Annotated in this window: 39 protein-coding genes and 1 pseudogene (2 of these 40 cut by a window edge); 18 read left to right on the top strand and 22 right to left on the bottom strand. The window is 43.6% G+C overall.

The window, feature by feature from the left end; all coding sequences use genetic code 11:
• Positions 1 to 1,514 (bottom strand): annotated as a pseudogene (gene katG / locus A587_RS24100) (catalase/peroxidase HPI); it reaches 686 nt to the left of the window's first position.
• 201 nt (positions 1,515 to 1,715) lie between these two features.
• Between katG and A587_RS0114725 the strand changes: the two are divergent.
• Both A587_RS0114725 and A587_RS0114720 read left to right on the top strand, forming a co-directional pair.
• Complete coding sequence (locus A587_RS0114725) at positions 1,716 to 2,006, top strand: hypothetical protein (RefSeq protein WP_223193766.1); 291 nt, start codon at positions 1,716 to 1,718, stop codon at positions 2,004 to 2,006.
• A gap of 271 nt (positions 2,007 to 2,277) precedes the next feature.
• A complete protein-coding gene (locus A587_RS0114720; protein WP_017218199.1) occupies positions 2,278 to 5,103 on the top strand; it encodes a TonB-dependent receptor plug domain-containing protein in 2,826 nt (941 codons plus the stop codon).
• A 79-nt stretch (positions 5,104 to 5,182) separates the two neighbouring features.
• Here A587_RS0114720 and A587_RS0114715 read toward each other — a convergent pair whose 3' ends face one another.
• The 4 genes from A587_RS0114715 to aroQ all read right to left on the bottom strand — a co-directional run bounded on the left by A587_RS0114715 (position 5,183) and on the right by aroQ (position 9,531).
• A complete protein-coding gene (locus A587_RS0114715) occupies positions 5,183 to 6,778 on the bottom strand; it encodes a PepSY-associated TM helix domain-containing protein (protein WP_017218198.1) in 1,596 nt (531 codons plus the stop codon).
• 3 nt (positions 6,779 to 6,781) lie between these two features.
• Positions 6,782 to 7,036, bottom strand: a complete 255-nt coding sequence (locus A587_RS0114710) for a hypothetical protein (protein ID WP_017218197.1) — start codon at positions 7,034 to 7,036, stop codon at positions 6,782 to 6,784.
• A gap of 529 nt (positions 7,037 to 7,565) precedes the next feature.
• A complete protein-coding gene (gene azu, locus A587_RS0114705; RefSeq protein WP_017218196.1) occupies positions 7,566 to 8,021 on the bottom strand; it encodes an azurin in 456 nt (151 codons plus the stop codon).
• Between the two features lie 304 nt (positions 8,022 to 8,325).
• Positions 8,326 to 9,531 (bottom strand): gamma subclass chorismate mutase AroQ, encoded by a 1,206-nt coding sequence (gene aroQ, locus A587_RS0114700; RefSeq protein WP_232288077.1) that lies wholly within the window; start codon positions 9,529 to 9,531, stop codon positions 8,326 to 8,328.
• A gap of 285 nt (positions 9,532 to 9,816) precedes the next feature.
• Between aroQ and A587_RS0114695 the strand changes: the two genes are divergently transcribed.
• Positions 9,817 to 10,491 (top strand): TorF family putative porin, encoded by a 675-nt coding sequence (locus A587_RS0114695; RefSeq protein ID WP_010375318.1) that lies wholly within the window; start codon positions 9,817 to 9,819, stop codon positions 10,489 to 10,491.
• Between the two features lie 136 nt (positions 10,492 to 10,627).
• Positions 10,628 to 11,077 carry a DUF4920 domain-containing protein gene (locus tag A587_RS0114690; protein WP_017218194.1) on the top strand — a complete coding sequence of 150 codons (450 nt, stop codon included), beginning with the start codon at positions 10,628 to 10,630 and terminating at the stop codon, positions 11,075 to 11,077.
• On the opposite strand, the gene A587_RS0114685 is transcribed toward A587_RS0114690, so the two are convergent.
• The 4 genes from A587_RS0114685 to A587_RS0114670 all read right to left on the bottom strand — a co-directional run bounded on the left by A587_RS0114685 (position 11,051) and on the right by A587_RS0114670 (position 13,404).
• Positions 11,051 to 11,350, bottom strand: a complete 300-nt coding sequence (locus A587_RS0114685) for an AzlD domain-containing protein (RefSeq protein WP_017218193.1) — start codon at positions 11,348 to 11,350, stop codon at positions 11,051 to 11,053. The genes A587_RS0114690 and A587_RS0114685 overlap by 27 nt on opposite strands.
• Entirely contained in the window at positions 11,347 to 12,030 is a 684-nt protein-coding gene (locus A587_RS0114680; protein WP_017218192.1) for an AzlC family ABC transporter permease, read from the bottom strand. The genes A587_RS0114685 and A587_RS0114680 overlap by 4 nt, the downstream gene beginning before the upstream one ends.
• A 1-nt stretch (position 12,031) precedes the next feature.
• Positions 12,032 to 12,832, bottom strand: a complete 801-nt coding sequence (locus tag A587_RS0114675) for an AraC family transcriptional regulator (RefSeq protein WP_017218191.1) — start codon at positions 12,830 to 12,832, stop codon at positions 12,032 to 12,034.
• A 98-nt stretch (positions 12,833 to 12,930) separates the two neighbouring features.
• Complete coding sequence (locus A587_RS0114670) at positions 12,931 to 13,404, bottom strand: nuclear transport factor 2 family protein (protein ID WP_017218190.1); 474 nt, start codon at positions 13,402 to 13,404, stop codon at positions 12,931 to 12,933.
• Between the two features lie 468 nt (positions 13,405 to 13,872).
• On the opposite strand from A587_RS0114670, the gene A587_RS0114665 reads away from it, so the two are divergent.
• The 3 genes from A587_RS0114665 (at position 13,873) to A587_RS0114655 (ending at position 20,453) form a co-directional block, all read left to right on the top strand.
• Positions 13,873 to 16,527, top strand: a complete 2,655-nt coding sequence (locus A587_RS0114665) for a glycoside hydrolase family 16 protein (RefSeq protein WP_017218189.1) — start codon at positions 13,873 to 13,875, stop codon at positions 16,525 to 16,527.
• Between the two features lie 70 nt (positions 16,528 to 16,597).
• On the top strand, positions 16,598 to 19,549 hold the full coding sequence (locus tag A587_RS0114660; RefSeq protein ID WP_017218188.1) for a TonB-dependent receptor: 2,952 nt from the start codon (positions 16,598 to 16,600) through the stop codon (positions 19,547 to 19,549).
• 253 nt (positions 19,550 to 19,802) lie between these two features.
• Complete coding sequence (locus tag A587_RS0114655) at positions 19,803 to 20,453, top strand: LysE family translocator (RefSeq protein ID WP_232288076.1); 651 nt, start codon at positions 19,803 to 19,805, stop codon at positions 20,451 to 20,453.
• A gap of 81 nt (positions 20,454 to 20,534) precedes the next feature.
• On the opposite strand, the gene A587_RS25195 is transcribed toward A587_RS0114655, so the two are convergent.
• From A587_RS25195 to A587_RS0114630, 5 genes are all read right to left on the bottom strand, one after another.
• On the bottom strand, positions 20,535 to 20,699 hold the full coding sequence (locus A587_RS25195) for a hypothetical protein (RefSeq protein ID WP_017218186.1): 165 nt from the start codon (positions 20,697 to 20,699) through the stop codon (positions 20,535 to 20,537).
• A 31-nt stretch (positions 20,700 to 20,730) separates the two neighbouring features.
• Complete coding sequence (locus A587_RS0114645) at positions 20,731 to 21,270, bottom strand: YqcI/YcgG family protein (protein WP_017218185.1); 540 nt, start codon at positions 21,268 to 21,270, stop codon at positions 20,731 to 20,733.
• A 273-nt stretch (positions 21,271 to 21,543) separates the two neighbouring features.
• Complete coding sequence (locus A587_RS0114640; RefSeq protein WP_017218184.1) at positions 21,544 to 21,948, bottom strand: DUF1801 domain-containing protein; 405 nt, start codon at positions 21,946 to 21,948, stop codon at positions 21,544 to 21,546.
• 250 nt (positions 21,949 to 22,198) lie between these two features.
• Positions 22,199 to 24,739, bottom strand: a complete 2,541-nt coding sequence (locus A587_RS0114635) for a glycoside hydrolase family 3 protein (RefSeq protein WP_017218183.1) — start codon at positions 24,737 to 24,739, stop codon at positions 22,199 to 22,201.
• A gap of 3 nt (positions 24,740 to 24,742) precedes the next feature.
• Positions 24,743 to 25,993 carry a sugar MFS transporter gene (locus A587_RS0114630; protein WP_017218182.1) on the bottom strand — a complete coding sequence of 417 codons (1,251 nt, stop codon included), beginning with the start codon at positions 25,991 to 25,993 and terminating at the stop codon, positions 24,743 to 24,745.
• Between the two features lie 185 nt (positions 25,994 to 26,178).
• Here A587_RS0114630 and A587_RS0114625 point away from each other — a divergent pair, with 185 nt between their 5' ends.
• The 6 genes from A587_RS0114625 (at position 26,179) to A587_RS0114600 (ending at position 33,780) form a co-directional block, all read left to right on the top strand.
• Complete coding sequence (locus tag A587_RS0114625) at positions 26,179 to 27,522, top strand: GH1 family beta-glucosidase (RefSeq protein WP_010375293.1); 1,344 nt, start codon at positions 26,179 to 26,181, stop codon at positions 27,520 to 27,522.
• 69 nt (positions 27,523 to 27,591) lie between these two features.
• Complete coding sequence (locus A587_RS0114620) at positions 27,592 to 28,599, top strand: LacI family DNA-binding transcriptional regulator (protein ID WP_017218181.1); 1,008 nt, start codon at positions 27,592 to 27,594, stop codon at positions 28,597 to 28,599.
• Positions 28,600 to 28,605: 6 nt separating this feature from the next.
• Positions 28,606 to 30,192, top strand: a complete 1,587-nt coding sequence (locus A587_RS0114615) for a sugar porter family MFS transporter (RefSeq protein WP_017218180.1) — start codon at positions 28,606 to 28,608, stop codon at positions 30,190 to 30,192.
• Between the two features lie 114 nt (positions 30,193 to 30,306).
• A complete protein-coding gene (locus A587_RS0114610; RefSeq protein ID WP_017218179.1) occupies positions 30,307 to 32,055 on the top strand; it encodes a hemopexin repeat-containing protein in 1,749 nt (582 codons plus the stop codon).
• Positions 32,056 to 32,175: 120 nt separating this feature from the next.
• Positions 32,176 to 33,186, top strand: coding sequence for a low-specificity L-threonine aldolase (ltaE, locus tag A587_RS0114605; protein ID WP_017218178.1), 1,011 nt, complete (start codon positions 32,176 to 32,178; stop codon positions 33,184 to 33,186).
• Positions 33,187 to 33,273: 87 nt separating this feature from the next.
• Positions 33,274 to 33,780 carry a hypothetical protein gene (locus tag A587_RS0114600; protein WP_017218177.1) on the top strand — a complete coding sequence of 169 codons (507 nt, stop codon included), beginning with the start codon at positions 33,274 to 33,276 and terminating at the stop codon, positions 33,778 to 33,780.
• A 61-nt stretch (positions 33,781 to 33,841) separates the two neighbouring features.
• Here A587_RS0114600 and A587_RS0114595 read toward each other — a convergent pair whose 3' ends face one another.
• From A587_RS0114595 to A587_RS0114585, 3 genes are all read right to left on the bottom strand, one after another.
• Entirely contained in the window at positions 33,842 to 36,004 is a 2,163-nt protein-coding gene (locus tag A587_RS0114595) for a TonB-dependent siderophore receptor (RefSeq protein ID WP_017218176.1), read from the bottom strand.
• Between the two features lie 105 nt (positions 36,005 to 36,109).
• A complete protein-coding gene (locus A587_RS0114590; RefSeq protein ID WP_082086233.1) occupies positions 36,110 to 36,271 on the bottom strand; it encodes a DUF2256 domain-containing protein in 162 nt (53 codons plus the stop codon).
• Positions 36,272 to 36,587: 316 nt separating this feature from the next.
• The gene (locus A587_RS0114585) at positions 36,588 to 38,855 is read right to left on the bottom strand and encodes an aminotransferase class V-fold PLP-dependent enzyme (RefSeq protein ID WP_017218174.1); all 2,268 of its coding nucleotides are present in this window, start codon (positions 38,853 to 38,855) and stop codon (positions 36,588 to 36,590) included.
• A gap of 255 nt (positions 38,856 to 39,110) precedes the next feature.
• On the opposite strand from A587_RS0114585, the gene A587_RS0114580 reads away from it, so the two are divergent.
• Together A587_RS0114580 and A587_RS0114575 are read left to right on the top strand one after the other, a co-directional pair.
• Positions 39,111 to 40,013, top strand: a complete 903-nt coding sequence (locus tag A587_RS0114580) for a sulfite exporter TauE/SafE family protein (protein ID WP_010375269.1) — start codon at positions 39,111 to 39,113, stop codon at positions 40,011 to 40,013.
• A gap of 269 nt (positions 40,014 to 40,282) precedes the next feature.
• Positions 40,283 to 42,694: a TonB-dependent receptor gene (locus A587_RS0114575; RefSeq protein WP_017218173.1), complete on the top strand. Its 2,412-nt coding sequence runs from the start codon at positions 40,283 to 40,285 to the stop codon at positions 42,692 to 42,694.
• Between the two features lie 105 nt (positions 42,695 to 42,799).
• On the opposite strand, the gene A587_RS0114570 is transcribed toward A587_RS0114575, so the two are convergent.
• From A587_RS0114570 to A587_RS0114555, 4 genes are all read right to left on the bottom strand, one after another.
• A complete protein-coding gene (locus A587_RS0114570; protein ID WP_017218172.1) occupies positions 42,800 to 43,675 on the bottom strand; it encodes an AraC family transcriptional regulator in 876 nt (291 codons plus the stop codon).
• Positions 43,676 to 43,796: 121 nt separating this feature from the next.
• Positions 43,797 to 44,999 carry a response regulator gene (locus A587_RS0114565; RefSeq protein WP_017218171.1) on the bottom strand — a complete coding sequence of 401 codons (1,203 nt, stop codon included), beginning with the start codon at positions 44,997 to 44,999 and terminating at the stop codon, positions 43,797 to 43,799.
• Between the two features lie 40 nt (positions 45,000 to 45,039).
• Positions 45,040 to 46,245 carry an EAL domain-containing response regulator gene (locus tag A587_RS0114560; protein ID WP_017218170.1) on the bottom strand — a complete coding sequence of 402 codons (1,206 nt, stop codon included), beginning with the start codon at positions 46,243 to 46,245 and terminating at the stop codon, positions 45,040 to 45,042.
• A 29-nt stretch (positions 46,246 to 46,274) separates the two neighbouring features.
• On the bottom strand, positions 46,275 to 50,969 hold the full coding sequence (locus A587_RS0114555; protein ID WP_017218169.1) for an ATP-binding protein: 4,695 nt from the start codon (positions 50,967 to 50,969) through the stop codon (positions 46,275 to 46,277).
• Positions 50,970 to 51,039: 70 nt separating this feature from the next.
• Between A587_RS0114555 and A587_RS24095 the strand changes: the two genes are divergently transcribed.
• From A587_RS24095 to A587_RS0114540, 3 genes are all read left to right on the top strand, one after another.
• Positions 51,040 to 51,525 (top strand): GAF domain-containing protein, encoded by a 486-nt coding sequence (locus A587_RS24095; RefSeq protein ID WP_010375249.1) that lies wholly within the window; start codon positions 51,040 to 51,042, stop codon positions 51,523 to 51,525.
• A 505-nt stretch (positions 51,526 to 52,030) separates the two neighbouring features.
• Positions 52,031 to 52,921, top strand: coding sequence for a cation diffusion facilitator family transporter (locus tag A587_RS0114545; RefSeq protein WP_010375246.1), 891 nt, complete (start codon positions 52,031 to 52,033; stop codon positions 52,919 to 52,921).
• Between the two features lie 118 nt (positions 52,922 to 53,039).
• The gene (locus A587_RS0114540; protein WP_017218168.1) at positions 53,040 to 55,823 is read left to right on the top strand and encodes a hybrid sensor histidine kinase/response regulator; all 2,784 of its coding nucleotides are present in this window, start codon (positions 53,040 to 53,042) and stop codon (positions 55,821 to 55,823) included.
• A 35-nt stretch (positions 55,824 to 55,858) separates the two neighbouring features.
• On the opposite strand, the gene A587_RS0114535 is transcribed toward A587_RS0114540, so the two are convergent.
• Positions 55,859 to 57,671, bottom strand: partial view of an EAL domain-containing protein gene (locus A587_RS0114535; protein WP_017218167.1) — the 3' end only. The gene runs 2,675 nt beyond the window's last position; the window shows 1,813 of its 4,488 coding nt (coding positions 2,676-4,488); the start codon falls outside the window, past its right edge; its stop codon occupies positions 55,859 to 55,861.

Here is a 57,671-nt window from a genome sequence, read left to right as displayed (position 1 = left end):
AATCTTTTTGCGGGGCTAGGCGGATCCTTGCACCATTTGCACCCCCTCTAAAATCGGAATATCTAAACGTTCTCGCACTATCCCACGCGGTGGCTACTAATTCTGAAAGCGTCACATTGGTTGCTAGAATTTGTTGCTTGAGTGCGCTAATTTCACTTTCGTTTAGGGTGTAGTTAACGCCGGGGACGGGGTCTTGCCACAGTAGATCTTCGTTAGGGACTTCAGGGCCTAGATAACGACTTTTTGGGCCAAGGTCGCGATGGGTAAGCTTAAACCACGCTCTTGCAAAAACATCGTTAAAATAGTCGGGGTCGGCATAAAACTTCTCTGAAATTTTACGATAAGCAGGGTCCATTTTCAGTGCCATATCGGCATCTGTCATCATCGGCATGCAGCGTTTAGATGCGTCTTCAGCATCAACTGGTTTATCTTCTTCTTTTATATTGATAGGCTGCCATTGCCATGCACCCGCAGGGCTTTTGGTCTGCTCCCATTCGTATGTGAACAGCAAGTAGAAGTAGCCATTGTCCCATTGAGTTGGGTTCGTCGTCCAAGCGCCTTCAATACCACTGGTTACCGCATCAGAGCCAATGCCACGCGAGCTGTGATTCATCCAACCAAAACCTTGTTCGTGCAAGTCCGCGCCTTCGGGCTCCGGGCCTAATTCATCGGCATTGCCATTTCCGTGCGCTTTACCCACAGTGTGTCCGCCAGCGGTTAGCGCAACCGTTTCTTCATCGTTCATTGCCATTCGAGCGAAGGTAACACGCATATCTTCAGCTGTTTTTAACGGATCGGGATTACCATCTACGCCCTCAGGATTAACGTAGATAAGACCCATCATCACAGCGGCAAGCGGGTTTTCTAAATCGCGTTCGCCGCTATAACGGCTGTTTTGGTTATTTGAGGGAGCCATTTGAGGGACCCAGCCACTCTTTTTCGCTGCCCCAGTAGGTATCCTTTTCTGGATGCCAGATATCTTCTCGGCCACCGGCAAAGCCAAAGGTTTTGAATCCCATTGACTCATAAGCAACATTGCCCGCCAGCACGATTAAATCGGCCCACGAAATACGATTGCCATACTTTCTTTTAATCGGCCAAAGTAAACGCCGCGCTTTATCTAAGTTTCCGTTGTCCGGCCAGCTGTTTAGCGGCGCAAAACGCTGATTACCCGTGTTTGCACCACCGCGACCATCCGCAACACGATAACTGCCCGCAGCATGCCATGCCATTCTGATCATTAACCCTCCATAGTGTCCCCAATCTGCTGGCCACCATGGCTGCGAGTCTGTCATAAGTTGCTCGAGATCTTTTTTCAGGGCGGGGTAATCGAGGCTGTTAAATGCGTTTTTGTAATTAAAATTGGCATCCATCGGATCGGTTTTCGTATCGTGCTGATGCAATATGTCTAGGTTCAGGCTATTTGGCCACCACTGGTGCTCGCTATGCTCTGACGACGTATTTGCACCATGTGCAAAAGGACAAATCGATGGTGTGTTTTGCTTCTTATCCATGGGAGATCCTTGTTTGTTCGATGACGGAAGATTGCTAAGGTCTATTATCTTTTTAGTTTGTTTTTGCAGAAGTTTGATTGATATGTACATCGGGCAAGTTGTACGCAGTGAGCAAAACACGCTCAGAGGAACAAAAATCAAATCGCAAAGACTAATAAACCCTAGGGCCTGTTGATCTTTCAAGTTTGTTTTTGCAGCAGTTTGATTGGTATTTATACAAGGCAGAGCCAGCGTAGCATAGTCACTCTATGTAAGTCTGGCGATAACACAGTAGAAATGCTAATCAAGCGCTGCCCTTTGGGTTCATCTGAGTGCGCTTTGTTCATTGTTGCTCAACTTTTGCCTAGATTACTAGGCGGCAAGTCGAGCGTCGCGACCAAAACACACTCAGAAGAACAAAAATCAAACAGCAAAGGTCAACAGGCCCTAGATAAAGGTAGTCCCGATAAGTGCTTTTTACCAGATTTCGGTGGCCTTAAAGGCCAATATTGAATGCTAAGAGAGCGGTGACATTTGTGACTTTCTGGGTAGTGAACACGCTAAATCTGACTGAGTACATGATTTTTAATTAGATGCTTGAATATTCAATAAAAGTAAATAAATATTGCGCAAATCGTCTAGAATTATTTGTTGGAACGATTTAATTGTGTTATCTGTATAAAAAGGCGCAATAAATAACCTATTTCATTCCCTGTGGTGATAATAAGAAACTTTCTATCGTCAGCGTCTAATTATAATTTGGAACGTTACAAAGGAAACCGTTATGACAATAACAAAACAAAAAACGACTTTGGCGTTGGCAATCGCCAGCTTATGTGGTTCGGGCGCTATGGTGTGGACGGCCCCTGTGTTTGCCGAGGAAGCAGCGTCGGAACCTGTTGAGAAGATCATGGTGACGGGGTCGCGAATCGCGCGGGCAAACCTAAGTAAACCCGGCGCGGTAACCACAATATCTAGAGCGGATATTGAGCAAACTGGGTTTAAAAATATTGGCGATATGCTGCAAAATCTAACGGTTTCCGCCAGTGCACCTAATGCTTCTCAAAATGAAAATACGTCGGGCGTGACAAACTTTGACTTACGCGGTTTAGGTGCACAGCGCACATTGGTCTTGCTAAATGGCCGCCGCTTACCAAACGGGGGAAATGGCGCGGATGCTGCGGTTGACCTAAGTGCTATACCTACTGCGATTATTGAACGTGTTGAAATTTTATTGGACGGTGCCTCTTCTATTTACGGCTCTGATGCGGTGTCTGGTGTCGTAAACATTATTACTCGCCAAACGGGCGATATTTTTGAGGTCAGTGGCTCCATTGGCCAATCTGCTGAAGGCGATGCTGATACAACTTCTTTGGAACTCGTAACAGGCATTGTTGGTGATAAAGGGCGCTTTATGGTGAGTGCCAGCTACGATGAAAAACAAGAAGTGTATGCCGGTGACAGAGACTTTAGCCGCTATGATTTAACCCTCAACCCCGATGGCAGTTACGGTCAAGGCGGTAGCTCCGCAATGCCATGGAGTAATCTGAAAGTCACGGATGAAAACGGCAAGGAGATATTTGTTACCCGAGGCCCAGAGTATGGCGAGTGGCGTGAAACTATTTCCGATGCGTCACTGGCGCAAAATGACTTATATAACTACCAAGAGCCGAGCTTGCTGCAAACGCCTTTTGAACGCTATAGCATGAGTGCGTTTGGCGAGTATGATCTTGGCAATTTGAAGTTTTCGGATGACGTGGTATTCAATTTCGAGGCGCTTTATTCACATCGAAAATCCACGACCAATGGTGCGCCTCAGCCATTAGTTCCAGTTTGGGGTGGGTATTTAGATTTCACTTACTCTCCTGATAACTATTACAACCAACAATTCGGTCCAAAAGACAAAGATGGTAATCCTTATGCCATCAATGACTGGCGTCGCAGAATGGTGGAAACCAATGGCCGTATGAACCATGTGGAAAACAGCCAATACCGTATTGTGATGGCGCTCTCTGGTGATTTTAATGCTGATTGGAGCTGGGAGCTGGCCTACAATTTTGGTCGCAACTCAAACAAACGACTAAAAACTGGTATATTCAATTGGCCAGCGGCTAAAAATGCGGTTGGTCCTACCCACTTTGATGAGCAAGGCGTGCTGCGCTGTGGTGCTACACCGGATACGCTAATTGCGGGTTGTGTGCCGCTTAATATTTTTGGTCAACCCGGTACCGACTCTGAGATCTCCGAGGACATGTTAAATTATCTCTCTGGAGATTGGCCGGGGATCCAACAAGGTCATAACCAGATTAAAATCGCCAGCGCGAATGTAAGTGGTGTCGTGGCGAGTTTGCCTGCGGGCGACCTCGGTGTGTCTTTTGGCATCGAAAATCAAAAGGTTGAGGCTCGCAATCAAACAGATGCCGTTTCTATTAATATTTTAGTCACGGATGGGTTAGGTAGACCAACTGGCGGTGAATATTCGCTCAATGAAGCTTATCTAGAAGCTGTTGTGCCACTGTTATCAGACCACGATTGGGCGCAGAGCCTAGAATTAAACCTCGCGACTCGATATTCAGACTTTGATACGTTTGGCTCGACCACCAATTCAAAAGTAGGCGTATTTTGGGCGTTAAATGAGCAGTTGAGTTTTAGAGGGACTTGGTCACAAGCATTTAGAGCGCCTAATGTGGTGGAACTTTATAAAGGAAGGTTACCTGGCTTTGAAAATGGCGATGATCCTTGTGCCGTAGCCAATCCAAACCAAAACTGTGTCAGCACAGGCGTTCCCGCTGATGGTAGTTACCGAGAAACGATCGGGCAGATCAGAACCAATACTGGCGGTAACACGGAGTTGGAACCAGAAACCGCGACGAGCAAAACACTTGGCGTGATTTATCAGCCGAGCTGGCTTACTAACGGTTCAATCACCTTAGATTTTTATGACATCCAATTAAAAGATGCCATTGGTAACATTAGCGCGGTGACCAAATTGAGTGAATGTATGAATAATGGTTTGTACTGCGACTCTGTTCATCGTGTTCAATCCGGTGAGTTTCAGGGGGTGATCACCGGCGTTGATGTGTTTAATGAAAACCTCAATGCGTTAAACCGTCAGGGGGTAGATGCTGAAGTTCGTTTTGACATCGGGCAGTTTTCATTTGGTGATTTGAGTACCGCACTAAACTGGTCATTTGTGAGTAAACATGAAGTCATTGAACCAGGCCTTGCAACCAAAGACAGAGCCGGACAGCGCGTTAATGGCCAGGTGGCGGTGCCTGAGCACAGAGTTAACTTTGCACTTAATTGGCAGCATGATGACTTTAGCGCAAGTTGGCAAAGTTACTACATCGATTCGATGTTAGAAGAAGTATCGGTTAAACAAGGCGACCAAATCGTTAACTTTACCAATACCGTTGACAGCACGCTGACACATAACGCCCAAGTAACCTATCATTTAGATTCTGTTGATACTCAAATTACGCTGGGCGTTAACAATCTATTGGATGAAGCGCCGCCTTTTGCGACGGGCAATGGAAATAACGCAGATCCCATTCATTCTTCTTTATATTTAGGCCGTGAGTACTACTTAAGATTTAAAACTGAGTTTTAATTTCACATTGTTTCCCTGTGAGTGTATGGCAAAGCGGGCTATGTAAGCCCGCTTTTTTATTATTCTAGATGCTGTTTGATTAGCTCATGGTTTGTTGTGGCTGCTGATCTTGCGAAACTGGCGCTGAAGTTTGTGCCACCGCGTTGATCCGTGACACTGTCTTCCAACAAATCAAGGCCATTAAACACATAAGTGCAGTTACGATAGCAAAGTCAACTCTCGTTTGGGTGGGTAAGGTATTGTACTGGCAGACAAAAGACGCCGCATTCATGACCGCGCTTAAGCAATAGCAAATACCACTTAGACCTAATAATACTTTGCTAAACGACAATACGTGCTTTGCGAATTGGCTGCTAATGAGTGCAAAGAGAAAGGCTGAAAACATCGAAAACTTAACCGTCTCTAGTTTGTCTATGTGACTTGTCGATAGAAAAGTCGTCATCGCGAATCCGATGGCGATGGCCAATAGCACACCGATAAAGCCACCTGATGTTAATCGTTTTACAAACAATAGACTTTTAGCGCTTTGCTTTTTCTGCTTGGCACGCTTGTCAATCCACATCAAATTACCGGTAACGATTAAATAGGCGGTTGCAAGGCCAAGACTCAAAAATGCCAGTCGCATGCCATACCCAGCAAAATCTCCAAAGTGAAGACTCGCGATGGTAGAGAGCCCTGCACGAACAGCGTTGTCGTAGTTGTTTTCAGTGAGATAAATTTGTGATTGGTCGTTTAGTGTGTATTGTACTTCTTTGTAATTTGAAAAAGCATCGTTACTTTTCGCGGTAAAACTCACTACTGCGTTTTTGTCGCCAAAGTGGGTGATTTCCACCGTTGTGAGCGATACATCTCCTAACGTATCTAGTGCTTGAACTCTTAGTTGATCGACGCCGCGCATTGGTCGTGATTGCTCCAGTGCTTCAATGTTTGGTTCATTAAATCCAGCTGCTTGGAGCAGAGCCGTTTGGTTACCACCGTAAAGTAATACGGCGTATGAAATCTGATAAATGATAACGAGATTAAATACTAATCCCGTGAAGGCATACATTAAGTGAAATGGTAGGCCCATCGTGCCAATTAGATTATGCGCATCTAGCCATTTGTCTTTTTTACCTTCGGCGCGATATTGGAAAAAGTTTTTGGCTATTTTGCGCCAGTGAATGATGATCCCGCTTAGCACAGCAACGAAGAAAAAGAGGGTGATGATCCCAACAAAATAGAGTCCGGCGCGGCCAAGCCCTAAATCATAGTGCAACTCATAGAGAAAACTGGCAAATTCAAATCTGTCGGCATCAGCGAGGACTTCTCCCGTCTGTGGTGATAGCAGAAGGTGCTGGTCTTGATGATCTTCGGCCGTGATCGGGTGCGGCTCGTCTAAATGGGTTGCAAAGTAAACTTCAATAAAAGGGTTATGTGGCGTAGGCTCGCGCATAAAAAAGCTATGGTGTGTATCGACATCGTATTGCTGCGCAATTGATGTGATCGCTTTGTCGTAGGAAATAGCGCTAAGTGGCTCGTTAGACTGGGCGGCTAGGGAGGCACGTTCCCAGCCCGTGATGTTGTCTCTGAATAGACTCAAAGATCCCGCAATAAACACAATGAATAGTACCGTTGAAATAATGATCCCAATCCATGCATGTGCTTCGGTCAATGATTTTAGTGTTTGATTTTTCATTGTTTATCTTATTAACAGTAATGCTGTGTTTAGTAGCAAAGAGGGAATAAAGATAGCAAACAAAGGTTTGCACGCGGCTTTAGCGCTTGAAAGTGCATAGCTCCAAACTAAGATCCCCGCCCATATCGGAAATGCCAGCACCAGACCTATCATCAGCTTTGTGGACTCTGAAAATGGCAGGAGCAAGTTGAGGTTTAGCACCAAAGAAATAGACAGTAACAGGCCTAAGAAAAACCCAACTAACGTTTTAGGCCACATAACTTAGTCCTCCAAAAAATAGAGATAGCAAAAAGATAAGTGTTGAGCATAGATAGAGGCGCTTTACTGAGTATCCACTTATTAGAGTCACCGACACCAAAGAAAACATAATTAAAACGAGACTGGCTAACATTGCAGAAATAATTGGGTACTGCAGAGTTAATATAATTACCCCAGACAAAACAAGGACTACAGCCATACTGTATGCTATGGGTTTATGTATCGAAGAGGCCAAAAATCGTTGCTTAGGACTTGCTAAGTAGAGCAACACGGCGGCAAACCAAAACGGTATAATTGAGAAAAAGCTCATGATGGTGATAATCATTATTGTTTGCAATTGATTGTAATGATTATAGGTATGTTGTTCAAGGGGTAAGTAATAATTGCAGTGAGAGAGATAGCCTAACTGGAGAGGGGCGGCAGAATGCTTGAAAAAACCGCCTGTTCATCAAGGTATAAAGCTCCCCGAGTGGTAACTGTAAGAGCGGGTTTTTGAAAAGACTCATTATAAACTCCGCTCCGAAAATGGCTAGCTAAGTGTAAAGGTGCCTTGCATAATGGCGAAATGGCCCGGGAAGGAGCAGAAGAACTTGTAGCTGTCACCTTGCTTTAACTGCTCAGTAGAGAAGGTCACTGTGGTTTGCTCGCCACCGCCAATCACCTTTGATACGGCTAAAACGCGGCTGTCGTTTGGCTTTACATAGCTATTATTTGCACCTGCCGACATGCCACCGGTTGCAACGGCTTGAACATCTGCAGCTTTGCTCAACACCCAGTTGTGACCCATGGTAGTGGCTGGCAGCTTGCCCGTATGCTTTAACGTGACTGAAATTTCTTTACAGCTAGATGGCGCGCTGAGTGATTTTTTAGAAAACTGCATCATGTCGTTGGCTTCGATGCTGAGCTCACATTCATTTGCTGATGCGGCATGAGAGAAGAGAAAGGCACCTAGACTAAGTAATGTGATGGAAAGAGAGGTCTTCATATTAACTCCTTAATTAAAAATCATTCTCATTATTGTCTTTGCCAAGATGAATGTAAATGGATGCAGATCAATAAAATGGGTCTTTGCATGAAGTGACTGAAATTAAAGAGTGAAAAGCAAAATGAAAATTTAACAGGCCCATATGTTTCGGCCATCAACGCAAGGAAAAACCGCCAAGCTGCTAGAACAAGGCTGTGGTTCTTTTAAAACTATTACTCTATTACTGATGTCATTGGTGTAGCCCTAATCAGGCAAGACATCAGCTAATCCGACTTGTTGCTATCGCAACAAGTCGCTAATTTGTTTATGAAGCAGTGATAGTGCAGTTATCCACCCTACGCACCTTTTGCAGTGCTGAAAAGAGTCTAGTTTTGTCGTTTGCAAAGAGCTGTTCGGTGTTTATTATTTGGTTAAATAAGCCTGCCAGTTCATCTGTGAGGTTACCGTGCTTGGCAAGATGCTGGGTCAGTGTTTCAAGAATGGCTGCACCAAGCTGATTTAATGTGCTTCTTAGCTGATCCAAATTGGCATCTTCGTTTGGTACGCCCTCAGCCAGCCATTGTGCCCGGTATCTGTATTGAATAGCCTTTGCTGCATCCATTTGTGCTTGGAAAAACGTCTCTACGCTTGCACTATCCAGACATTGCTGGCGGGCTTGCTCTAGCGCTTTTGAAAGCACAGTGGCTTCACGGGATAAGTCTTCAATTGGCCTGTGTTGTTGTGCTTTAAACAGTGCTACAGGCTGCATCTGAGCAAGGCGTTGGTTGATATGTGAGAATAACACCTCTGCAGAATCTGTTCGCGTTTTGACCAATGTATTCGCCTTTTCAACGATCTGTGCCAGCGCGGCGCGAGCTTCATCTTCGCTTATCGGCTTAGACCGTTTTTCCACTTTCATCAGACCAAACAGCGTATGGTTATCCGCGTTATCCTGAATGCTTACTTCGCGTAGTGCCAGCTCTGGGTAAACCACTTTGAGTGCGCAGCTACCTACGGCAACGGTGTTTTGATCAAATTGCCCATTTGCAAGTAAGCGAGCCGCTTCGTTGGTGCCTTTGGGCACGGGCTTGGTTTGTACCTGATGAGCATTGAGCCAATGACCAATTTGGTTCAGAGCTGCTGGATGGGATGCTACATGCGTAATTTTAGCTGTCTTGTTCAATCCAAAAACACACATTTCGATGGGCATATACACAGCGCCACTCAGCTCAGTTACCTTGTAGTTACGCATCGCATTGACAATGGCTGGGACCAGTTGTCCTTCAATAGTGGAGTTGGCCAGCGCGCTAAAGGCCCAGCTCTGCGCTTGTGCGGCATTGGCATAAGTATGCTCAGGGGTGCCCGAGTAAAAACGCTCATAGTCCTGCGACTGGCGGTTGGCGAGTAGGTCAAGTGCGGCATGATTAAAACTCCCCGGCCCTGCTTGTATATAAACAGACGCGGCTTGAGTTGTCAGCGTAAATAGCAGTGTGGGTAACGCCAGTAAGCGAAATATAAATGACAATTTCAAGGGCTTTTCCAAAGGTTCTACAGGCAAAAAACGCATCCTAACAGAACCATTAGGTGCTGTCCTGCAAGCGGAGTGATTTATTGATAACTCACAGCGCACTTTATGTACCTGCTTACTCGCCTTTCAGCATCAATGAGTACTTTTTTATTACCGCCAGCCAGATGCTTATGAAACGGAAAAACAATCATGCCAAGCACGTTAAAAAGTGGATGAAACTGTGTCAGTGACAGGGTGGGAACTGCGGTCTATGCTTGAAATGACTGCAATTAAAGGGTGATTTCAAAGATGAAAAAATACTGGCTGCTGCCATTGTTGGTTACTCCACTATTCGTCAACGCGGCGACATCTTCTACTGTAACATTGGCTTCCGATTATTTATTTAATGGCGTGAGTCAAACTAAGGAAGACGAAGCGCTGCAAGTCAGTTTAGATTGGTTTGGAAAAAGTGGTTGGTATGCTGGAGGCTGGGTGTCTCAAGTAGATTTTGGCGATGGTACGGATTTAGAAGGAGATCTGTATGGTGGCTACAAATTTACGCTAACTGAAAAATTAAAGCTTGATGTTGGTCTCTCGCAATATACCTATCATGGTGATGATGTGAGTTCTGATTATAACTATGCAGAAGCCTATGCAAAGTTTAATTACGGCCAGACAAATTTAGACTTTTGGTATGCATGGGATTACTTTGGAACAGGGGCTGCTCACGGGATAGTGATGCTCACGCATAGTATCCCAATCACAGATCGGTGGTCTCTGACGCTCGGAGTTGATCATTCAATGAGCTTTGATAGTGATAAATACGAATGGGAGTCGGGTGATGATGACTATACCCACTGGCATCTAACTGGAACTTACTCGATTAGTACTTGGTCTTTTTCATTGGGCTATGAAAGCAATGATATTGATTCCTATGCAGATTCTACATTTGTGGCGTCAATTTCAAAAACATTTAATTTCTAAATTTACCTTTTATTAACTTTTGTGTTGATTTTAGTTGCGAATTGTACTTTTATATAGCTATATGATTGATGCTCCATAACTTTTTATAGGAGTAAGCAATTGATGAGGTAATAGTGATAAAAGCTATGGAGTCGCAATGATGAAGGATACGATAAAACTAACAGCACTCTCTTTGGCGGTATTTTCTCGGTTTAGCTTTTCAAGCCCGCTAGAATTTGCCGGTGGTGCAGACATGTCTAAGTTAGTCGAGGCAGAGCACATATTGCCAAATCTCAATGACTACACAACAAACCTTGTGACCGTAAAAGGGGTGGTCACTCATGTTTGCAGAAAATTAGGTTGCTGGATGACGCTACGAGTAGCAAATGGCCTAGATGTAAATATCGAAGTTGAGCAAGGCGATATGGTATTTCCACTTGCTGCGATTGGCCGTGAAGCCCATGTGACGGGGCGCTTCGAAGCGCTAAACCAGCGCGCATTGGCTTGCGTGAGTAAAGCAGACGATGAAACGGCGCTCATGCGTTTGGGGTTTAATCCAACGGCCGTAACCATTTCGCATTTAGTACAGCAAGTAAAACACAGCTAGGCTCCCAAATGTGGTGACATAGAGGTTTTTAAAGCGAAACGCCAGTATTACCGCGACCGTTGCGGCGACCAAATAGGGGTTGCTTGGCGTGATGGCAAGTTGCTTGTCTTGAATAAATACAATAGGTACCCAAATGGCAGTCAGTACACTAGGGGCGCTAAAACTTAAAAAGCGTTGTAGTTTAGGGCCGATAGTAAAAGGCAGTTGTTTTGCCAAAAATAAATACCGAGTTGCAAACGTGACACAAGCCATGGCTAAAATAGTGGTGATCATACACGCTCCTTTTTACTTTGTAGCACATATCCCACCGACATCCCGAGCAGTGCTGAGGCGATTAAACCAAATTCAAAATGGATCAGTTTGAACACTAAGATAGTTAAGGCCGACGTTAAACAAGCGCATAACACGGGTAATGCGTTAATACTCGGGACCACAAGAGCAATAAATATTGCCGCAATCGCGAAGTCTAAGCCAAGATTGGTCAAGTCAGGTAAAAACTGACCTGCGACAATACCTATGAGCGTCCACAGATTCCATGCAACATAAAAGCTACCACCTGCGATGAGCGCATACACGAGTCGAAGTTTGCCTTGGTAGGCTCGGTGGTGATGGGAAAACGCAAACAATTCGTCAGTGAGAAAAAACGCAATGGGGCCACGCCATTTAAGGGGCTTATCTATCATTTTATTGCGGATAGCAAGGCCGTAGAGTAAATGTCTCGCGCTAATAATAAAGGTAGTCGCAAGCAAGGTGATAAGCGCTGTGTCTTTGGCAATAAGCTCTATTGCCACTAACTGCGCCGAGCCTGCAAAAACTAATAACGACATTAACTGTGCTTCGAGCGGCGTAAAGCCATTTTGCACGGCAAGGGAGCCACACAATATTCCCCAAGGAAGTACGGCGAGATTTAATGGCAACATATCCCAAAAGCCTTTGCATACTGCGACTTTCATATTAACAAGCCTTGCTATATTGACTGGGTGTGATCCCCATATTCTTTTTAAAATGACGGTTGAAGTGGCTTTGATCATAAAAGCCGACGCTTAATGCTGCATGGGAAACACTTTTGCCACTGCGCAGCAATGCCTTGGCATGATTAAGCCGGTGTTGTATTTGAAAGGCATGGGGAGTGAGGCCTGTGTGGGCCTTAAACACCCGAATAAAGTAAAAGGGACTCATGCCGACAAGGCTCGCTAAGGAGTTGAGTGATACATCTTCAAATAAATTATCCAAAAGAAAATGGCGTGCTGTGGTAATTCGTTGCTTCACCGAAGGGGTTTTTGTATCGAATGTGACTTTGCCTTGCTTATTGCTTAAATAAGATAGCAGAGTAATAAGTTGAGACTGCTTTTCAAGCACGCTGGTACCACATTCTAAGACGTTAAAAGTGCTGTTCATGAGTGCCGCAAGTACTCGGTCGTGTACCACTGCATCATGGAAAAAAGGAGCCATTGCCTTACCATCACCAAGAAACTGATTGAATAGTTCAGGCGTTGGGTAGAGTGAACGGTACGAAGACTTATCTTTGGATGCCTTTCTACAGTCGTGCACCTGCTCTGCATTTATCAAAATGACACTATGCTGACTAGCTAAGTGTTCACCGCCGCTGCGGTAGAATCGCTGTGCACCACTATCCACTATGGCAAGCGTATAGCCGCTGTGGCTATGTCTACCAAAGTCTTCCTGCTTATCAATGTTGTGTAGTACTTCTAGGCCACCGAGCTCACGATGAAAACTAAACTTTGAGTGTTGCATAATTCTCTCCCCCATTGATGAAAAGCGTATCTGTCTTCACTCAATAAGTCTTGTACAAAATTGCACAATGCCACAAACAATAACCGGGTCAATAACGCCTAATGCCAAGTCTCTTTTTTGATCACGTTAACAAGGCGGTGATTGATTAAGCATCGGCCATCGATTACTTTAAGCTCGTCTTCATACACGCCGTTAAATACGGTGATTGGGGCATCTGATTGAGATTTTGGCTGCTGATAAAGAACAAAATAGCTTTTAGCACTAAACTTATTTGCCGCGATAGGTTGAATATCGGCACTGGTTATCATGTGCATACTCTTTGTTGTTTTTATGGCTTGTTGCTGCCTTATTGTTATTTCTTCAGCACCAGTAATATTGATATTGAGTGCTGGGATACTAAATATTGCATCCTTTGTAAAAACACTTTGGTATTCTTGTGCTGAACCCGAATCTCGATATTTTATGTAATTGTGCAGTGTCGTCTCACAGAGGCGCTGGTCACTGCTTGGGTTGGTGGTCGTGCAACCACTCATAACACCTGCCGCTGCAACTAAGAGGAAATATGATTTCATAAAGTGACCCTAATTTTTTGTTCTCAGCCTGAGGTTCAATAATCTCAGTGAGTTTAACGGTATTGTCAACCAAGCGAAAGCGCATGATTTATCCTGACGTAACGATTGCGTAAACACGTAAAGCCCCTTTACAGCTTTTTCTGCTGCGGTTTTATTAGGTGCAACTGATCTGTTTAGTCTGTATTTATAGCATGCAGATTTTCACCTTATGACAATTTAATATTGACGAATAAATTAACTTAGTTTACTTTTGTGAAAGCGCTTACATTTTGCGTGTGTTTTTTTAACCCCATTTGTAAGCGCTTACATTTGTTGCTGGGAACGCGCTGGGTATTCTTACAGCGTATAGCTAAATAACCTGTTCTGAGAAACGATGAGTTAATCGACTGCTTATCTAAGCCTCAGGTTAAATAATAAAGTTCTTAGTATTCAACCATTTGACAACGACGTTTTGCATCGGGGTAACTGATGAAAATTGCAGCAAGAAAATTAACAAGGCTATGTACCGCAATCTCTGTGGCTATCATAGCGGGATGTGGCGGAAGCGCCGAGACAGAAACTAATTATAAATCCGTTGATACCACAACGCCGGTTTCAGACTGGACGCTAGTGTGGAGCGATGAATTTGATAGCGATGCGATAGACACATCTAAGTGGACGCACGAGGTAAATTGCGACGGCGGTGGCAACAATGAAAAACAGTGTTACACCGACAGTGAACAGAACGCGTTTATTGCCGATGGCATGCTGAATATTGTCGCTACCCCTGCGCAAGCAGGCGCACAACTGCCGTATACCTCGGCAAGATTAAACACCAAATATAAAGCTGATTTTAAGTATGGCAGATTCGAAATGCGGGCCAAGCTACCAAGCGGGCAAGGCAGCTGGCCGGCGTTTTGGATGTTGCCTACGGATGAGATTTACGGTGGCTGGCCCAAGTCTGGTGAAATAGACATCATGGAAGCGGTAAACCTCAAGGTCGCTAATGAAGACGGGTCGGTTGAATCTAACGTGCATGGCACGCTTCATTACGGCCGTGATTGGCCTAATAATGTTCACACCGGTAAAGCATACGCCTTACCTGATGGTGTAAATCCAGCCGATGACTTCCATACCTATGCTGTGGAGTGGCAAGAGGGTGAGATCCGTTGGTACGTTGATGGTTATCTCTATGCCACGCAACGTCAATCGGAGGTTCGTTACAACTCAAAGCAAGAAGCGGTTGGTTTAAAACACCGTGGATGGTTTGCTGAATACTACGAGCAAGGCTCTGGTGAGCTGGTTACTCATTGGGATAGTGCGCCTTTTGATCAGCAGTTTCATCTTATCTTAAACCTTGCCGTTGGCGGTGATTGGCCAGAAAACGTTAATAATAAAGGTATCGACTCGGACGCCTTTGTGAACGGACAATCGTTTGTGGTTGACTATGTCAGAGTGTATGAATGCGGCTCTAATCCTGAAACGGGAAAAGGATGTGAAACGGTGCGCCCAGGCTACGACGACCTTGAGGATGCGTTAGTCGAAGGCGAAGCACCTATTCCGTCGCCACCTTCTTCGGGTATCGCTAAAAACCTAACCATCTTTGATGATAATTTTAACGCTAACTGGCCTGCTTGGGATTGTTGTGGTGGCTCTACGCCTGCATTGGTTGCAGACGAAAGCCGTGGCAATGTTGTTGAGTTTGTAGTCGGTGAGACGCCAACCGTAAATGGCTTTACCAGCCGTGCCGAATTTATCACAGATCCAAGCGGTAAAGCCTCGCCATTTGATGCAACAAGCATGCTAGAAGCAGGCTATATTCGGTTCGATATGCAAGTGACACAAATGCCTTCAGATCCAAGCGCAGCATGGAAATTTAAAGTTGAAAGCCAAGGTGCTTCTAGCGCTGCTGAACTCGATCTTTTTGCAAGCGTTGAAGGGCAATCACCAGCTGCAGGCGAATGGCAAACTTATACCTTCCCACTACAGCAGTTGGCTGACGCGGGACTTGATGTGTCAGCCATTGATGTAGTGATGATCTTCCCAGCATGGGGAGCCGGAAATGGTGCTATCTATCGTGTTGATAAGGTTGAGATTGCACAGAATACAAACTTACCTTCGTTGACCTTATTTGAAAATGCTATTAACGCTGAGTGGCCGCTTTGGGATTGTTGTGGTGGCTCGACACCGACTGAAGTCTCTGACGATGCAACGCATGGTATTGTTGCTGAATTCACGATTGGTGACACACCAACGGTAATGGGGTTCTCGTCTCGAACAGAAGTGGGCGGAGCTGGAAAGCCGTTTGATGCAACTGCAATTTTAGCAGGTGGCGTAGTACAGTTTGAGATGAAAGTCATGAGCCTACCGTCAACGCCTGATGCCCCTTGGCTACTTAAAATTGAGTCTGACAATGCCGCGAGTGCGGTTGAGCTACCACTATCTGAATCACAAGAGGGTGTAGCGCCACAGGCCGGTGAATGGCAAACCTATACTTTCTCAATTGAAGCTTTGGCTCAGGCTGGTCTTGATCCAAGTGCAATTGATGTGGTGATGATTTTCCCAGCTTGGGGCTCAGGTAGCGGTGCGGTTTATCGTGTTGATAACGCAAAAATCTTTCATCCTGACGGTGGTAAGGCGAGTGGCGGTCTAAGCTTATTTAAAGATCAAGCTGCTGAGCAGTGGTCAATTTGGGATTGTTGTGGTGGCTCTACACCCACAATAGAAGTAGACGAAGATGCAGCCCATGGTCAAGTTGCGCAATTTGTTATTGGTGCAACCCCAACCGTGATGGGGTTTTTAGCGGATGATGATGTCTATTATGATGCTTCCCATTTACTAGAAACTGGCGTAGTTAAGTTTGATATGAAGGTGACTTCAACACCAGCAAATATCGACGCTCAATGGCTGTTTAAAATTGAGTCAAATGATGCTAGTGCAGCGGTAGAGCTTGCTCTTAACCAAAGCGCTGAAGGTAAAGCTCCAGAAGTTGGCAAATGGCAAACTTATACTTTTCCACTGCAAGCTTTGTACGATGCTGGACTCGATATTAGTGCCATTGATGTCTTGATGGTATTCCCCAGCTGGGGAATGGGCGAAGGCGCCGTTTACCGCATAGACAATGTTGAAATCGTCAGTCAATAAGCCAGTGTGGATCGCCAATAGTGTTTTGAACTCGGTGATCCAGCAGCAAGAATAGAATCGCAGGGCAGTCATGAATAACAAACAATTCAATAAAAGTAAGCTTGCCGTTCAGTTGTCGCTAGCAATAGCGATGAATGCGGGAATGGTCAGCATCGCTCAAGCAGAAGAGCAACAAACAGCCGAAAAAGTCGAAGTGATCGAAGTGAAAGGGATCCGCGGAAGTTTGATCCGTTCAATGGATTTAAAGCGCTCCGCATCGGGGGTTATGGATGCCATTTCGGCAGAGGAAATGGGGAAATTTCCAGATACCAACTTAGCCGAATCTTTACAACGGATCACCGGTGTTTCGGTCAGCCGTGCCAACGGTGAAGGCAGCCAAATTACCGTACGTGGTTTTGGGCCTGATTTTAACTTGGTGACATTAAATGGTCGCCAAATGCCGGGCACAGGTAATACTCGCTCGTATAACTTGGAAAACCTAGCCGCTGAAGGCGTGAGTGCGCTTGAGGTATATAAAACCGGACGTGCCGATGTACCAAGTGGCGGTTTAGGGGCTTTGGTCAACATTGTTACGGCTAAGCCACTACAACGCCCAGGGCAACACTTTAGCGCAACAGCAAAGGCGATTGTTGATACCTCTAACGAAGCGGGAGATGATGTTACACCTGAGGTTTCCGCGGTTTATAGTAATACCTTTGCCGATGAAACCTTTGGTTTTGGATTTTCCTTCTCCCATCAGCAACGTGATTTTCAAAAGCAGCAAGCCAATATTCAAGGCTGGCAGGCCAATGTTGATCTACCTGATTTAGACCCGTCTAAAATCATTGATGGCCGTGCTGAAGATGCCGAGGGTAATAAAGTCGGAAATTACTTTTTTCCAAAAGACATGAACTACGGCATTGAAGATCTAGAGCGAGAAAGAACAAACGGTCAAGTTACCTTTCAATATGCACCAACCAACGGTTTCATTGCTACCTTAGATTATACGGCAAGCCTTGCCGTAACTGGCTCTAATACGGTGGGTTGGGGTATTTGGAATGAGTTTGGCGGTAACATTAACGCCTATGAGTTAGATGCTAATGGCACCGCGGTTTATGCCGATATTGGCGGTAATGATGCGTCGTTCACTGCAAATAGAAATACGACGGAAGTTGAGGCGCGTTCACTTGGCTTAAATCTGGACTGGCAAATTAATGATAATTGGCATGTAGAGCTTGATTATCACGACTCAAAAAACGAAACCGATAATGGCGCAGATAAAGGCTTGGGTAGTGATGGTCAAATCATCTTAGGCTCAGATCAGTTGCTCACTAAGATTTATGATTATCGGCAGGGCGAAGTGCCGCATGCAAATGTGCTTTGGAAAAATGGCACGAACGAACTCATGGCAAGTGAAATTGATTCTAACTTTAGCCAATTTATCCATTCTCCCGGAGAGGCGACAGTGGAGCAGTTGCAACTTGATGCCACTTGGTTTAACGACAGTTTTGATATTGGCCTAGTCAGTGTGCAGTTTGGTGCAGCCCGTACTGAGCAGTCAACAGGGGGATATGAAGCGTGGAGTGGTCTACGAGGAGGCCCAGGTTTCAACCCTTCGTTTAAAGAAATTTTCCCAGATAGCATGTTTACGCGCCATGAAACTGGCGATTTGCTAGATCAATTTGCTGGTGGTGGCAGTGACTTACAGCCGGGGTATTACTATACCTATGACTTTGATGAAGCTATTGCAAGGCAGCTTGCGTATCTTACAGAAGATGTGATCGGTGCCGACTACTACTCGGCGGACGCCTATTTTGATGGCATTGACAGCCAAAGTAGAGTTGATGAAACCACTGACAGCATCTACTTGCAATCCAAATGGGAGTTTGAATTTTCTGACTACTTTGTGCAGATCAACGCAGGCCTGCGTTATGAACAAACGGATGTGACAAGCGTGGTGCGTCAGCGTGTGGAAACGCAAGTGAATTGGGACAGTCCATCTGAATGGATTATGCAATACGCTGCAGGCGGTGATGACAATTTCTTAACGCAGGAAGGGGAATACGACATTCTATTGCCGATGATCGATGTGCGTTTTGATATCACCGAAGATTTAATTGCACGAGCGTCTTGGGGCAAAACAATGTCGCGTGCGCCGCTTAGTAATCTTGCGGGTGGCAGAAGTTTGTCAGGCAGCCCAAAACCGGGAGCGAGAACTGGCTCTCGAGGCAATACTAATCTATTACCGTTTGAGTCGACAAACCTAGATTTTTCACTTGAATATTATTACAACGAAGGAAGTTACGCATCACTTGGCTACTTTAAAAAAGAGGTCGATAACTTTATTCAAACCACAATCACGCAAACCACCATTGAAGGTCTTTACGATATTTATAATGGTCCAAGGTATAAACAAGCGATTGCAGACATTGAAGCCCGTGGAGAGCAGGCGACTAGTGATGCCATTTTTGCGCAAATGCTCGCCAATGGTCACGGTAATGCCGAGGGCAAAATTGAACCAAGCAGTGACGATCCTTTGATGGTATGGAACATCAGCCAGCCACAAAATACCGATAGCAAATCGGTTGATGGTTTTGAAGTGGCGGTACAGCACTTATTTGGTGAAACGGGATTCGGCCTTGGTGTAAACGCAACTTTTGTTGATGGCGATGTTGAGTTTGATAGTGAAAGCCTAGTGCAGCAAGCACCGCTGACGGGCTTGAGTGACTCGGCTAACTTCCAAGCATTTTACGAAAAAGACGGGTTATCGGTGAAGTTAACCTACGCATGGCGTGACGCTTATCTAATCGGGGTAGGTCAAGCGCAAGGCTCGGCAGATGCACCACCGCAATATGCCAAGTCTTACGGTCAATGGGACGTTAGTGTGAATTACGATATTGATGAGCAGTTTACGGTGTTTTTTGAAGGTATTAACTTAAACAATGAAACCGAGCAAGGATATGGTCGGTATGAAGAGCAATTCTTATTTGCTCGTCAATACGGCCCGAGATACTCGGTTGGTGTGAGATACACTTTTGAGTGATCCCTTGCGCATCCGTTCACTAATACCAATTTCACTTAATTAAGCAAACTGGCATAAAAATGCAGACCGATGAGTCTGCATTTTTATGGCCCTAATTCAGTAGGTGCGACTTTATGCCGCACTCATTCAAGCGCATATTGCATAGGGTAACGATGAGGCTGAGTTCGAAGAAAAGTATCAGTGATAAATTCAGTATGCCACTCCCACCTATCGCATATTACTTTGTAAATTCATGACTTAGTGTGATGATGCGGTGAGTAAGATTCGTACGAGTGTTTGCGGGGTTGATGTTTTGGACAATTATTTGCTGTTTGTAGGTGTCGCTTTAGCGACAATTTTATTACCTGGGCCTGCGGTGATGCTGACTATCAATAACTCAATTCAAAGAGGCTTTACCAAGTCTTTAGCTGGTATTTGTGGTGTCGCGCTCGGAATTTTGATTGTCGCCGCGGTATCGGCATCAAGTTTAGGTGTGATCTTAGCCAGTTCGGTGTTGGCATTTACAGTCGTTAAATTTATTGGCGCCGCGTATCTCTTCTATTTAGGCTACAAAATGTGGCGAACTAAAGGCGAGAGTAAAATAGGCAAGTCTATTGCTGCAAGTACGATGAAAAAGTGCTTTTTAGAAGGCTTTTTTGTTTCGATCACCAATCCTAAGGCTGTTATCTTCTTTATGTCTATCTTTCCGCAATTTATCAATGTGGAAAATGCCTTTATGCCGCAATTTATGTTGCTGGTTTTTACCTTTAGCCTGCTGGTGTTTATGGTGCATATTTCTTATGCGGTGTTTTCTGGCCTTGCTAAGGCTAAATTGTCGTCACCTAAGAGCATGACGATGATGAACAAAGTGAGCGGTGGCGTGTTTTTTGGGTTTGGCGCCGGTTTAGTTGCCGCCGGTAAGTAGTTTGAGTGACTTAAAAAATGTAAGCATACTCCCTTTTTCTCGCAATCAGTTAAAGGGAGCAAAGCTTGAGTTCGGCATCGCTTAGCTCCGAACTGCAGCTGCAGGCTTACTCGCCTTAGTGCGACTGGTTGGGCTACTTAGATTTGAATAAGCGCTTGAAGCACTCATTAAGCCAAAACAACCCAAAGTTGTTAATATGCCAATGACGACGTAAATAATAAAATCGATTACCATGATGTTGCTCATATCTAGTTCCTCTCCGTTGGTACAATGTGCATTAAATTCTGTGGGTTTCTACGTGTGATTCGATGACACGGAAACTCTGTGGGACCTCAAACTGAGGCATTAAGTTAAAAACAATCGCTGGGTACTTAAACTTTCTGTTTCTCGATGCGCTCGAGGGACTCAAACAAGTGATATAAAGTGGCTCGCCATCCAAATTAAAATGAAAATTATTGCTGCAATCTGACGATTGAGAATGCGGCCCTCTAGGAGTGCTCTGCGAAACTAGGTTTTGCAATTCCTGCAGTTTACGCCAAACAGACTTATTAAAGTCGCTGTCATCTAAGTGTTGGCTCTGCTCAAAAACCGCCACAAACGCGGCACTTTTCATGTTGTCAAACTCTACCTTTTCGACAAAAGAATAGAGACTGGTTATTAAACTGAAGTTGTTGTGTCTTGAGGTGAGATCGCCAAAACCTAAAACCTCAACATGGTTAAACGCTAATTCGGCTCTATTACCACCACAAATACATGGAAATTGCTGCTTGTTCACGAAATCAATAAAACTGTCTTGCAGCTCGGGTTGTGGTGTCATGTTTTATGCTCCTAGTGTTGTTATTTGCGCTAGTTGGTTTTGGTGTTTTTCAATGCTGAGTGGCGAAATGCATCTACATTGTTTATCTATCACTATATAAGCAAAGCTCGAACCATAAATTAATTAATTTAACTCATTGAATTTAATGTTATTTTATTTTCTGTATTTTAAAGGGGTAATTTTTTCACGTTTTATTCAGGTAAGAAGTACACGGTTGTAAAAATTGGTAACGGTGGGGTTTTCGCTCCGGGCAAGGTTTACCTCGGTTGGTTGTTACTGCCCGAGTAAAGGTAAGTTTTTGAGGTTTTTATAGTCCATTGCAATGGCTATACAGCGGTAGAGTAGCGCTGCTGGCATGTCTTCTTCTAGTTTAAGGACAATCGCTCGGTTGCCATCAAACTGTAGCTCGTCGGAAAATAGTACTCTAAATGTATCAACTAGCTTCGTTTGACAGTGAAAATAAAGGTGATAGTTAGTAGGCGTTTTGGCTTTCCAAGCCATACGGAAAGGACTACCTGATTTAACAGTAAAGCTTAACTCTCTCCACTTTATTGCCTCAATCACCGCGCCAAAGTTTTGCTCACTGGCAACCTGCATAACGAGATTACGCAGTGCCCTGATTTTTGCTTGCGCTGCAGGTGGGTAGGTACTAATCACTTGTTCGGCTATGTTTGACACTCTGGCTCTTCCTTGGTGTTAGCTCATTTAGCTCATAAAGTAGAGTATTAAATTGAGCAGGTGAGGGCAAGTGTGCTCTTGGTGTGACTTTTTAAATCGCTTGTTTGTGCCCTGTAAAAAGAATAAACGCGCGCATCAGACAATTGGCTTATCTTAGATCTCTTAAATTCTAGTCCACATTAAAGTGGCTTCATTAGACACTAAAAAAACGATGTGAACACAGCTTGGTGCCCACATCGTGTTAAGGGGACTAATTGCAGCTTAGTGTTGGTGATGCTTCTGAAGAGATCTGTATCTCAGACAGCGTTACCTCCAGTATCCCGGCGGTTGAAAGCTCGAAAGGGACAACGGTTTTAGTGAAGTCCATGCCTTGGGCTGTAAAGCAATTGAGGTCAATGCTTAGTGATTGCCATTTGGCCAATGGCATCGCTTGAAGTTGCTTAGCAATATCGATTTTTGCGGTGCATGAGCCGTTTGCATCCGCTTCGCCTTCACAGCTCATCGCCACCCAAACCGGTTTATCTGGCGCTGCATCAACTTGTACTTTAAAAGTAAGGGCGCTCTCGGTTGGAACACTTGGGCTGATGTCTTCCCTAAAGTAGCTTTCACTGGCGAGTCTAAAGCCGCTGCGTCGACTACCGTCAAAAAGTAGCTCAATGGCATCTTCTTGTACTTCTCTGTCCGTTGTGCGGTAGCTAATACCACCGAGCGTATGGGTGTTGGCATTTATCAGTTGATTTTCGGCACTGCTGTATAAATGGCCTTGCCAAGGTTTATTGATTGATCTTACCAGCAAGTCTACACCGCTGGCGAAATTTGCCTGAGTTTGTATTTGCTCTGGTAAATTATCTGCGAGTACATTTTGGTCTGAATAACGTAAGCCAAAACCATAAGGTAAAAGTGGGTCGTAATTTTTATCTTGGTAATTTACGATTTGTGTCGGCGTTTTTGGCCAAGAGTAACTAAGCTTGCCAGTAAAATCATACTTAACTTGGCCGTTTTTGTCGGCGAGTAATACGTCGCTGATACCAATTCCTTCAGACCCCGGTAACCATGCCGCCACAAATGCATCTGATGCGTTGAGTTCAGGGTTTACCCACATTGGGCGGCCACTGATGAACACCGCCACCGTAGGAATTCCTGCTTGTTTCAAGCGTTTGAGTAATGCAAGATCAGATTTATCAGACGGCTTGTATTCAAGTGTTGCTCTATCACCGTGGCCTTCTGCATAGGGATCTTCGCCAAATACCACAATAGCAACGTCAGGCTTATCTTCGAAATCACCGCGAGTATTTAATGTGACGGTGCCACCAGCCGCTTCTGCTTGCTGCTTTATACCATCATAAATAGAAGTACCGCCCGGGAAGTCAGCATTGGTGTTGTTGGTACCTTGCCAAGTAATACTCCAACCGCCCGATTGTTTGCCGATGTTGTCGGCACCATCGCCTGCTAACAAAATATGTTGGTTCGGTTTTAGTGGTAATAGCTGATCGTTGTTTTTGAGTAAAACCAGTGACTCACGTACGGCTTGGCGCGCAACTTTACGGTGCGACTCTGCGCCAATGATTTCTGAGTTGCCAGCCAATGGACGATTTGCAGGACTTGGTTTTTCAAAAAGTCCCGCACGGAGTTTAACTCTTAAAATACGGCTTACTGCATCATCAATGCGAGACTGCGCGATAGCACCGCTTTTTGCTTGCGCTAGCGTATTGTTGTACAAGGCTTTCCAGTCGTTCGGGGCCATGACGATATCAATGCCGGCATTAATGGCCTCTGCGCAGCTGTCGTTCGTACAACCTTCTATTTGGCCGTGACCATTCCAATCGCTCACCACAAAACCATCAAAATTCATTCGCTCTTTGAGCACTTGGGTAAGCAAATAATGGCTGCCATGCACCTTTTCGCCATGCCAACTGTTAAACGACGCCATCACCGATTGTGCTCCGGCTTCAAGTCCACCTACGTAGCCTTGAGCGTGAAGTGCAATTAATGCTTTTTCAGAGGCGATATTGTCGCCTTGGTCGTCGCCATCAACCGTACCACCATCGCCAACAAAATGCTTTACTGTGCTGATCACGCGGTTCTTACCAAGAAAGTCCGCCTTAGGGTCGCCCTGTAAGCCTTTAACAATAGCGCTGGAATACGCTTTTACGATGTCGGGATGCTCAGAGTACCCTTCATAGGTGCGTCCCCAGCGATCATCACGTACCACCGCGACCGTAGGGGCAAAGATCCAATCAATTCCGGTGGCTAACACTTCTTTTGCGGTAATGTGGGCGATTTTCTCGATGAGATCTGGATTATTTGCCGCGCCAAGGCCAATGTTATGTGGAAATAGCGTAGCGCCAATGATGTTATTGTGGCCATGAACTGCATCCGTTCCCCACATGGTAGGAATTGTGCTGCCATCTAGGCTATCGTCAATCGATGCCTGATAAAGCGCTTCGGCAAGTTTGACCCAATCTGCAGGCGTTGCATGTTTGTTGTTGTAAGGAAATGCGCCGCCGCCATTGAGATATGAGCCGAATCCGTACTCTCGCATTTCTGCGACGGTAATATTTCGAATCTCAGGCTGGATCATCTGCGCAATTTTTTGCTCCAGGGTCATCTTAGCGAGTATCGACCGAACTCTTTCTTCTAGATTGTTATCGGTTTCGATAGCAGGAGTCAGCGCTGGCCAGTTTTCCACTTGGCGAGCTGCATCAACACTGGTTTTATTTGGGCTTTCGCTACATCCTGTTAAGGTTGCGATAGCCATTGCAAGACCTAGCATGGTTATTTTCGTTTTCATGTCTTAATTACTCTTGAAACGCTGAGGAGTTGCGCCTTTTAATCCAAAGTAGGCGATGTAGATATAGCATAAAGCAGGCAGTAAGAATGACAGCTGCAGATTGATTCCGTCTGCTAGCATCCCTTGAAATAGCGGGATTACTGCACCGCCGACAATAGCAAGACAGAGAATACCAGAGCCTTGTGCCGTTTGTTTTCCAAGCCCATTCAACGATAAGCTAAAGATAGTCGGGAACATCACGGAGTTACAAAGCCCGACCGCCAAAATGCTCCAAAGGGCGAGCTGACCGCTGCTAAATACTGCGATAAGGACTAATGCAAATGCACAGGCTGCATTAAAGGTAAGCACGGTTCGACCCGATATTTTCTGCATTACTAACGCGCCAATAAAGCGTCCGACCATGGCTCCACCCCAATAATATGCGATGATCTTTGCGGCTTGGGCTTCGGTCATGTTGCCAATGTCCGGTTGATGTAAGAAGCTAACGAGTGTTGAGCCAATCGCCACTTCAGCCCCAACATAAACGAAAATGCCGATTGCACCAAGCACCAAATGTTTATGCTGCCATGCCTTGATTTCACCTGTGGTGACTTCCTCAGTAGTACTACTTAGCTGAGGAAGTTTGATAAAGGCAAAGATCAAAGCCAATGACGCGAGCATGGCTGCCAACATTAAGTAAGGCAGTTGGGTTGCGCTGGCATTGCCCACCTCAACTGTGCTTCCCTCACTGAAGATGAGCATGGCGCCAAAAAATGGGGCGACAGTCGTACCAAGAGAGTTAAAGGCTTGGGTCATGGTGAGTCGTGCAGGGGCAGTTTCGGGAGAGCCAAGTACACTAACAAACGGGTTAGCAGCAACTTGTAGCACTGTGATCCCTGCCGCTAGTACAAATAGCGCGAATAAAAACACGCTGTAGATACCACTTTCAGCCGCTGGGTAAAAAAGCACACAACCAACGCCTGCGGTAAGTAATCCAGTTACAATGCCTTTTTGATAGCCGATTTTTCCAACCAATTTGCCAGCTGGCACCGATACAACAAAATAGGCGCTAAAAAAGCAAAATTGGATCAGCATCGCTTGAGTGTAATTAAGCTCAAACGCGCCTTTGAGGTACGGAATTAAAATATCATTCAAGCAAGTAATGAAACCCCACATAAAAAATAGTGAGGTGAGGGCCCCCAAAGCAAATCGGTACTGACCAGTATGGCCCGTGGCGATTGCTGCTGAAACCTGTGGTTGAGACGGTACGCTCACGACAAACTCCTAGTTGATTTTTTTTGGTAAAGCGCTTACATTTATAAAAATGAAAGCGCTTACATTTTTAATGATGATTGCAGAAAGCGAACACGAATTCAAATAAAAAATGTTTTTGCCTTGCACAGTCACTAACACAACACGCTCGTACCTTGGCGTGAACACATAACTTGGAACGATTAACCATGAATAAAATTATCCTGCCAACACACTCGGCCATGTTGAAGGCAGACTATATTTTCGGCGTTGCGACTTCGTCATTTCAAATCGAAGGTGAGCGGCGTGGGCGTTGTGAGTCAATTTGGGATAGGTTTTGTGAACATGATGGCGCGATAAAGGATAGTAGTAACGGTGATATTGCCTGTGAGCATATATCCAGGTGGCAGCAAGATGTTGAGCTCATAACCAGTTTGGGGGTTGACGCCTATCGCCTTTCTATTTCTTGGCCAAGAGTAATGAATGATGATGGCACGGTTAACGATGCTGGACTTTCATTTTACCAACAATTGGTCGATGCGTTGGTTGCGAAAGGCTTAAAAGTGTTTGTCACGCTCTATCACTGGGATTTGCCACAAGCGCTTGAGAATAAGGGCGGTTGGCTGAATCGAGAAACGGCTGTGGCATTTGCACGGTATACCGAGGTGGTATGTAAAGCACTAGGCGATAAAGTGTATGCGTACACCACGTTAAATGAACCATTTTGTAGTGCACATTTGGGGTATGAATTAGGTATTCATGCACCGGGTTTACGCTCCCAAGCGGCGGGAAGACAAGCAGCTCATCACCTGCTTCTTGCTCACGGCTTAGCGATGCAAGTACTAAGAGCGCATTGCCCAAATAGCCTTCTTGGAGTCGTGTTGAATTTTGCCAATGCGGATCCTGTGTCTACAGCGCATTGTGACGTGGAAGCGGCAAAAATCGCGGATGATTACTGTAATCACTGGTATATCAAGCCTATTCTTGAAGGGCAGTACCCAGATTTACTTGCCCAGCTCCCAAGGGACGTACAACCAGATATTTTAGCTGGAGATTTAGAGATTATTGCTGCGCCCATTGATTATCTTGGCGTGAACTATTACACCCGAAATATTTATCAATCTGATGGTAATGGATGGTATGAACAAGTTGAGCCTAGTGCAGAAACACTTACTACAATGGGCTGGGAAGTCGTGCCAGACTCTTTTTGTACATTGCTTCGGGAGTTACATGCTGAGTACCAATTGCCACCACTTTATATCACAGAAAATGGTGCGGCCTTTGACGATAAAATGGAAAATGGCGAAGTATTAGACGCGCAAAGACTAGCTTACTTCCAATCTCATCTGCTCGCAGTTAATCAAGCAATGGAGCAGGGCGTTGATATTCGTGGCTACTTTGCATGGAGTTTAATGGATAATTTCGAATGGGCAGAGGGGTATACGCAACGCTTTGGTATTGTGCACGTTGATTATCATACTCAGCAAAGAACCTTAAAGGCGAGTGCAAAAGCCTACCAAACGATGCTGCTTGAGCGTAAATCAAGTGTCTAAAACTATGCGCATTTTGAGCCAAAATTGGTATAGTGCGCAGATACAACTGATGGAATAAAAGTAATAGGTATGGCAACGATTTACGAAGTCTCAAAAGCTGCTGGGGTATCATTAGCCACGGTGTCACGAGTGATGAATGGCAATGCAAAGGTGAGTGACAAAACCAAAGAGAAGGTGCTCGCGGCAATGTCAGAGTTAGGTTATAAACCTAACGCCATCGCGCAATCTTTGGCTTCTAACCGCAGTAACAGTGTGGGGCTTATGGTATCTGAGCTACACGGCTCTTTCTTTGGTGACATGATGAGCACCATAGAGAGTACACTGAGAACGGCGGGTAAACATGCCATTATTGCTGCGGGCCACAGTGATGAAGAAAAAGAACAACAAGCTATCGAATTTTTATTGGACAGGCGCTGCGATGCCTTAATTGTTCATGCTGAAGCTGTCAGTGATGACTATCTCATTGAGCTTGCGGGACGAAATGTAGAACTGGTGCTAGTGAACCGCCACATTCCAGAGTTGGCGGAGCGCTGCTTTTATACTGACAACGAACTGGGTGGATACCTAGCGACTGAGGCACTATTGCAGCGCGGACATCGAGATATTGCGTATATCAGTGGACCGTTATTTAAGCTTGACGCCAAAGCGCGTTTAGCTGGTCATCAAAAAGCCTTAGCTGAATACAATGTGTCATTTGATCCTAAGCTTTCATTTGAAGGCGGTTATCATGAAACCGATGGCATCGCGGGGTTTAATCATTTAATGCAAACAGGGCAACGTTTTAGCGCCTTGGTTTGCGCAAACGATGAGATGGCATCAGGTGCGATGACTGCGGCTAGAGAAGCTGGACTTGATGTTCCATCAGCGCTTTCCGTTGTAGGCTTTGACGATGTGTTATTTACCAAATATCTTTATCCAAAACTTACCACTATAGATAACCCTATTCGTAAAATGGGCAATGCGGCCGCGCGTTGGGTACTTAAGCATGTGTATAAAGAGAAGCACCAACCCGATGTGGAAAATCTCTACCCACCAACCTTAATCTTGCGGGATTCTATCGCCGTAAAAGCAGAGTAATAAGCGATGACCAGCCTGTCGATATCCAATGCATTAAAGTACACCTTAATTGTATCGTTAGGCGGGTTTATTTTTGGCTTTGATGCGTCGGTGATTTCGGGTGCAATTGGGTTTATTAGCGAGGCCTTTAAGCTCACCCCATGGCAGCAAGGGATAGTCGTGAGTGCGCCTACCTTAGGAGGGTTGGTCGCAACTCTTATTGCAGGGCCGGTGGCCGATGCCATTGGCCGTAAGCAAACATTGCTGATGACCGCGTGTTTGTATTTTGTCTCCGCGATTGGCTCGGCTTTTGCGGCTTCGTTTGAAGCATTGGTGATTGCGCGTTTTATTGGCGGTATGGCATTTTGTTCCTTGATGGTGGCGCCTATGTATATTGCTGAAATCAGCTTAGCGGATCAGCGCGGGCGTTTGGTATCGGTTAACCAGCTCAATATCGTCGTTGGCCTATTTATCTCTTATTTCACTAATTATTTCTTACTTCAGCTCAGCCATAGCGATGCAATGTGGGTGTCTAGTTGGCAAATAGACAGTCAAACATGGCGTTGGATGCTTGGTGTTGAAGCTCTGCCAGCACTGGCTTGGGTTTTGTTGTTACTGTTATTGCCGCGAAGCCCTCGATGGTTATTGATGAAGGATCAGCAGCTAGAGGCTAAACGTACATTGACGCGATTATTTGGTAGCAACAAGGCACAACAGCAACTTGATGCTATTCAAGCCGCGTTACCTAAACTGCAACTGAGTAGTTTGTCGCTTGCACGCAAAATGGGCAGTTTGTTTAGTAAGCGACTTCGTGTCCCTTTGATGGTAGGCGTTGTGCTTGCCGTCGCGCAGCAAGTCACCGGAATTAATGTGGTGTTTTTTTATGCTCCGACCATTTTTGAGCAAAGCGGTATTGGTACTGATGCTGCATTTATGCAAGCGATTTGGATTGGTCTGATCAATGTGGTTTTTACCATCGTTGCGCTACTGACCATAGATAAACTCGGACGGCGGCCATTGTTACTTATTGGGTTAACTGGTATTTGCTTTAGTATGGCGCTGTGTAGTTGGGGCTTTAAACAAGCAACTTATCAGCTAAATACAGCGCATATTGCTGAAATTAAAACTGAAGTAGACGATTTTCCTGTGCATGCTTTAGCACCAATATTAGGCCAGACTTTCACCTCCGATGTTGCATTTAATGACGCAATCAAGCAGCGTTTAACTGCAGATGAGTACCGGCAATACAAGTCCGTGATTTTCGCTCACAGTATTAATATGCCAGCAAAACTGGTTCTGCTTGGGATTTCCCTTTTTGTGGCGTCGTTCGCGATGTCGCTGGGGCCAGTCATGTGGGTAATGTTTTCGGAGATATTTCCAAATGCAATTCGAGCCGTTGCGATTTCTGTTGTCGGTGTGATTAATAATGCTGCCAGTTTTACTGTACAACTAGTGTTTCCGTGGGAGCTTGAATATTTAGGGGCAAGCACCACCTTTTTATTGTACAGCCTGTTTTCATTGCTTTCGTTTGCGCTGGTATTTTTGTTTGTAGAAGAAACCAAAGGTAAGAGCTTGGAGCAGCTAAGCGAAAGTTTAGAAGCAAGAGCAGGTTAGCAAAACCCGCGATAAAATATTTTTCCATGTAACTTTTTTGTAAACGATTTTTCATGTTTGGGATTTATTATCTTCCTTGGACTAGTCCAGAAATTCACATTTAAAGGAAAGATAATGAAATTACCCGTGCTTAGTAGTGCATTACTTGCACTTTCATTTACCGCAAGTGTAGATGCACTTGAAAACAAAGTATTGCTCATTGGTATCGATGGCCTGCAATACGAAAAAATTGCTGCCAATAATACGCCGAATTTTGATCGCCTATATCTAACTCAAGCTTACACTGGCGGGATCGCAAAAACACAAACACAGCAAAAAACCAAAAGTGGCCCAGGTTGGGCGACAATTTTAACTGGGGTTTGGGTGAATAAGCATCAAGTGCCGAGCAACGACTCAGGTCTAGCAAACAAAGCCTATCCCAGCCTTTATCGTTACATCGCAGAACATGATGCTAACGCCGATATCTCAAGTTTTAGTACTTGGGGACCCATTCATACGCAATTCTTCAGTGACGATGTTGCCTTGATGGACAGAAGATCGGAGGGAGGTAGCGACGACGATAATTTAAATAAAGCGCTGGCGACATTAAATAACGGCTCACCTGATTTTGTCTTTTTACATTTAGATGAACCGGACGCCGTGGGCCACAGCTTATGCTTTGGTTCTGCTTACAATAAATCGGTAGAAGATGCGGACAAGCGACTGGGTAAACTGCTCGACGCGGTTGAAGCAAGAGAGCAAAACGGTGAGAACTGGTTGGTGATGGTCACGACCGATCATGGCCGTACACCGGTTGTTGGCTGTCATCACGGTGAGCAAACCGAGCCTGAGAAAACCATCTTTATCGCCACCAACAAAGTGCTGAATAAAGAATTTAGCTCAAAAGACGTTAATCCTGCTAATACCGACTTTTCTGGTTTATATGGCTATCCAGCACAAACAGCGATTGTACCGACAATTTTATCTTACATGGGCATTGAAACAAATGTGCTGGCGGGTTTTGAAAGCACGCCGATGTACGGTGACTTAGGAATTCGTAAACTCAATTATGCCAATAAACTATTTACGTGGCTAAATGGTGCGAATGCGCAAACGCGTGTTTATCGAAATAGCCAATTGGTTGAAACATTGCCAGCTGGTGTTGCCCAGTGGCAAGATCCGCAGCCCGAACCTGGCATCAATAACTATAGCTTTGAGCAACAGGGTGTGTATGTTGGCTATCGAGTTACCGAGCTGAAACTCAGTGCGGCGCATCAGTGGCACAATACTAAAAGCTACTTTTTCTCTGAAGATGCGCGCTACTGGCGTTACGATACTGTGTTAGATAAAACGGATGATGGCTATCCGGTATCGGTGACTAATGGCAACTGGCCGGGACTTGGCGATTATGCAGAACAAATTCGTGCGAGTTTTTATAAAGACAGTGATACGGTGTACTACTTCCTATCGGATGGTCAATACCTGAGCTATGACGTACAGAGCGATAAGGTACGAGCAGGTTACCCTAAAACAATTGATAGCAATACTTGGCCGGGGCTTGCTGCTTACGCAAATAAAATAACCGCAACTCTTCGTTGGACGTCAGATAAGGTGTATTTCTTCCTAGATGATGGTCAATACTTACGCTATGACTTGGGAGATGACCGAGTGGACAGTGGGTATCCCAAGGCTATCAACGATAATACTTGGCCGGGACTTGGTGCCTACGCGACAAAGATAAGTGCAGCATTAAAGTGGAACGACACGCGTGCTTATTTCTTCTTAACTGACGGTCGCTATTTAAGATATAGCATTACTTTTGACAAAGTGGATGCGGGTTATCCTAAAGCCATTGATAATGGCACTTGGCCCGGGTTGCAGTAAACCCTGCATAAGTATCGGATCTTGAAGGGAGTGAACAACTCCCTTTGTCATCTTGTTTTATTCTTCAATGCGCGTTTTTCAGTTATGCTGTGTGCTCCTCTTTTGACAAGGATAATATTGATGGATTTTAGATCTGATACGGTTACGCAACCGACCCCCGCCATGAAACAAAGCATGTTTGACGCGCCGCTTGGAGACGATGTTTATGGTGATGATCCAACAGTAAATGCACTTGAACAGTTTGCGGCTGAGCGTCATGGTTTTGAGGCTGCGCTATTTACCAGCTCAGGTACGCAAGCAAATCTGCTTGCACTGATGAGCCACTGTGAAAGAGGGGATGAATATCTCTGTGGCCAACAGGCGCATAATTATAAATTTGAGGCGGGTGGAGCGGCTGTGCTTGGCTCTATTCAGCCGCAACCATTGGAAAACGAGACAGATGGCAGTATTTGCTTAGAAAGAATTAAGCAAGCGATTAAACCTGATGATTTTCATTTTGCGAAAACTAAGCTGCTTAGTTTAGAAAACACCATTGGTGGCAAGGTATTAAGTCTAGAATATATCGCACAAGCCAGAGCGCTGTGTGACGAGCGTGGCTTAAAGCTCCATCTTGACGGTGCAAGAGTCTACAACGCTGCAGTCGCGTCAAAGGTTGATATCACAGAAATCGTAAAGCATTTTGATTCATTTACTATTTGCTTATCCAAAGGGCTTGGTGCGCCGGTTGGCTCTTTATTACTTGGTGATAAGGCATTGATAGAAAAAGCGAGAAGGCTTAGAAAAATGCTTGGTGGCGGTATGCGTCAGGCGGGCATGCTCGCGGCAGCTGGTCTTTATGCTTTGCAACATAATGTAGAGCGTCTCGAGGAAGATCATCAAAACGCGCAATATTTAGCTGAAAAACTTGAGCAACTGCCTGGGTTTAAGCCATGCAAGCACTTGGTACAGACAAATATTATCTTCGCTGAAGTGGAAGCTGGCATTGATCTTTTTGCGATAGCAAAGCAGTTAAAGGTTAAGGGTATTAATATCACTCCAGGATATCAAGGCATGCGATTTGTGACGCATATGGGGGTGAGCCGCGCCGATGTGGATAAGCTAATAACAGAACTCACTAATTTGTTGATGTGATAGGTGTTACACTTCTTTACATCGAATGTATTTCATTTGGGAACGATTACTGCTAGTTTTGTGCGAAAGTTAAACAAGGAAAATTTAATGTTCTCTTCGTTGATAAAGGCCACTTTTGGTATTTCTGCTTTGCTAATCAGCACCGCAAGTGTTGCCAATTCGGTCGATTTTTCTGCTGGTACTGGCTATCCATTTTTTGGTCAAATTGAACTGTCTCTTCCACAAGCCGATAGTAATAGTCGATGGTATGGAAATTATCTTATTGGTCTGGACGATGGGTTTTCTGTAGGCTATGAGAAAGCGGTGTCTGACAATAACAAACATGCGATAGGCGTGGTGTTAGGGGCTTTGGGAGCAAGAGATGCGGGCCCCGTATGTGAACACGATGATAATATTACATGTGGTATTTTTGAGCCAATTATCGACCTCTTTGATAGTGAAACGACAAATGGTATCGGTGTAAGTTATAGCTACTATTTTACCAGTATCAATCAACCAGGTTGGCGGGTTAAATTGGTTGCAGGTTATGGTGAAAGTGATAGACATAACGTTGATCGCGCTGATGGCAGTTTAATTTTTAGCTATCAGTTTTAAGTCATCGCCCTATTACCATTGGTCTCGGTTCTAGGGCGATTTTGTTCTTATAATTTAATCGTTAAAACTTATACTTTACGTTAGCACTAATAGTTCTACGCTGTCCGTAGAAACAGTCTCCACGGAACAAACAGCTGGTAATAACCGTTTTATCGCTGACATTATCAACTTGTAAACTGAATTGATATTGTTCAATGTCATAGCCAATCATCATATCAACAAGCGTAAAGTTGTCGGTCACTAATTGCTGATGTAGTGTTTGTCCGTTTAGTTCAACTGTACGACTGCCATCGTAGGTTTCTCCCACATGTCTGATACCGGCACCAAATTTAAGCCCAGGAAGCCATTCGTCCGCGCGGTATGTCGCCCAAATTGAAGCTAAGTGCTTTGGTGTTGCTGAGAGCTGAGCATCATCTGTGATTAACGTAACCAAGTCCTGTGCTATATAGAGTTCTGTAGGTGACAGCGGAGAAACGTCTTGTTCCGTATCTGAATAAGAATATGCCGCATAAATATCAAGGTGCTGCCATTCAAGCTGGGCTTCAAGCTCGAATCCTTTTACCGCGATTTCACCGTCTTGTACTTCAAATTCGGGGGACACTTTTCGTATTTGATTTTTGTCTTTGATTTCAAATATAGAAGCAGTGATAAGGTGTTCAGTACCCGTTGGCTGATATTTCAAGCCAAGTTCAACTTGCTCGCCCTCAAGCGGTTTATATGCGCCACCTTGTGGTTTCTGTCCAAATACAGCTTTAAATGATTCAGAATAGCTAGCATAGGGTGCTATGCCATTCTCAAACTGGTAAAGCACACCAATCCTACCTGTTGTGGCATTCTGACTATTCTTGATTGCACCTGTTGTTTGCACTTGATTTGAAACGTCATCATAGCGAAGTGCCGCATTGAGTACCCAGCTGTTTACTTCTGCAGTAACTTGCGCATAAGCACCAAGCTGCTTGTTGTTTAGCGTATTTTCAGGGTTATCGACAACCGCAGTTGGTAACTCAGTGCTTTGTCCATACACTGGGTTATATAAGTCTAATGGTGCTGCAACGCCGCGGCCGCGATCAGAATCAGTATCCGCATTTTGGTAATCAACACCTGATACCATAGTGAATTTAACCGCATCTAATTCCAAATATTTATGGAATTGAAGATCCATCGTCACACTACGTGCACTTGAATCGGTGAGGCTGGCGATACGCTTAACAGTGCGTTTGTCAGCTTCAAATTTTGGTGGCCAAGAATAAATGGTACGGTACTCGGATGAACTATCGCTGTAGCGACCGGAGAACTTAATATGTGTGTCTAAATCAAAGCTGTGCTCAACGATAGCGGTGATCGCTTGTTGCTCAGTATCATATTTATCCCAGCCTGGCTCGCTGACGAAACGCTCACTGGGAATTTGGCCATATTTTGCTGGTAGAATAGTGCCTTCATGCGGGAAGAATTGCGTTGAAGAGCCTGATTCATTTCTCTGAAGGTTGGCAAGTAGGGTAATTTTAGTTTCATCTGAAGCAAGCCAGCTAAAGCTTGGTGCAAGCATCAGGGTGTTGTCATCAACATAATCGGTCTGCGTGCCGCTGTCTCGATACATGGCAACAGCACGTGCTTGATACTCTTGCTGCTCACCAAATGTGGTGTTGTAATCAAGTGCTAGTTGCTTACGGTCGTAGTTACCCACTTGTGCCCAGATCTCACCTTCAGTGTCTGCTTTTGGCAATTTTGATACTGCGTTGACGATACCACCTGTAGACCCTTGTCCGTAAAGTACTGATGAAGGGCCTTTTAAAATCTCGACGCTTTCAAGCGCATAAGGGTTAGTACGCGTGTTGTTGTAATTGCCAAACAGTTTTTGCAGGCCGTCAACATAGAGTAAGGGGTCGACGCCACGAATTTTAGACCAGTCGCCTCGAGTATCAACACCATATGGCCCATTATAAACACCCGCAACATACCCAATCGCATCTTGCAGCGTTTCTGCACCTAAATCAGAAATACGTTGCGCTGTTAATACAGAAACTGAAACTGGCGTTTTGACGATAGGAATTGCTGTTTTTGACGCAGTAGCACTAACGTATGAAATCAGACCTCTTGGGCTAACTTCGATGATTTCAATGTCGTCTTTATCTTGTTTGGTTTGCTCTTGTGCAATTGCGGAGCAAGACAACGCCAGTGCAACACTGGCAATAAGGCTTGGATATTTGTATTTAAATGAGCGCATGATTAATCCCTATGATCTAAGTTTGCGCAAATGATATTGTAGATGAGAGTGATTATCAATATTATTGTTCTGTAATTTGCAAATATTACAAAGCTTTATTCTAGACTACGTATTGATGTGCCTTATATTTGAACGGCGCTCAGCAGCACAGCGCTTTGAGCAGTACTTAACGTTTTCCCAATCTCTTTGCCATTTTTTCCGCCAATAAAACGGACGTTTGCAAATAGGGCATACTTTATAAGGTAGATTTGGTTTTTTATGAGCCATTTAAGGGTTATACCAATTAGTCTTAATACTTGCTCAATTTGACGGAGCAAATCTGACGCTAACTGCGTTAAAAATTTCTCATTTAGAACAACTAAATAGCAAAATTTTCGCCTTGCCTACACGGATGTAGGTACCTTGGCGATAGCAGGACGCGGTAGCGGGGTTATCGACAAGACTTTCTCGCCTCACAATAGAGCACTTAATTAAGCCAATTGGTATTAGTCATTTTTAGTAGTCATACGGTAATGATGAAAAACGAGATCAAAAAAGCCCCATAGCAAGCGCTGTAGGGGCTTTAGAAAGGAAACGGTAAAGGTTATGCAGATGGAATGAGTGCATACCCTCCTTTTAAATGTCCGATATTATGAAAGCCAAGTCTTGCCAGCGCTTGTGCGGCAACTTGTGAACGGCTGCCGCTGCGACACACCAACACCAACTCTTTCGACTTGTCTTGGCTATGTTTGCAAATAAAGTCAGTAAGGCGGGTGAGGGGCACATTTTGATCAAACGCTCTGTCGTGGTTTAGGGCATATTCATGCGGTTCTCGTATATCAATTAACAGCACACTTTCGTTGTTTGCGATGCGAGCATTGAGCTCTGTTGCGGTGTACTCGTGCAGTTCAAATTGGTTTTTATTACAAACTGTTGCACCGCACATGATCTCGCTGCCAGCCTCATCAACAATGTTTTTGTCTATTTGTGCCTTTTTCTCGACGAATATATCAACTGCAACGTCATGTTGAAGCACACTATTTAATAGCAAATTACGATTACACTCTGCCGCTAGGGTGGTTGCAAACTCATTGTTGTAGTCGTGGCTTGGACATAACAAAGTATCGGTTTCGATAAGCTGAGCAAGTAGCTGAATACTGTGTAGCATCGCTTTTGATGAGCTGGTGGAGAAGTTGGTTCTACCTAGCGCTCCCATCAGGATAAGATCACCACAAAAAACGTATCTAATGGTGTACTCAACTTGCTGTTGCTCCAATAGCATAAAGGTGACGCTATCTTCGGTATGTCCTGGGGTGGCTAGTTTTGCAAGATGGTAGTGACCAATAGCTAGCGCTTCGAGTGACTGGCCTTTAAATTCAATTTGTGTAGTTTGAGTTGGCCAGCCTAAATGGTCGCATGTTTGTTTTGGTAAAGTCAGTGCGGTTCGACTCGATTCGTGATCTGCGTGACCATGTGTATCAAGCGCAGCGAGCAGTGTTAGCTGCTGGCATTCCAATATCGTATTAAGACGCTCTACCAGCTCAGGAAGTGGATCGATAATAATCGCCGTTTTTGACTGCTTATCAGCAAACAACCAACAGCATGCTCCACCCACTTTGAATTGTACTAGACCGTCAAGCGCTTCTTTATTGTTAACGCCATTCGCCGCTTGCATGAGACAGCTGTGACCAAGTGCCTGAGCACAATGGAGAATGCGCTCACACGCCGCGTCTATTTCAGTTTGGGTTGTAGCAGGACCAAAAGACAGTCGAATAGCCGACTCGCTTTGCCATGCAGGGAGTCCCATGGCATCTAGCACAAAACTGCGCGTTACCTTTGAACTGCACGCTGAGCCCGAGCTGACACGGATGTTTGCTGCGTCGAACAAATCCATGATTTCTTTTGAGCTAAATCCCGGAATTGCAAAGTTTAGTGTAGTTGGAACGCTATTACTGAATTGATTATTAAATACAATTGTCGGGAACGCATCTTTAAGCGTTTGCGCCAGTTGATTTCGAAAATTGTGTAGTTTATCTACGCTTGCAAATTGGCTGTCATTTTCTTTTAGCAGTTCGTCAAAAATCACATTCAGTGCGGCAAGGCCAGGCAAATTTTCTGTTCCTGAGCGTAAACCGCTCTCTTGACCGCCTCCTGCAATAAATGGCGTAAACGGTGCGGTTTCTCGAATATAAACAAAACCGATGCCTTTTGGTGCATAGAGCTTATGGCCGCTAAAAGGTGCGTAGTCAATTGTTGTTCTTGCTAGGTTTAAGCTGCGTTTGCCCAGCGCCTGCACACAGTCAACCATCCAAAAAATATCTGAATTATGCTTTCTTATTACTTCTTCTAATTTGTTCAGGTCTTGGTATACACCAGTTTCATTATTAACAGCCATAGTGCAAATCATTAGCGCGTTAGGCACTTCATTGGCGATAAACGCTAAATCCAGATTACCAGCACCATCAACTGGGATGGCTTTGACATCAGCATTAATTTCTAAAATTTGATTCCAATGTTTGAGTGATTCAGGCACCGCTTTGTGTTCAGTTGCCCCGTAAAGTAGCGTATATTTTTTATTTGGCTGTATCTTCTTTTTTGCTTCACAAAGGGCTGATAGTATGCCGGTCTGGATGCCCTCGGTTGCGCCACTGGTGAAGATCACTCGACCATGACCAGAACCTAAAACAGCACGTGCTTTTTGACGAGTGTGCTCCATCAGTTGCTTCGCTTGAAGGCCTGTAATATGGCTGCTGCTGGGGTTGCCAAACATGGTTTTCATGGTAACCAATGCTGCGTCTGCTGCTTGCTCTAATACAGGGGTTGTTGCATTAGCATCTAGATATATTTGAGGTAACACCGTTTCTACTGTCATGACTGAGCCTTTAGGTATAAGCAAATTACAGATATAACAAAAAGTAATAAGTAATTATTTATAGTTATAATAAGGGAGATAGGCGTACGTTTCAACTATTGAGGATGTGTTTCTTGCGGACTAGATAGAGTGATGTTTAATGTAAAATTAATTTGAAAAAAATGTATTCATCATGTTTAATTGCGTTCGCTCAAAGGCAAGGCGAGCAAGGTAACCGAAATGGTAAGGAAAGGCTCTTAGAGTAATGGATGAATAATGTTGCAACGAATAACAAAACCGACAATGTGGCCGTTATTTTTTACACTGGGTGTGTACGCTACGTTGATCTGGGTACAAGGCTTTTATCAGGCGCTTGGCCAAATTATCAGTGAATCCCATATTGCGCTTACCATGGCGTTGGGATCGTTTGTGGCAGGTGGAACGGCATTAGGTGGTGGCGCTGTTGCATTTCCTGTGATGACTAAATTATTAGACATAGATCCTGCTACTGCCAAGGTATTTTCTCTGGCGATACAAAGCTTTGGTATGACCGCGGCGACCATTACCATTTTCTGTCGCCGAATTCCGGTATATAAAAATGTTATTTTAATGGCGTTGCCAATGGCTGCGCTTGGTGTAACGCTCAGCCTATTATATATCGCACCTCTAGCACCTAGGCTCCTCGTTAAGTCTATTTTTAGTTTTTTGTTGCTCTGCTTTGCACTAACACTGATTTTAAGGTGGTGGCGTAAGGCACATCATCAACCTAGCAGTGAGTTTATCCAACCTAAAATGCTACGCTTTATGGTCGTAGCATTAATTGGAGGTATAGCAAGTGGATTGGTAGGGTCGGGTGCAGATATCGCACTCTTTGCCTTGTTGGTGATTGCTTATAATGCAGATGTGAAAAAGGCGACTGCAACCTCTGTCGTGGTGATGACGTTTACCTCATTGATTGGAAGTAGCATCAATGCGTGGCACCTCAATACGATCACCAGTGAAATAAATGGCTATTTGCTAGCGGCAATACCGATTGTGGTCGTTGGTGCCCCCTTAGGCGCTTATGTTTGTTCAAAAGTAAAAGTAGGGCATTTGGTCAGTTTTCTTTTAGTCTTGATTGGGCTTGAAGTGAGCTTTACCTGTTATGAGTTATATCCGACGCTGCTAGGATTGTTTTAATCTAATGCGGTTTACAAAATTGGGTAAGCCGCGCAGCGAGGAAATAACGAAGTTAGATTACGCTCGCTAAATAAAAATATCCATCCGTTACACTTTATTATCATCTTTGCGTGTATTGCAAAAAATATTACAAATTTAAAATGTAAATGATAGTTGTTATCATTACTGTTGTTTTGCTAAACTTCGCTCCCTCTCTGATAAATTATTTTCTGAAATAGGTATTCGTGGCTATTTCAAAAAGATCCAATTGCGTAGTTTGGAGTTAAAAAATGCAATACTCTCGCTCTTCTGTTCTTTCCGCCTCATGTGTTGCGGTTAAGCTAGCTTTACTAGGTACAAGCACAACGGCTTTTGCTTCTGAAGACATAGAAAAAATCAGTGTCTACGGCAAACATAATAAAATTATTTTGCAATCTGGAACTGCAACTAAGTCTAATATGGATCTTATGCAGACCCCCGCAGCGGTTGTTGTTGTTGACAAAGAGCTACTAGATTCGCAAAGCGCAGTGACTTTACAAGAAGCACTACGCAACGTAAGTGGTTTATCTCAGGCAGGTAATAACTACGGAATTGGTGATTCGCTAATGGTTCGTGGCCTAGGCGTAAACTATACCTATGATGGTATGTATGGTGGTGCTGACTTAGGTAACAGCTTTAACCCAACACGCTCCTTAACCAACATCGAAAGTATTGAAGTGTTAAAAGGTCCTGCTACAGGCCTTTATGGTATTGGTGCAGCTGGTGGTGTAGTTAACTTAGTCGAGAAAAAGCCACAATTTGAACAAGCGCTTGCAATTAACGGTAAAGTGGGCGCATGGAATACTTATGGCTTGGGCGTTGATTTTACAGATGCAATTACTGACAAGCTTGCCTACCGTGTTGTTGCAAACCATGAGCGTAGCGACGGCTATCGAGATCTAGAATCTAATAGAGACGAAATCTATGCAAGCCTGCGTTTTGAGCAAAGTAGTGAACATGCTTTACTATTTTCAACAGCTTATATTGATGACTCACAACAAGTAGATTCAATTGGCGACCCTGTACGCATTATTAACTGGGATAGCATTGCTGGACAGCCAGGGCAGGTTACAGCTGAACGCTTGCCAAATGACCCACAATATGATGTCGAGAAAGGTAAATGGTTAGGTGTACAACTGAATGATGAGCAGCGCGCGCAGCTTGCTGAGTCAATCCGCATTGGCGATGGCCTAAAGCCTTTCAATCTTGGCGATGGGAATCTTATTTCTCCTTTATCCCGTCCTAATGAAGGTGAAGAGTTACGGATAAAGCTTCGTCACGATTGGTACTTAAATCGCAACTCAAAGCTAACCCAGCAGGTATTATGGCGTAGCTATGATTCTGATTTTGTTCGCCAAACAGGTGCTTACAATTATGTGTATTGGGAGCGCAATGGTGTGATCAATGCAAACCCAAGAGCTCCGCTTGTGATTGATGATGTGCTATATCCTTATGCGGCTCGCCGTCAAGAGTATCGCCGTCAAGTTGCCAGCGAAAAAACGTGGCAGTACTTTGCTGATTTACAGTTAACTTGGGATATGGGTTCTTTGAGCGGTGAGCACCTAGTTAGCGTTAACTATGAAAATCGTGATATGCGCTTAAAAAGTTGGTCTGCATATGATGCAGATGGTAAAGGCTCAATTCCATATATCTTAGATATTCGCGAGCCAAACTGGCCGACAGGCGAATTTGAGGATTATAACCCATCGCTACGCAGTAACTACGATAAAACACTTACGGCGTATGGCATTAGTGCACAAGAAGTGGTGTATATCACTGATGCACTAACTGCTCGTGCTGGCCTTGCATATACTAGCGTTGAACAAAAATATCAGCATTTGGGCACTGAGCGTTCACCTGAAGAGAGTGAAGAGCTGGACACGGATGATGCTGGTATGACGTATAATATTGGTTTGAATTATCAAGTGACCTCTCAGCTTTCTGCTTTTGTAAATATGGCAAAAGGTCGTACTGCATACAGTGTACTGGGTAGCCTAGAAAATGAAGCTGATGCGAACCGTAAAAACAGACCTGACTCGGAATCTGAAACGTTAGATATTGGTGTGCGTTTTACTGCGTTTGACGAAGATTTATTGGGGTCATTAGTGTGGTTTGAAACTAAACGCACAAACCTAATGTATAACAACCCTGAGTATAACGAGCAGCCTGGTGAAGACTACAATGTGAGTGTTCCACGCTATTTCTTCGATGATGAAGACGAGTCAAAAGGTGTAGAACTTGACTTAAATTTAGCATTGAACGACCAAATTAGTGTGAATATGAACGCAACCTATCAAGATGCTGTTGAGATCCGTTCGAATGAGCGCTCAGGTCAAATGAAAGGCGTGCCGAAAAAGTTTGCCAGCACGTGGGTTAAATATACTCAACCCGTGGATTGGTTTGAGGGGGCGTTAGAGTACAGTCTTGGCATTAACTATGAGAGTGAACGAACAATTAACTCTGTTTCTTTCGGTCTGCCTACGGCAACCATTGATGGTTATACTCGCTGGGATGCTGCGATTAAGTTCGATGCTGAACAGTTCGATATTCAGCTCAACCTTGAAAACCTAACTGATGAGCGCTATTACAGCAAAGCATTGTTTTTAGGCGGTACGCCTGGCAACGAGCGTAATGCTAAGTTGAGCTTTAACTATAGGTTCTAATTGGTTCACAAAGAAAAAGGAGGGAAGTCCCTCCTTTTTCTTTCTAAGCAGTCGATGCTTAGTCACGTTTAGATCAGTTAACCCCTGAACAGGATAAAAAATCAGTTATTTAATGTAACAAGTGATACGAGTGAGAAGCTCGTGTGGTGGTGTATCTCTGACATCATTTAAGTACTCTTCGATAACAGGCACATCGGCAGGTTCAAACTCACTGTTAGGTAACCATTGTCCAAACAGATACTCGTAAGGCGTTTCAAGAGAAGCATAGTCACCTTGGTAAAGTAGGCTAGCTGTTTTGCCCGATGGAATGGCGAATTCACAAAGCTCATCAGGGAGGGATGCCGTTGTCTTTGGCACCAAAATTGTTGCCATTGATTTCAGTTTGCTTTCCTCTACGGTTTTTGGGTCGTCAAAATACACTCCAAAGAAACGCGTATCTTCACCTAATAAGCCTTGTTGTTGCGCCAGTACGTTTAACTTCTCAAATGCTTGACCGATTTGCATGTAATCGCCACGGTGCTCAAGTCCGATTAACATCATTTGCTCATTACTGCCTATTTCTACATTAAACATATTCGAATCCTCATCTACCTTAATGATATAAAATTCGGCCGCACAGCCTTTTGCCTTGGCCTGTTCATGTTGGCGAAATAGGCTAGGTGGTTGCTTATATCGTTGAGAAAATGCTCGGCTAAACGCTTCTATACTTGCGTAGCCGGTTTGCTCAGCCACCTTTGCAATGGAGTCTTGGGTGCGAATTAACATACCTGCGGCAACATGTAGTCGCATTCTTCTCACGGTTGCATTGATGGTTTCCCCTGCGATTGAGCGATAAACACGGTGAAAGTGATAAGTCGACATATGGCATTGATCAGCAAGCGTGATCACATCAAGTTCGCGATTAATATTGTTATAGATGTAATCAATAACAGTATTTAAGCGAGTAGTGTAATGGCTCAGGGTCGTTGCTTTTCTAGTCATCGTTCACTTCGTTGTTGGTTTATGCGGCCAATTACAACTCCATAACTTACGTCAGAGCTGATATGGCTTATCATGGCAGAATTCGATTTGATAATGTTTGCTGATTTGTACTTTACGCAACTTATTGGTTTTCCGTAAGTGCTTTTTCCACAGCTTTTAAAATAGATGATTTGGTAGACGGTTTGGTGATGTACCCAGTGAGCCCCAAAGACGCCCACTTTCTGATTATATCTTTGTTTTTATTGCTAGTTAGCGCAATGATAGGAAGTTTTTTACAATGTGGAATATTGCGAATATTTTTGGTTGTATTGTAGCCATCAAGCTCTGGCATAAATAAATCCATAAATACCATGGTGAATTTATGCTTTCTCAATGTTTTTATAGCACCTAACCCACTGGTTTCACAATCTACTTTATACCCCTCATCACGTAGGATCTTGGCTATCATTTCTCGATAAATTTCGTTGTCTTCTACCACCATTATTTTTACTTCTTCCTGCTTGGTTTCAAGCGCTTTTGGCTCGCTGACATCAACCTCACCGGTATCACCTACTGGCAATACATTTTGCGCTAATTGCGCGCACTTAGAGTTGTCTTTTTCGCTCAGCAATGCAGTAAGCTCAGCGATAGAGAATTGTTTGTCTTTTAATCGCTTCGTTAATTCATGAACACTCTCAGCAAGCTGATGTTCTAATTCATCCAACAGTGGTGATAAATGTTTTTGTTTTAATTCATTTAGCAAGTCATCTTGAACTTTATTAATCCCTTTTTCATTGTCGAGATTACGCCTTACCGTTTGTAGCGTCTCATCCGCTTTTTGGTGATACAAGGCTGCATCATCAATCAATTGCTTTAGCTTGTCATCTATGCGACCAAAATGTTCCTCTCTGATTTTGGCAACTTCAGATGTACCTTCTGTGCGTACCAGGGCATTATGTAGGATCATACGAAATCGGTAGTTCTCATACATAGGTTTGTAGACAAAGTAATCGGTAAAAATACCTTTCATACAACACCGAAAGGCCACGCCTGATTCTTTATTTTCACACAGCAAAATATTCTCATGAGCATAGTTAAGTAGGCCGTGCTTAGCGAGCAAGCTATAGATTTCGACACTTTTTGCTACCGTTTTTCGAGCAATAACGATGACATCTGGTGGAGACTCAGTTAGCACTTCTGCTACTTCTTTATGACTAGTGAGAGTACGGTATTCATTGACTTGCGAAGCGACAATATCGACAACGCCAGTCATTTCAGCTGGATCGTCGCAAATAATAATCACTTTTGGATGTCGTTGTGCGTGTTCAACGTCTTTTTTATGCATAGATTCCCTCTGATTATGAGAGTACAACACAGCCCATTAATTATTTACTAGAATGAGACTTTTGCAATGCGGATTCTGAGACAGTTTGCAAAAACTCCGATGGCGTACAAGGTGGGTAGTAATAGTAGCCTTGAACTGATTCTACTTCGTAGCTCTGTACAACGACGAGGTCCTCAACCTCTTCAACACCCTCAGCGACGACTTCTAGTCCAAGCTGGTGAGCCATCTCACAGGTGCTCGCGATAATGACGCGTTTGTTGGGTTGCGTTGAACAGCCATCTACGAAACATCTATCGATTTTGAGTTCATCAAACGGCAATTCGTTAAGTTGCTTAATCGAAGAATATCCAGTACCAAAGTCGTCAATAGACAGCTTAAAGCCTTTAAGTTTTAAACGCAGCAACACATCAAGCGCGCGCTTGATATTTTCCAATAAGTGACTTTCAGTTAATTCTAAAGTGATTTGAGAGGTGGGTGTGCAATACTCTTCGCAAATGGACTCGAGTTTTTCCGGGAGTTTTATGTCTTCTAGCTCTTTTACGCTCAAATTAATACTGAACTGAAGCGCTTTGAGAATATCTCGATTATAGCTAAGCAAGGACAAGGTTTGTTTTAACAAACTATATGATAGTAAATGAATAAGATTATGTTCTTCCATTGTCGCGATAAACTGTGAAGGTGGCACTGTGCCATCGGTATTATGATGCCACCTTGCAAGTACTTCTGCGCCAATAATTGCACCGGATGGGCTTGCGACTTTTGGTTGGAAATAAGCACAAAACTCTTCTCGCAATAACCCCTCATAGATCTCATCTTTACTATAGTTTTGTAGTGCGTGTTGGGACTTAGTGGATGTATTTTGAGACTGGAGCTGACTGTAAAGTTCTTTTAGTTTGGTTGCAGAGAGTGGCTTTTCTAAACTAGATATAATGGTGAGGCCATGAAGCTCAGCCAGTGCTGCAGTATTTTTGATGAATAGACCCTTTTCGCCACTTAGTAATGCGATAGGTGCTTGGATGCTTAGTTCGGCAAATTTTCGCAATATCTCTACACCATCCATTTGCGGCATGTTGATATCAAGCAAAATAAGGGAAGCTTGATGGAGCTCATGGCTTTCTAATGCAGACAGGCCGCTGTTAAATCCTTTAAAGGTGCATGGTGTCTGGTTAGAAATCAACAATTGCAATTGCGTAAGAATAAGCTCGCTATCATCAATCGCAATTATAAGGTGCTTTTCATTTATCATACATACTAGACCTGAATTTTTAGCACGTGTTACGTGAGATCTTCTACATTAAGTATAGAAGCGATTTCAGCTTGTGCATTATCAAAAAGCATCAAACATTGATTCAATAAATTTTCAATTTTTATGTGCTTACCATCACTTGCTGCGTGCTCAAGTTCTTCCATTTTTTCAGAGAGTTGTATTGCGCCGACTGCTTTTGCTGAGGTTTTCCCTTGATGTGCAATATTCTTGACACTTTCAGGATGTTCTAGGTCTACCCCTTGTAACAGCTTTTTCGTGTCATCAACAAAGCTTTTCAAGAAAATGCTCTGTAACTCTTTATCTGTGCCTACATATTCACTGAGTATCGCTAAGTCGATATGTCTGGTTGGGGTATCTAACTCCTCCATCAATGAGGGAGAATTCTCAGTTAGTTGGCTCTTTGTTGATGTATTGGTTGCAAACCATTTTTTTAGCTTTTTGTTCAACTTTTGCAAGACAATGGGCTTGGCAATGTAATCGTCCATCCCAGCGTTAAAGCAAATATCTTGTTCACCGTCTAACGCATTAGCTGTAGCTGCAATGATAGGAATGTGTTCTAGGTTACGCTCGCGTTCATGCTCGCGGCGCTGTCTTGTGAATTCATAGCCATCCATCACGGGCATATGGCAGTCTGAAATAATAAGCGAAAAGTGATATTGTTCGAGTAGCTGCAAGGCAACTTTACCATTGTCGGCAATAATGCATTGATAGCCTAACAGTGCTAACTGTCTTTTGAATAAATCCTGGTTATAAACATTGTCCTCAACGACTAAGATAAGCTTGTTAAGTGCTTGGGCATCACTAATTGAGGGCAGCGTTTTAGATTTAGTCTCGCTGTCGTCGCTTGTTGATTCACTGTCAATTAACCCTTCTAACGTCGCAATGTGTGAAACAACTTTATAAGCGTAATAAGGATATAGTGCGAGGTTAGAGACGTTAATATTGTTCGCATGCGGAAGCTTATCTTGATTGTTGTCTAGTAAAATATACTTGCACTCGCTTTCCGCGATGAAAACTTCTTTTCCTTCTGTAGTAAGCTGTTGGAAGGCTTCAGCAGTAATAACGAGATAATCAAATTGTTGGCTATCAATAAGCTGCGCGTTAAAAAGTTCCCTTGGGAATATTTCACATTGGGCTTCATAGATGCGTAGTTGATTTTGGAGGTCCTTTTCAAATTTGTCCTCGTCGCCCACTACGGCAATTTTTAATCTGTCTAACGTTAAGCCAATTTCACTGGTTTGTTTTGGTACTTCACAGTATGGCAGGGTGACAATAAAGTTGCTGCCGAATCCCTCTAAGCTCCTACAGTCAATTTCCCCCTCCATCATGGCAACAAGCTTGTGGGTAATGGAAAGGCCCAGCCCGGTACCGCCATATTGACGTTGGATACTGCTATCTGCTTGAACAAATGGTTTAAAAAGGTTATTCACTTGTTCTTCGGACATACCTTTACCATTGTCTTTCACGCTAATTTCCATATAACCATCATCGGAAGAGCGCCCAATAGCCACTTCTACAAAGCCTGCGGCAGTTGCGGTAGTTTTGGTGAATTTTAATGCGTTACCTATTAAGTTTAATAAAATTTGGCGCAGTCTAACGGGGTCCCCTTGTTGCCAGTTCGGTAACTGGGGCGAAAGATAAAAGGCAAGCTTAAGCTTCTTAGAGTCCGCTTGATATGCAAGTAGCTCTGCGAGTTCTTTAATGATTTCTTGCCAGCTAAATGGTGTAGATTCAAGTTGCATTTTCCCAGCTTCAATTTTTGAGAAATCTAATATGTCGTTAATTATTCGAAGTAACACCAACGCTGAGCTTTTTGCGACTTTGGTAAGGTGAGACTGTTCATGATCAAGGTTAGATTGAGCGAGAATATCGAGCATACCTACCACGCCATTCATTGGCGTTCTTATCTCATGACTCATTGTCGCGAGAAAACGAGATTTTGCTTCACTTGCTTGCTCTGCTTTTATGCGAGCTTGTTCAAGCTCTGCAGAAAAGTTGATGCTCTTGGTGATATCGTTCTGATAGATGAGAGTGTATATCCCAGAATCTGTGGTGATGTTTTTTACTAAGACATTGAACCAATATTGAGTATCTTCGCTGATATATTGGCATGTCGTTAGCGCTTGATACTGCTCTTTGTCTTTTGACTTTTCCAACATTGACAACAATTCACTATTATCCTTCATTGGAAGTTGGGTAATAAAGGCAACAACATCAGAACCTTTGTTGAGAGAGCTTCCCATGAATTGGTATTCGTCGTGATCGGTTCTTTTAACATGTTCATTGAACTGATTCAACATGGCGATATGCTGGTCTTCATCAAGTAGCAAGATAAATGCAGGAAATGAGTCTATGGCTTCTTGAAGCAGTTTTTCTGTAGATTTTTGAACCCGTAATAAATATTGAGCGGATGACCTCTCCACTTCGGCTTCGTGCATTTTCTCTAAGGCTTCTTTTCTGGCGGCAACGAGTTCTTTTTGTATTCGTTGTTGACGATTAGATTCAGTGACTTGAGTAGTTATATCTTTTACGACACCGACAATAAACTGTGTGTTCTCGCTAGAATAATATTTTAAGTTTAATATGACGCTAAAATAACGGTGACTGCTATTTTCTTTAATCGTCAGCTGGAATTCTCGAGATTGTGTTAGGTTTAATGCTCGCAGGTTCGAATACAAGGTTTGTCTGTTATCCGCATCGAGTGATTTAATGATTGGCTTTAGATTATGGTGCTCAAGTTCAGGAGATAAGTTAAATAAAGCTCTAAACCCTTCAGAGGTATGACCATAAAATTGGCCAGCCGATATTTCAAAACTGCCGATAGCGGCAAGCTTTTCAGATGAGTTCAATAAGGTTTGACGCTTTTGAATCGCGTCTTTTGCAGCTTGCCTGTCTAATTTGGCTTTTTGTTGGGCGCGATAGCTAATTGCTAAACCAAATAAGCAAAATGCAACTAATGACAACACCTGCCAGATAAACTTAATTTCTATAGTGTAGAAGAGATCTTGATTAAATGCGTCACGTGAATACGCATAAGTACCTACTTGAAGCTCCTGATCCCAGATTTTTGCACTTAGAAAATCGGCTTGATCAATATTATTAGTAAGCAGTAATTGGCTTAGTGGAGTGTGCGTGCCGCTAATTTTAATCGCTTCTACTTCCTGCTCAGTGTAGTAACCCGATGCGTTTTCTAGACGAGTATCAAGGCTGAGTTCTAGACTGCCAAGTAACACATCCAGTTGCGCTTCGTACCAATATAGTGTTTTCGTCAGCCCCTTATCGGACAGCCCAAGACCCGTCATAATCAATATACGATGACCATCATTACCCTTTATAATTTGTGTAACTATTCCTCCACGGTGCAAGCTTTCTTGATATTGAGAATAAAATGACGTGATCTGGCTTTTGTCTACATACTGAGTATTATTTAGATTATTAACGGCTAGTGTCTGTAACTGAGAAGGTATAACGAGACTTGCATCGGTGCTAATACTCGCATATCTAAGTTTTTCGATATGTGGCTTGTACCATAGCGTTTTAAGGTGGTTTATACGCTCCAATGATTGGTTATTTAGCTGCCTAAGTGTTTGCACTTCTGTGAGATATAATAGCTGCTTCTGACTTGCAAAATGTTCCACAAATAACACAGCAAGTACTGACGAAAATATCACGATGAGCTGTGCAGTTTGTGTTCTAAGCGGTGCCGTTTTATATATTTTTAATTCGGTAAACGCTCTAATCAATAGACAAATTAAAATGAGATAAAGAAGTGCAATCGTTAGTGAGATAATGAGTGAGGTTTGAGCTCGCTCTTGTGACTTTTGCATGGATGCAGAAGCTGACTCTTTCATATATTCAAGTAGATTCAGACTGCCACTAGCGAGCAGGTTCAAATAGGCAGTACTGTTATCCCACCACACATAGTGCGGTAGGTTGGCTTCAACTCCACGGCTAAAGCGATTTAGGGCTGAGGTTACATAGTCATATTCTCTAGACGTCGTAGCGGCATTATATAGCTGTACGGTATTTCGATTATCTTTGAGACTGTCCATCAGTGTGGCATGGGTGGCGTAGTATTGTAACGCGCTTCTCATTGCGCTTAATTTAGTGGCCTCTTCATCTGCCGTTAGGTACCGGCTGATCTTAGCTCTGAGTCTGCCCCCTAACTCTATCGCTCTGATAAGTGCATGAATATTCTGGTACTGTGTTTTGTCCTCATTGCTACCAAAATTATGGATGAAGGACTGCTCAGTTTGTATGGTTCGGACTGTATCGATTAAGTGATTTATCAAAATTGTGTAGCGAAGAAATAGTTGTTCGTGGTCGACACCGGCTTGCCGATTGAGTTTTCTCAGTGTTTGTATATCGTCTTTTATGGTCAACTGAAACTGATCGAAGTTATTAATACTCGTAAGTTTTTCAGCAGTGAGTTTTATTATTTTTTCGTCCGTCTCCTGATAATACGCAAGTAGCCGTGCGTCATGTTCTCTTTCGGGCTTAAACCCCGTGGACATGCCGCGTTCACGTTGCAGACTAAAGATCACTTCAATCGCTTTATCTAGGGCGGAAAGGTTATTGTAATATAGAGTCAGGCTCTGGTTAACCACACGATTTTTATTAAACTCATTAATCTCGAGGTAAAAGCCACTCAAGCAGACTAGGGAAAAAAGGGTTAGGGCGATTATTTTAAGATACTTGCTCACATTTGCCACCTGCGTTATCTCACAAAACAAACTATAGTAGAAATATAAACACTGTCTAATTAAGTAGATTATGAAAATCCCTGAGTTACCTGAAAACGAACATGCCAGATTACATGCGCTTAGGGAGCTTGCGATACTAGATACAAAACCAACACTTGAATTGGATCGAATTACTCAATTTACTGCCCATGTCTTTGATGCTCCAATTGCATTGGTAAGTCTTGTTGACAAGGACAGGCAATGGTTCAAATCTCGCTTTGGACTGGATGCTGAGCAAACGTCTCGCGACGTTTCATTTTGCGGCCATGCAATATTAGAAGACACGGTATTTGTAGTTTCTGATACGCTCGAAGATCCTCGCTTTATGGATAACCCTTTGGTGTTAAATGCCCCACATATTCGATTTTATGCTGGTGCGCCTATCATATTGTCCAGCGGCTTTCGCATTGGAACCGTGTGTGTTATCGACTTAGAGCCCCGAGAGTTGAGTGAAGCTGACTGTGAAATACTAAGGCAAATTGCAAACGACGTTGTGACTCAACTGGAGAAAATCTAATTGTACTTTTGCGCAAGTAAAAACGATAAAGGCTAAAATTTTCCATAAAGTCGGCCGTTATAGTCGCAAATATTAGTGCATTTAGCTCGTGGAAACGTTACAATTGAGACTGTATATCATTGCCATTTAGGGCAATGTTTAAACGATAACTAACCTGAGGTTTGGATAAGGAATGAGGTAACTCATTGCTTCTAAAGTAACATTAAATTACTTCTTTATCTAGCCAGAGAGTTTTGGTGATAACTAGGCGAATTTGCGCACTAATAGCTGGCTATTGGAAGTGAATTCAACGCAGTTAGCGCTAAAACTGGCTGCTAGAAAGGCATTAATTATCCTAAGCTCAGGTTAACTACGTATATTTCTAGATCTATTTCTGTATTTTTGAATCACGGCTTTTTCCTACACGGTATAAAAGATAAGGTGAGGTGCATTTAGTCAAATGGCTCCATCTTATGTTGTGGTTGTACGTAGCATCTTATATTTAATTAGGTACACGACTCATTTCATGACAGATATCACTACGCATCAAGCTTCTCGCCGGAGACTACTGATTGCGCTCGCAATCACTTGCTCTTTTATGATCATTCAAGTTATTGGTGCTTATTACGCTAATTCTCTCGCAGTATTGGCTGATGCTGGACACTTGTTTGTTCACAATAGTTCCTTGTTTATCGCGTTGATAGCGTCAAGTGTGGCAGTCTATCTTGCTAAAACATATAACGATGGTTACAAGCGGGCTGAATATACTGGCGGGCTTATCAATGGCATCCTCTACCTTTCAATTGCGGTAATTATTTTACTCGAAGGGAGTGAGCGGTTGTCTCATCATGCGGGCGGTCATGACCTAGAGGTGAACAGCTATTTAATGTCTATGATTGCTGCAATTGGGTTTTTGTTTCACGGCGCTTCCGCTTGGGTGTTGTACAAAGGCCGTAAAGACAGTATTAACGTCTATGCTGTTTTCTTGCACTCATTTTTTGATTTACTTTCCACCATATCGACATTTATCGCAGGTGTGATCATACACCTCACAGGCTGGGAGGTGGTTGATATTCTCTCGAGCATGCTGATTTCTGTCTTTGTATTGTTTACGGGTATTAAGGTGATAATTGCTTGTCTTAAAGGGCTTGCTACACCTCCAGAAGTTTTGCCTACGGTTCAAGAAGTTGAGAGAACGATTGTGTCTACCGAGCATGTTGAAAGCGCCCATAATATTACGGTTAGCAAAATTGATGGGGCGGTTGTCGTTGGTGCACATGTAGTATTAAAGCATCACTGCACTATAGAATCTCATGATTCAGCGTGTCGCGTGGAAGTGGAAGAAGCGTTGAAGAAGTCCTTTAATGTACTGAGTAGTGTGCTACAAATAGAGAGCCATGACTGCCCTCATCATTAGGAACAATAGACCCTAATGTGTGATATATTTTTTAGTTATTTGTTGCACTAGCTTGGCAGGTTTCAAAATATTTTTTATTGTTATACATAGGCAGTATCACAAACCGGTGGTGTAACATTTGAATCAAAAGCAAGCGCTCATCATAACTTTAGTCTTAGGTGTACTAGGCGGGCTGGCCAATCTGTTGCCAATTTGGTTTTTGGATAGCTCTGAGTTTCTTTTTGGCCAGCTGTTTGTACTATTTATCCTGCTACTATGCGGATGGCGCTATGCCATTGTTGCTGTGATTATTGGTGCTGGCTTCATTTGGTATCGATGGGAGCATGCTTGGCCCTCTGTGGTTTTTTTCTTTGAAGTGTTGTGGCTTCACTTTGTTTGTGTCCGTTTCGCCAAGCCATTTTTTGTTCGGGGTATCGTTTATTGGATTTTGCTGGGTTTACCTGCATTATTTATTTTTGGCTACTTTGCCCTCGAACTGCCGTTACTCGTTATATTCACTGCTCTGGCTAAATACCTAATCAATGCTGGTATTTGCCTCGCTGTGGTTGATTTGCTGAGCTTTTTCTTTACTCGCAGCAAGTGGCAAGGGATGCCGCTCAATCAAATTCTAAATTCTACCGTCAACCTTGTTATCGTTTTGGTTGTATTGATGACAACCGTTGTATTGACAAACAATTACTATAAAAGAATTGAAGCTGAGATAAAAACACAGCTTGAAGAAGCCTCAGATTCAATTGTCGCTCAAATTGATGACTACCTTGATGCATATCGTCGCGCGATGGTGATATCCGCAACAGATGTATCCTTAGGGATTGATGCCGACTATGTTATCGAGCGTTTGCTAAAAACTCATGCAAATTTTAGAACCGCGATTGTCGCGGACAAAGATGCTAATGTTACTCACCTTTATCCGCAGCATTTTGCTGATACGATGAAGGGAACAAATGCCAATGTATCTGATAGAGATTATTTTATTAAAGCACCTGAATACCCCGAAGGATTTGTGTCAGGCATATTTCAAGGACGAGGTTTTGATGAAGCACCTATCGTAGCAATTTCAGCACCAATCTTTATCACCGAAGAGTTTAAAGGGATTGTGGAAGGGTCTTTAATATTTGGCTCGTTTGAACGCTTTATTCCAAAAATCCTTGCTGAAGATGCTAACTTGATTGTGTTGGATAAACACAAACGGGTCGTTTATAGCTCGTTAAAGACCGAATTTAAAACCCTGGATATGCCAAGTGACGTGGTGTTGCAGGCCTTATTTGATAAAGAATCCTCAACTTTTGAAGACTCTACCGAGCAAATCTTGTTTAAACAGGCTGCGGTATCTAAACAATATGAATGGTCAGTTATCACTATGCTCGACCGTAAATATCTTAACTTAGTTGCTGCTGAAGCTTGGTCAGATGCATTAGGACTTGCGCTTGCGATTATTGTATTGAGCTCTATTTTTGTCCGTCAACTCACGCGATTGTTGGTGCGTCCAATCGTGGCGCTCAGTCATGATATTCGTGCTTACGAACCTTCAACTTTAATCGAAAATTCGGCCAATGCAGATAGCAGCTTTTTAGAAATAATTGAGTTGCAGCAGCAGTTCAATCAGTTGGCGTTTAAGCTAACACTGAGTTTTACAAAGCAAAACCAAGCCAGCCTAGAAAACGAAAGACTTAACCGCAAGCTTACCGACTTCAATCGTGAGTTAGAGCAGCAAGTTGCTGAGAAAACGGAAGAGTTAACCAAAGCCGTTGAAGCCGCAAATGCCGCCAACCATTCCAAGAGCCGATTCCTCGCCAATATGAGCCATGAAATTAGAACGCCGTTAAATGGAATTATCGGTATGTCGGATAGCTTGATCAGAGAGCAAAGCCTTAGCAATGAGATGGCAGACCAAATAACAATTATACGGCAATCGGCAAAGAATCTAATGCTTATCCTCAATGATATTTTGGATTATTCTAAAATTGAGGCGGGGGCTTTAAAAATAGAACGTCGAGTTGTGAACTTGCAAGAAATGCTCGACAGTTTGGTCAGCATTTTTAAAATTTCCAATGTCAGATATGGCGTTGAGTTTAGGTACGAAAAGGGTAGTGAACTGCCTACATACCTTGAGTTAGATGAACTACGCGTATCACAAGTGGTAAATAATTTACTCAGCAATGCTGGAAAGTTTACCAATAAAGGCCAGATCACATTCTCCGTCCGTTATGACAGTGGGATATTAAAGTTTACCGTTGCTGATACTGGGATCGGCATTTCAAAAGCGCAACAGGAAACGTTATTTCATGAGTTTACACAGGCTGATCTTTCAACCACAAGAAAGTTTGGTGGTACCGGACTTGGCTTAGCCATTTCTAAAAAACTAGTTGAAGCGATGCATGGTGAGATAAGGATTCACAGTGAGCTTGGGCTTGGTAGTCAATTCTATGTAGATATTCCGGCCTCAAAAGGGCAGGGGGTCAAGAGAGAGCAACAAGAAGTTGGGGCACCTGATTTCAACGGCCTTGATATTCTATTGGTAGAGGACAATAAAATTAACCAAGTGGTTGTTGGTAAGTTGCTCGAGAAAACCCATTGCTTGTTAGACAAAGTGGACGACGGAGTCGAAGCCTTAGTAGCGATGAAGGCGAAGAACTATGCCTTGGTTTTAATGGATTGCCAGATGCCGAATATGGATGGTTTTGCTTGTACCAAAGCAATCAGAAACGAGCCAAATATTTATGGCAATCCACATATTATTGCGATAACAGCCAACGCCTACGAGGAAGATAAACAAAAATGTATCCAGGCGGGCATGGATGATTTTATTGCAAAACCCATTGATATTAATGAACTCTATCAAAAACTTAGTGAGTGGCAGCGCTCAGAACTACCTGATAGTGAAACGCTAGATAAGGGCTAACCCGCAGTCACTACATTAAAGCATTAAGTCCGATATCAAGCTCTTGAGCGTTCATGCTGTTCGTAAAATGCCAGTAAATCGTCAATCGCCATAGGCTTTGCGAAGTGATAGCCTTGCATATATTCACAGCCTACGTCTCTTAGGTAATTAAGCTGAGATTCTGTCTCGACACCTTCTGCAATACACTTCATGTTTAAGCTTTGTGCCAGTAAATAAATGGTTCTAATGATAGACTTATTCGCGGGTTTTGCGCTCATGTTACGAACGAACCCTTGATCAATTTTTATAATATCAAGAGGGAACTCATTCAGGTACGTAAGTGACGAAAAGCCGGTGCCGAAGTCGTCGAGTAGCAATACAAAGTCAGCCCGTTTCATTTCGTTTATAGTTGCCCGAGCCTTAACCATATCAGACATAAAAATTGACTCGGTGATTTCGAGTCTTAAACACCGATTAGTGAGACCATGCGCTTTTAAAATCTCAGTGAATTGGTGTGCAATGTCTGAGCGTAAAATATGAACTGCGCTTAAATTAAGAGATAAATAAAAGTCGGGTTCTTGTGTAAATAATGGACGTAATTCTATTAAGGCTCTAATAAGCGCTTGCTCAGTCAAGGTTTCAATTAAACCGCTTTCTTCTGCTATTGGAATAAAATCGCATGGAGGAATTAGCATGTCATTATTGCGCCAGCGCATAAGTAACTCGACGCCGGCAAGCTGACCTGTAGTGGTATTGATGATAGGCTGGTAGTGATTGAAAAACTCACCGTCTTTAACTGCCGTTTTCATTGCGGTTTCTAACCGAAGCTTTTTACTGATCTCTTCATTCATTGACTCAGTAAAGAACTTGAATGCATTTCTTCCCGACTGCTTTGCATGGATCATGGCGATATCAGCGTTACGGATCAAAGATTCTGAGTCCGGTGCATCGAATGGATAAACTGCAACACCAATACTGGCAGATACACTCATGGTGATCCCATCAATTTCGATACGTTCGGGTATGTGCTTCACTAAGCGGGTAACTACTTCACTCACATATTCGATGCTAGGGAAGGACTTAATTAGCACGAGAAACTCATCGCCGCTCTGTCTTGCTAAGATACAGTTATTGTTAATTTGCTCTTTGATCCGCTTAGTTATCGCGACCAGTAATTTATCGCCGATATGGTGTCCGTAGGCATCATTGATTGGTTTAAATTTATCTAAATCTATAAAGAGTAGGGCGCAGCTTTGCTGTGTATTGTTTGCGTTAAACAGTGCAAATTCAATATGCTGTAGCATCAAGCTGCGATTTGGTAGCTCAGTCAAAGCGTCGAAATTGGCGAGATATCTAAGTTCATTCTCGGCTTTTTTCTGCTCTGTCAGATCGGTAACAACGACCACGAAGTATTGGAGGTTCACATTGTCCTTGGAAACCGCGCTAATACTAAGTTGAACCGGGTGCACTTTATCCCAGCCGTCTGTAACTTGAACTTCCTGTCTTAGATATTGATTCGGTCCAAGAGATTTTAAATTTGCAATTAAACCGTGGAACTTCTTTTGCCCGATAGCATTAACAAAGCGCTCAGTCGTTAAGTCGTTTAACGCTTCGTTTTCCTGCAGTTGAAACGCTCTGCAGAAGCTACTATTGACTGAAATGGGTTGTAAATTAGGGTCTAAAATCAAAATCCAATCGTTCACTTGGCTGAAGGCCTCGCCCAGCATATTTGCGCGCATCTGGTTCGCTTTTTGCGTGGTTACATTGGTATAAATGCCGTGCAGTTCAGTGGCTTTACCTTGTGAATCAAATTCTGCGACTTGGCCAAAGTCGTGAAACCAATGCCAATTATTGTCTGTGCAGCGCAGT

Origin of the sequence: Pseudoalteromonas sp. NJ631 (assembly GCF_000276645.1) — a bacterium.
GTDB lineage: Bacteria > Pseudomonadota > Gammaproteobacteria > Enterobacterales > Alteromonadaceae > Pseudoalteromonas > Pseudoalteromonas piscicida.
The sequence above is the reverse complement of the archived record's forward strand: the minus strand, read 5'-3'. Positions and strand labels throughout refer to the sequence as shown.

Bases quoted from the DNA above. Each gene is read 5' to 3' on its own strand.
- A587_RS0114670 (WP_017218190.1), bottom strand. From the start codon at position 13,404: ATGAAATCATATTTCCTCTTAGTTGCAGCGGCAGGTGTTATGAGTGGT.
- A587_RS0114660 (WP_017218188.1), top strand. From the start codon at position 16,598: ATGAATAACAAACAATTCAATAAAAGTAAGCTTGCCGTTCAGTTGTCG.
- A587_RS0114645 (WP_017218185.1), bottom strand. From the start codon at position 21,270: ATGACACCACAACCCGAGCTGCAAGACAGTTTTATTGATTTCGTGAAC.
- A587_RS0114580 (WP_010375269.1), top strand. From the start codon at position 39,111: ATGTTGCAACGAATAACAAAACCGACAATGTGGCCGTTATTTTTTACA.
- A587_RS0114585 (WP_017218174.1), bottom strand. From the start codon at position 38,855: ATGACAGTAGAAACGGTGTTACCTCAAATATATCTAGATGCTAATGCA.
- A587_RS0114570 (WP_017218172.1), bottom strand. From the start codon at position 43,675: ATGACTAGAAAAGCAACGACCCTGAGCCATTACACTACTCGCTTAAAT.
- A587_RS0114565 (WP_017218171.1), bottom strand. From the start codon at position 44,999: ATGCATAAAAAAGACGTTGAACACGCACAACGACATCCAAAAGTGATT.
- A587_RS0114610 (WP_017218179.1), top strand. From the start codon at position 30,307: ATGAAATTACCCGTGCTTAGTAGTGCATTACTTGCACTTTCATTTACC.
- A587_RS0114720 (WP_017218199.1), top strand. From the start codon at position 2,278: ATGACAATAACAAAACAAAAAACGACTTTGGCGTTGGCAATCGCCAGC.
- A587_RS0114595 (WP_017218176.1), bottom strand. From the start codon at position 36,004: ATGCGCTCATTTAAATACAAATATCCAAGCCTTATTGCCAGTGTTGCA.
- A587_RS0114545 (WP_010375246.1), top strand. From the start codon at position 52,031: ATGACAGATATCACTACGCATCAAGCTTCTCGCCGGAGACTACTGATT.
- A587_RS0114635 (WP_017218183.1), bottom strand. From the start codon at position 24,739: ATGAAAACGAAAATAACCATGCTAGGTCTTGCAATGGCTATCGCAACC.
- A587_RS0114675 (WP_017218191.1), bottom strand. From the start codon at position 12,832: ATGCAACACTCAAAGTTTAGTTTTCATCGTGAGCTCGGTGGCCTAGAA.
- ltaE (WP_017218178.1), top strand. From the start codon at position 32,176: ATGGATTTTAGATCTGATACGGTTACGCAACCGACCCCCGCCATGAAA.
- A587_RS25195 (WP_017218186.1), bottom strand. From the start codon at position 20,699: ATGAGCAACATCATGGTAATCGATTTTATTATTTACGTCGTCATTGGC.
- A587_RS0114560 (WP_017218170.1), bottom strand. From the start codon at position 46,245: ATGATAAATGAAAAGCACCTTATAATTGCGATTGATGATAGCGAGCTT.
- A587_RS0114715 (WP_017218198.1), bottom strand. From the start codon at position 6,778: ATGAAAAATCAAACACTAAAATCATTGACCGAAGCACATGCATGGATT.
- A587_RS24095 (WP_010375249.1), top strand. From the start codon at position 51,040: ATGAAAATCCCTGAGTTACCTGAAAACGAACATGCCAGATTACATGCG.
- A587_RS0114625 (WP_010375293.1), top strand. From the start codon at position 26,179: ATGAATAAAATTATCCTGCCAACACACTCGGCCATGTTGAAGGCAGAC.
- A587_RS0114615 (WP_017218180.1), top strand. From the start codon at position 28,606: ATGACCAGCCTGTCGATATCCAATGCATTAAAGTACACCTTAATTGTA.
- azu (WP_017218196.1), bottom strand. From the start codon at position 8,021: ATGAAGACCTCTCTTTCCATCACATTACTTAGTCTAGGTGCCTTTCTC.
- A587_RS0114685 (WP_017218193.1), bottom strand. From the start codon at position 11,350: ATGATCACCACTATTTTAGCCATGGCTTGTGTCACGTTTGCAACTCGG.
- A587_RS0114590 (WP_082086233.1), bottom strand. From the start codon at position 36,271: ATGGCTCATAAAAAACCAAATCTACCTTATAAAGTATGCCCTATTTGC.
- A587_RS0114680 (WP_017218192.1), bottom strand. From the start codon at position 12,030: ATGAAAGTCGCAGTATGCAAAGGCTTTTGGGATATGTTGCCATTAAAT.
- A587_RS0114690 (WP_017218194.1), top strand. From the start codon at position 10,628: ATGATGAAGGATACGATAAAACTAACAGCACTCTCTTTGGCGGTATTT.
- A587_RS0114600 (WP_017218177.1), top strand. From the start codon at position 33,274: ATGTTCTCTTCGTTGATAAAGGCCACTTTTGGTATTTCTGCTTTGCTA.
- A587_RS0114710 (WP_017218197.1), bottom strand. From the start codon at position 7,036: ATGTGGCCTAAAACGTTAGTTGGGTTTTTCTTAGGCCTGTTACTGTCT.
- A587_RS0114665 (WP_017218189.1), top strand. From the start codon at position 13,873: ATGAAAATTGCAGCAAGAAAATTAACAAGGCTATGTACCGCAATCTCT.
- A587_RS0114620 (WP_017218181.1), top strand. From the start codon at position 27,592: ATGGCAACGATTTACGAAGTCTCAAAAGCTGCTGGGGTATCATTAGCC.
- A587_RS0114695 (WP_010375318.1), top strand. From the start codon at position 9,817: ATGAAAAAATACTGGCTGCTGCCATTGTTGGTTACTCCACTATTCGTC.
- A587_RS0114575 (WP_017218173.1), top strand. From the start codon at position 40,283: ATGCAATACTCTCGCTCTTCTGTTCTTTCCGCCTCATGTGTTGCGGTT.